This window comes from Paenibacillus radicibacter (genome assembly GCF_024721995.1).
Taxonomy (GTDB): Bacteria; Bacillota; Bacilli; order Paenibacillales; family NBRC-103111; genus Paenibacillus_AM; species Paenibacillus_AM radicibacter.
The window spans coordinates 115343-173013 of sequence record NZ_JANQBC010000001.1 but is presented as its reverse complement, the minus strand read 5'-3'; the positions used below and the strand labels follow the sequence as shown (position 1 = coordinate 173013).

Here is a 57671-nt window from a genome sequence, read left to right as displayed (position 1 = left end):
TTAAGAAAATTGAGGTTCCGGTGGACGAGCTACTTGGGCTTGTAAGAGAGAGATATGAATCGGAGCGGGCTAGCAGACAGGAGGTTGCTAGATGATCGAGGTACATGCCATTAGTAAGAAGTATAAGAGAAGAAGAGTGCTGGACGAAGTATCCTTCACCGCAGAAAAAGGTCAGATCACATGTTTAATCGGAATTAATGGCGTTGGTAAATCCACGATCATGAAAGCAATAATGGGACTTATTCCTCTCTTTAGTGGAAAGATTACGATAGATGGACAGCCTATTGATAAGCACACATATGAGAAAGTATCTTTTATCCCTGATACGATTACGATGCCGCCGAACCTTAAGATCAGTGAAGCAATGAAGTTCATGAAAGATTATTATGCGAACTGGAATCAGAAGCGTGCACTGGAAATGCTGGATTTTTTCAAATTGAAGGCAGAAGATCGTATCGGTGATTTGTCTAAAGGAAATGCAGCGAAAACAAATTTGTTACTTGGTTTGTCGCTAGACGCAGAGTATATTCTGATGGATGAACCATTCTCTGGAATTGATATGTTCAGTAGGGAGCAGATCACGAATGTGTTCACTAGCCACCTAATCGAAGATCGCGGCGTTATTATTACGACCCACGAAATTCAAGACATTGAGCATTTAATTGATAAGGTCGTCATGTTGGATGAAGGTAGAGTGATTAAGGAATTTAACACGGAAGATGTAAGACTTAACGAAGGTAAGTCTGTTGTGGACGTCATGAGAGAGGTGTATCAGTCATGAATCGATTTATAAAACTTCTCGAATGGGAGATTAGTCGGTTTAGCAAAGTTTTCTTGACTTTGTTAGCGATCACGATTGTGTCGCAATTTGCAGGTGTGTATGTTGTCGCCAGAAGCTTAGTAAGGAATGCGAATCGAATGATGTCGGAAGAAATGCTTCCAATAAGTAGCATAGAACCCATTAACATCAGCAGTTATTCACAATCCATATTCTTCTTGGGACCAATCGCATTATGTGTGGCAGTCTTGCTACTATATGTATTCTTTATCTGGTACAAGGAATGGTGGGGAAAGAACACATTTGCTTATCGCTTAATGATGCTGCCAACTTCCAGAATGAACGTATATATGGCGAAACTAAGTGCGATCCTACTCTTCACGATCAGCTTTGTTGCACTTCAACTTATTCTGCTTAATTTGCAAAATATGGCATTTAACGCAATTGTTCCAAATGAGCTATTAGTGAAGACAGCAGTAGCAGACCTTGTCCGTTATCACTTTATGATTGGTGTATTGTATCCAGATAACTTCGTGGAATTCCTATACAATTATGGAACAGGAGTCATGTGCATATCGGTCGTATTTACAGTTATCATGCTTGAACGCAGCTTCCGCTGGAAGGGGATTCTTACAGGAGTTGGATATGGGCTTGTTGTACTAGGAATTTGTTTAATTCCTTATGGATTAGATCAAATAGGGGATAAAGTTTATTTTTACAATAGTGAACTGTTCATCATCTCAATCCTTACTCGTGTGATCGTTCTTGCCGGTTCATTATGGTTTAGTTCATATCTAATACGCAGAAGAATATCAGTCTAAGGAGGTACAGCATATGAAACATTATTGGAGAACGACGATCCTTGTTGCAGTATCTGTACTGTGCTTAGGGACTTACTATACAACAGTATCAGGCAAGAAAGAAGATTACCGTATACAGACGATAAGTGGCAATGAGCAAGAAGCAGCGAAATTAGCGATTGATGGTCGTTATTTACGTGATCAAATTTCAATTCGTTTATCTGGTATGGAACGTAAATCGAAATCTTTCTTAGAGGCGAAGGATTATACCGAGTATTACAATGATTCATTAAATCAATTAGCAGCTGATCATGACAGCTTTATGCGAGGTAAACGCACTAACAGAGGATTCGTGGAAAATGATCTGATCATCGGTCATGTCAAAATGGATACGAAATCGGAGAAGGGAACACATAACCTAGAATATGAGTTCACTGTTTCCATATACGATAAAGCACAAAAGAAGAGTACTTCTTTTCATGTCGATGTGCCAAAACTGCTCATGAATGATCGTCATGGCTACTTCGTGGATCATGTGTGGCTAGATGGACAGACGATCAAAGTCATAACGATGGAACGTATGAATATGCCAAATAAACAAGAGATGCATGTGTATACGTTTAGCCTTGATAGTAAGACGCTTGTGACAGATGAGATTATCACGCCTAGCGCGATTCAATTAAATAATATAAGTGGAAATGACAGGCAAGATATTAAGTCTCAGAATCGATATATGATCTATGAAGGACTTGATCCAGTAGACTCTGGCGATGCGTATGCTTACAGAGAACTATATGTTTATGATACTGTTACAGCAAAGCTCGAAATGATTACAGATCAGAAGGTGAGAAACCTTGTTCATTATCGCTACCTTAACTTATCTATTAACTTAACGGGGGACGAAGCAGTTATAACTCGGTTTAGTGAATCTGGGGATGCAGAAGTGATTCGATATCACTTGTCAGACAAGAAGGTGATTGGGGAATTTACACTCAAAATGGATGAGCTTCGCTTCCAAAAAAATGCCGTTTCTCGGATTACTGTTAAAGAAGATCGATTGTATCTGCTTGGATATTCGAAATCATCACGTAATGAGCAAAGCAATGTCTTAAACATTGTGGATCTCAGCAATGGAATGATTGTCTACCAAGGTGGTATTCATAGCAAGAATGGTGAGAGTACGAACAGTAACATGTATGTAGACACGATTCGTTTTGTAAAATGAAAGAAGAACCTTTCCATGGGCAGATGGGAAGGTTCTTCTTTCATTAACGGGCAGTTAATCTTTGCGATTATCAATCGCTTCTGCCATTGTCTTGTCGGTTAGATGTGCGTAGATCTGTGTTGTATCCGGTGAAGCATGCCCCAGTTGTTCTTGAGTTTTGTAGAGATCATTCTGTAAGTAGTAATCTGTAGCGAATGAGTGCCGTAATTTATGTACCGTTAGATACGGTTTACCGAAGCGCTTGGCGTATTTCATGACCATCTCTTGGATGGCGCGCTTGGACATCATCTGTCCCTGTTTCTTGCCATTAGGAATGGTGAGGAACAAGGCTTTTTCTTTCTTCGGGGGTAAGTATTGGGTCTCACGAATGGATAAATAATGGATTAAATCTTCAATAGCATCTTGTCGGAAAAAGACACGGGTCTTAAAAGTACCTTCGTTGTTCCCCTTACGGTAAACGTAAACAGTCTGCTTCTTCATGTCCAGATCATCGATTGTCAGGTTAGTTGTCTCCGATACACGAAGCCCCGAATGTAGGATTAAGGATACGATGCAGGCATCTCGCGTCTTGTTCAATTGATGAGCGTAATAGGCTTGCTTATTGTCGACAACGTCTGACCCGTAGCCATCCTTTATGTAGTTAATGAATTCAACAATTTCTAGTTCTTGCAATAGCTTGCCTTCGAGCTTGGATGCGATGTCCTTCGATTTGTTCGTACGTCGAATCTCGACTTTCGCCATCACATTGCGTTTGAGCAGGGGATAGAAGTTCTCGTCCTCCGCAATCTGGCTTAAGTAATGGAAAAGGGAGCGTAGAGATGACAGCTTGCGTGTGATCGTGATCTTGGCATTGGGCATGTCTTTCTTTGTCGATAGGAAAGATCGGAACGTATCGATGTTGTCCATGTGAAGCTTCTCCAGATCTTCGAGCGGCACATCGCGGATAGATGGTGCTGTGGTTAGTTCTTCTTGTCTGAGCCAACCTAAGAAAGTCTCATAGTCTCGCACGTATTCAAGTAGTGAGGAGGGGGACAGGTCAGGCAATTTATGATGGATGAATTTATCCACATACCAAGGCATTAGGACGAGCCGTTGGTCGAGTTCTTCGCGGTCGCGGGCTTTTTGGATATTCATAGGGACTCCTTTCGCGCTGAAAATGTTCGTACCACTGCGGAGAAAAAAGAACTTCTAGCCGCGCTCTCAATCGTGAATTTTGAATTTATATAATGGTAATTTCACGATTTCAAAGGCGGACGTTACACTCTTCCAGTTTCTTTTTTCTCCTCCGTTCAACATTTTCATCACGGGTTTGTTAAGTAATTATAACAAAAAGCCATGCACAATGCTTCGATCTGCATTGTGGCATGGCATTGTTATTTTAAACCCTAAACCATTACTCACACACAAGAATTTGTCTAGAGAAGTTTCCTTTTTTGGCGAGGCAGCGGTCGGTTATGGTAAGTCCCGCATCTGTGATCATGGAATCTATGGTGTCAATCGTGATGACAATGACTCGATTTGCAATACGGCGGGCGTGCTGGACGATTGATAATTGTTCCTCGGATGAGATATTGGAGTACAAGTTGTACGGCATGTCGATAATGGCAGCATCGTAGAGCTCTGTAACATTAGCTATTGCACCAAGTTCGACTTGAATATCGTATCCGAAGTGTTCTAGATTCTCTTGCGCACCACGAACAATATACGGATTCATATCTCTACCGACGATGTTAATGCCCATGGATAGAGCTTCAATCAGCACCGTTCCAATTCCACAACAGGGATCAATCACCTTCTGATTCATAGGTTGCGGTACTGCAATATTGACTGCAGCTCTAGCTAGACGTGTGGGGAGTGCAATGGAATAGCTCCTAGGCTTCTGCATGTGATGGAACCAATGGGCAGTACCTTTCATATAGTTTCCAAAGTACCATCTGTCATCAATAACTGTGATTCCATACTGACGATCGGGATTCTTGTAATCTGGTTCTCCTTCGATCTGCATCCCGATGTCTCGTTCAATTGATTGTCTCTCATGTAGCGGGACTTTCTTAGATGGGGGGAGATCCTGATTCGGAATATAGATTAATTGGAAGGTCTGATCAAGCAATTCGATTTGTTCAACCTGCTCTAGAATTGATGCTAGGGAGTCTCCTTCATATAGAACTTCAATTCGTTCTTTGAGAAATGGACTGCGGCTTGGGTCAACGCCAATTGTGCTTTTAATCATCTTGGAATGAGTTGTTACCCCTAATAAAGAACGAAACTCTAAATCACATAAATCAATTTCATCTTTTGTGCATGCATAGGTATATATATACGACGGTTCTTGTTTGTTATCCAATTAAGTTTCATCCTTTGTTGGTCTGAAATGTAGGGTCGATTCATGAAACTTTTCTAAGACTGCTCCCACAATAACCGAATAGCCTCGCTTGTGTCGCCCAGACGTTTCATGGTTGCGTCGTACTCGGAGGAAGCGTATGCGAAGAATAGGGTATCTACCGCTAATAATTGAGCAAGTCGAGAGCTTGTTGCGCCGCTTCGGAACAAGGCTTCTGGAGCATGTGCAGTTGTTAACATGCATGTTGCGGCGGCACTTAGATCATTTTTACCGTAACGAGAAATGCCAACTGTCGTGAGTCCGAAGTCATTCGCGAGTCTTGTACAATGGACGACCTCCTTGGTCATACCACTGTATGAAACTCCGATGAAAACGGAATTTGGCTTGGCATTTGCGATATTTACGCTGAGCACGTGTAGATCTTGGAACGAGAAGGCTGTTTTTCCAAGTCGCATCCACTTTTGCGCAATATCATCAGCAACGACGGAAGAAGCACCGATTCCATACGTATAAATCGCAGGAGCTTGTCTGAGCGCAGCTACAATCTGTTCAATCGCTGCACTATCTAATGCAGCAGCCGTGTCTTGTAGGGCTTGTACACTGTTAGAGACTGTTTTCCTAATAATAGAAGACATTGTTTCACCAGCTTCAAAATCATAGTACGCAGGGAGCTCTGGTTTCGCAGTATCCAGTGAAAGTTGTATTTTTAATTGAGGAAAGCCTTCGACTTGAATGGAATTGCAAAAGCGGACTACGGAAGCACCGCTCGTCTTCGTTCGCTCAGCAAGTTCATGAATGCTAATACGGGTAACTTCTTCGGGGTGATCGAGTATATAACGAGCGATTTTCTGCTCAGATTGCGATAGTTTATCTAGAATTGATTGAATTCGAGTTAGAACGCTTCCCATCATAATAAAAAACCTCCTGAGGTCATCTCATCTACATGCAGAAAATAGGGCATCTGCATGGTCAAAGACCATCGATGCCCTATAAGATCTGTGTAATTATTCGTCTTTATTATGCTCCAAGAGAAGTGCTTTTGTAAAGCCGAAGAAGTATGTTAACAAGAAACCTGCGATATAGGAAGCGAAGATACCTGCTAGGTAACCAACAACCGAAGCGCCAATTCCAAGTGGTCCAGTTACTAGTGGTACAAGGACAAGACCGGATGGTCCAATCGCTAAGGAACCAATGAAATTACCTGCCATCGCATAGAGTCCAAGTACGATACCCCCGAATCCACCGCCTAGACAAGCTGTAATAAACGGACGACCAAGTGGAAGAGAAACCCCGTAAATAAGTGGTTCACCAATACCTAAGAATCCAACCGGGAGCACACCTTTAATGAGGCTGCGCATCCGTTTATTCTTGTTTAGTTTGAAGTAGATCGCGATTGCTGCACCGACTTGACCCGCGCCAGCCATAGCAAGAATCGGCAGTAATGCTGTGTAACCAACTTGAGTAATCAGCTCGGCATGAATCGGAATAAGTGCTTGGTGCAAACCGAACAATACAAGTGGTAAGAAGGAAGCGGCTAAGATGAAACCAGATACTGGACCACCATTAGCAAGTAGATAGGTTGTAAGTTCTCCAATTCCACCAGAGATAAATCCTGCTAGTGGCATGAATACGAAAATCGTAACAAGACCGGATACCAATAAAGCAATTGTTGGTGTAATGATAATGTCTAGGGAAGCTGGCATACGTTTACGAACCCATTTTTCCACATAACAGATTAAGATGGCTGCAAAGATCGCACCGATAATACCACCTTGACCTGGGTTTAGCTTAATTTGTCCAAGAATGGGATACGTGTAGGAAATGGTCGCTACACTTGGTGCAATGATAATCGCGGATACAGCGCCGCCAAGTGCAGGTGTTCCACCGAATTCTTTAGCCGCATTCACACCTGCGAAGACCGTTAGATACATGAAGAAAGCGGAACCAATTACGCTAATAATCGGATGCAGGGTTACAAGCCATTCCGGATTGTAACCCGTTGTCATCAAATTTTTCAGGAGTCCAGCAATACCATTGATTAATCCAGCACCAACGAGTGCAGGGATCATTGGAATGAAGATGTTTCCGATTTTACGAAGGAAATTCTTGAACGGTGTATTGTTCTTCTTCTTCAGTTCTGCTTTGATATCTTGACCGGCTGGCGCTGCCTGTGCAGCTTGTGGTGTTGCTTCAGCACCTGCACCAGATTCAATAATGTCTGCAAGCTCATCGGTTACTTTCTTAACTACCCCTGGCCCTAGAATGATTTGATAGGTTTCGTCATCTACCAGCCCAAGAACACCTTTAAGGCTTTTAAGTTTCGGAACATCAATTAACCCTTGGTCAATTAAGTTCAAACGTAAACGAGTCATGCAATTTGTAAAGTTTTTGATATTAGAAGCGCCACCAACTGCGATTAGAATGTCTTGGGCTAGTGCACGATGTTGATTCATGTTGTTTTCCCCCAGTTGTTTAACATTGTAGTTTATTGAACTGCTTTACGTACAAAGCCATGAGCTTTCTCTAATTTCTCAATTGTTTCTTCGTAAGAACTTCCAGTTAAGATCATCACGATCGCAACCTTAGGTGTGTTGTCAGCAAGTGCTAGGTAATGTTCTGCTGTCTCATAGTCACAAGAAGTCGCTTCCATAATGATGAGCTTGGATCGTTCAACTAGCTTCTCATTCGTAAGCTGAACATCGACCATTAGATTGCCGTATACTTTGCCGACTTGAATCATAGCTGCTGTCGATAGCATGTTACACACAAGTTTCTGTGAAGTACCGGATTTCAATCGAGTGGAACCTGTTAGTACTTCAGGTCCGTTAACGATTTCAATCGAAATTTGTGCAGCTTTGCCGACTAGAGAACCTTTATTACAGCTAAGTGCAACTGTGCTTGCCCCGATACTGTTCGCATATTCAAGAGCTGCAATTACGTAAGGTGTACGACCGCTAGCAGCAATGCCGACTAATGTATCTTTATCCGTAAGTTGAATCGCTTTCACATCTTCTATGCCTAATTCGCGGCTATCTTCAGCACCCTCAACTGCTTTAATGAATGCTTTGTCTCCGCCAGCGATAAGTCCAACAACTTGCTCTGGTGCTGTCCCGAATGTAGGAGGGCATTCAACTGCATCTAGAAGTCCAATACGACCGCTTGTTCCTGCACCAATATATATTAATCGTCCTTCTTGACGTAAAGAATTTGCAATTGCCGTAACCGCTTTCGCGATGTTCGGAATTTGTTTACGTACTGCATGTGCAACTTGCTCATCTTCCTCATTCATGACGGTTAAGAATTGTTCAACCGACATTTCATCCAAATTCATTGTACGTTCATTACGAGCTTCAGTAGTTAAGTGTTGTATCATGATGTTCGCTCCTCTTGGTGTGTGTTGTAAACGTTTTATCGAGTTCATTGTATTAGATCCGAAATAAAATTTCAAGTTGTTAATATAAAATGGAAATATTATTACGAAAAACCATCACGATACAACTTATGAATTTCATACAAAAAAACCCTTCGGGTAGCAACATTTGAAGTTCATCTCGTTGATGTCTTCATTACGTTGTCCATCGGAAGGGGGGATTACCACAAAATTAATTACTTCTTAGGCTCGCTCTTTGTGCTGTAGCGCTTTTCCCACTCAGCAAGGATACTGTCGCGGTTCTTAGCAGCTTCGTTTAGATCGTATTTGATGAGCTGTTTAAGCGGGTCTTTGGAGTAGCCTTCTGGAATTGTGTTGGAATCGGATTTAATCGATAGAATTGCATAATTCTTGTTGTATTCTTTCATCGGCTCAGGGGAGATTGCCCAGTCTAAGAATTCTTTCGCTTCAGGTTTAATCTCTTTCTTCTTCACAAGCGCGTTCGCTTCAACGTCCCAGCCAGCACCTTCGGAAGGGAAGATGACCTCAACTGGAGCGCCTTTCTTTTTCTCTTGAATGCCACGGTAACCGAAGGAAATACCGATTGCCGCTTCACCAGCTGCAGCCATTTTCGCAGGCTTAGAGCCAGAGTGTACATATTGGAAAATGTTCTCGTGAAGCTTGTCCATGTACTGCCAAGCTTTATCTTTGCCGAACAATTGAATCCAGCCCGATACATCTAGGAATCCTGTACCGGATGACGATGGATTCGGCATAACGATCAAGCCTTTATATTCTGGCTTTAACAAGTCGTCGAATGATTTAGGAAGCGGAAGTTTCTTCTTATCTAACTCTGCTTTATTGGCAATAATCGCTGTTTCCCAAGCATCAATGCCTACCCAGTGAGTTGGGTTTTTCGTGTCTTTAAATTCTGGCGAAACTTTCTCTACCCCTTTAGGAGAGTAACCCTCAAGCATTTGTTTCTGATCCAAGACAAGTAGACTTGTAGCTGCAAGACCCCATACAACGTCAGCAACCGGATTTTCTTTTTCCGCAAGAAGCTTAGCCGTTACGATCCCTGTGGAATCACGTGTAATATTGATCTTCATATCTGGATGCGCCTTCTTGTAAGACTCGAGGTACGTTTTAATCTGATCGTCTTCAAGTGCTGTATACACGTTCAATTCATTGTTTTTCTTTGGAGCGGGTGTCGGTGTCGCTGCGGCATTCTCAGACGGCTTCGTTGTAGCTGTTTCTTGTGGAGTCGTTGTCTTGCCACATCCTGCAAGCAAAGAAATGGACATAACAGCAGTTAGCATGACGGTTAAGCTCTTTTTCATGTGTTTTTCGTCCCCTTATCTAGGAAAAGTTGTCAGCCGGTTGGGCTACTTTTACTCTACGGGCGATTTGTCAAAGCCAGATTAAATCGTTGTTAAGAAATTGTGAGGATAAACCCATATTTCCCCAGAAAGAGCGATTAAGGCACACACAATCTTAATACGTATTTGATTTTCTTTTTACAAAACATCGCTATGTTAATGGGGTAAGAGAAACTTATCTACTTCAAGTAGAAGATGTGAAGCTAGGGGGACTTGCAAGCAATGAATGCGGAGATGCGATCGAATATTTTGGCTCATGTACCCGTTCAAGAGTTAGCAGTATGGCGTACATCCATAGAAAAGATTGGAGAGATAGAAGTCATTCATGAGCCGGCAATGGGGCTTGTGATGATGAAAGCACAGGAGTCTGCGGAGAACGTACAGTTCTATGTGGGAGAAGTGCTGATTACGGATTGTACAGTAAGTGTTGATGGTGATCTGGGCTATGCAGCAAGGATGGGCAATGAGCCAGAGGCTGTATATGTGCTTGCGGTAGTGGACGCGATTAGTTGTAAGCAGGATGCGAAATGGACAGGATGGCTTACGGAGTTCGATTCATGGTTATTGGAAAAAGAAGCGGAGCAACGTCAGGATCGACTCTTTGCTCATAAGCTAACGAAACGCACGCTTGTCGATTTTGATGTCATGGATACGGACTAGGGAGGTCAGGAGAAATACATGAGCCTATCATTAGAAAAAATACACCTAACACAGCAGATTTATCGTCTGCTTCTGGATAGCATGGCAAGACCGGGCAAACTTGTTAAATTGCCGATTGAGCACGAAATTCTGGCTAAGCTGGATTCTCCTGCACTTGTTGGAATCGGTCTGACGCTGCTGGATCAAGAAATTCATTTTCACGTGGAGTCTGGAACTCAAGATAAAGGCAATCAACTTGCAAAGTTGCTTCAACTACATACATTATCTAGGCCAAAGCCGCTCGTAGAGAGTGATTATGTATTTGTGCAAATTGGTGCAGAAATCGATATTCCGAGCTTGCAGAGAGGTTCCTTCGAATACCCGGATGAAAGTACAACTGTTATCTATGAAGTGAAACAGATGAGCAAGGTAATGGAAGAAGGGCATGAGAGTGGAGAATGGATTCGTCTCCAGCTTACAGGACCTGGAATTAAAGAACAGCACGAAGTGTTCATATGCGGGTTTACAAATACATTGTTAGAAGAGTGGACGGCTTGTAATCAAGAGTTTCCACTTGGAGTGGATTGGATGTTAGTCGATGAAGTAGGAAATTTGTGCGGTGTACCTCGTACGACGAAGTTGCATTGGGAGGTGCTCTAAATGGCATATGTCGCTGTAAAAGGTGGACGAGGTGCGATCGAGCAAGCTGAGCAGCTGCTTCGTTACTATCGAACGAAAGATCGAACAACACCGCTTGAGGTTGATCAGATTCTTGCAGGGCTTAGACTTGCAGTAGATAAAGTGATGGGTGAAGGGTCCCTTTATGCGCCAGACCTAGCGGCGCTTGCAATTAAACAAGCCGAAGGGGATACGGTAGAAGCGTCCTTCTTGCTTCGGGCTTTGCGCTCGACTTTACCTCGAAATCTGTATTCCGAGGCGATTGATACATCTGAGATGGAGGTTGTGCGCCGTATTTCGGCGACTTTTAAGGAAGTACCAGGAGGACAATACTTAGGTCCGACACGTGATTACAGTAAGCGATTGCTGCAGTTGGAGCTAGCGGATGAGAATGAAGAAGACATTCAAGCTTTTATAGATACTTACTTGGATGATGCGAGGCTACATGTTGAGAGTAATGAAGAAGTACCTGCATTCCCAAGGGTCATTCAATTACTTCAAGAAGATGGACTCATTGCGAATACTCAAGCAAATCATGGGGTAACTGGCGAGTCGATTCCGGACATTACGCGAGATGCGATTACATTCCCAGCATCAAGGGCGGTTAGACTGCAGACGATGGCTCGTGGAGAGACAGGTGCGCTACTTGCCTTCGCATATTCTTCTGCACGTGGTTATGGGGATGTACATCCGACAATTGGAGAACTGCGTGTAGGTTATGTACCCGTTCGAATTCCACATCCGATCTATCCGGAGCGTAAGCTCACGATTGGTCGTGTGCTCGTAACAGAAGCTGAGATTGTTGTGCGTATGCATGCGGATGAAGAAGACAGTGCGAAGTTCGCAATCGGCTATGGACTGTGCTTTGGGCACAACGAAGACAAAGCGATATCAATGGGGATCTTAGATCGGACGATGAAAAGCGAAGGTGCGCAGTCTCCCGCTGAGAATGAGGAATTCGTGTTGTATCACATTGATGGAATTGAATCGTCTGGATTTATCTCGCACTTTAAGCTACCGCATTACGTCGATTTCCAAGCCGAATTGCAGCGTGTTCGCTCGATGACGAAAGAGGAGGCGCTTCAACCATGAACGGCTACAACTACGCATTTTTAGATGAAAATACGAAGAAAGAACTTCGTCGCAAAACGCTTAAAGCGATTGCGCTTCCCGGCTATCAAGTTCCGTTCGGCTCTCGGGAAATGCCAATTGCTAGAGGTTGGGGGACAGGCGGATTGCAGCTTTCTCTATCGCTTCTAGGTCCCGAGGATACGGTGAAAGTTATTGACCAAGGTGCGGATGATAGTGTGAATGCATGTAACTTACGTGATCTGATCTCGCGTACATGTGAAGTTGCAACAACGACCGACACGCTGGAAGCGTCCGTTATTCAGACACGACATCGAATTCCAGAGGAGAAGATGAGTGACGAGCAAATTCTCGTGTTCCAAGTGCCATCTCCTGAAATTTTAAGAACAGTTGAACCAAGTGAACAAGAAACAAGACGCATGCATGCACAGCGCGATTACAGCAGGTTATGGGTGCATTTATATGAAGATATCGTCAAATGGGGAGAAATTCGTATTTCCTACGATTATCCCGTTACGGTGAATGGGCACTACATCTGTGATCCATCCCCGATTCCAAGATTTGACGTACCGAAGTTGCATCAAGCCGATACACTCTTCTTGTTTGGTGCGGGTCGAGAGAAACGAATCTATGCAATCCCGCCGCATACCGATGTAATTCCACTCCAATTTGCCGATTATGACTTTGAAGTGGAGACTTTCAAGCAGCCTTGTGCCAAGTGCGGTAGTACACATACGTACATGGAAGAATCTTTTGATCAGCAGACGGGTGTGAAAAATTACTATTGCTCCGATACGAGTTATTGCGAGAAGAAACAACGCCAGCAACTTGGCGATCACGTGCAGATTGGGGCTAGATGGCATGAATGTTAACTCAAGTCATAATGAAGATATGCTGACGATCCGTGGGTTAAGTAAGCTGTATGGGAAGGGCTGCCCCGATTGTATTACGTTAACAGGTCCGGAATATGGGCGAAACATTTGTCCAAGATGCGGAACGATCGTAGCTTGTGCGGATATTGATCTTGAAGTGTATCCAGGTGAAGTGTTAGGGATTGTTGGTGAGAGCGGATCGGGTAAAAGTACACTTGTGAAGACACTCTACTTTGATGAGTTGCCAACAACAGGTGAGTTCTACTTGCAGCCATATGAACAAGGTCAGACGAATTTATATGGATTAAGTGCGCAGCAGAAGCGTTATGTTCGAAATCACTTAATGGGTATGGTGTATCAGAATCCACATCTTGGACTGCGACTGGACAATACAAGTGGCGGTAACATTGCGGAGAAACTCTTAATGGCAGATTGGAATCATGTGGGCAACATTCGTAAACGTGCCAAGGAACTGCTTACCCAGACTCAAATTCCGATTGAGCGGATGGATGAACAACCTCGTAATTTTAGCGGAGGAATGCAGCAGCGCGTTCAGATATCCAAAGCACTCGCGAATAATCCACCTGTCTTGCTACTTGATGAGGTTACAACTGGACTTGATGTATCGGTGCAAGCGAGAGTACTTGATCTAATTCGGCAAATTCAACGTGAACTCGGGATTTCCATGATTGTGGTGTCACATGATTTCTCCGTTATTCGAATGCTTACGAACCGTACGATGGTGATGAAGAATGGACGAATTGTAGAGAAGGGGTTAACGGATCAGATTATTGAAGACCCTCAGCATGAATATACGCAGTTATTGATCCACTCACTAATCTAGCTATTAAGCCTTTATATCCTTACAACTTCTATCAAGGAGGACGCACATGAATCCCCTATTGCATATCCATAACCTGCACAAGACATTTCACATGCATCATTTTGCCGGCAAACAAATCGTTGGTTGCAGTGGCATTCATCTAGAGCTTGACCACGGACAGTTTATTGGTATTACAGGTAAAAGTGGTGCCGGTAAATCGACAATCTTGAAGTGTATCTATCGGACGTACATTCCGACACAAGGTCATATTTGGTACGATTCGGATTCGTTCGGAATTATTGATCTTGCCCAGGCAACAGATCGACAGATGATCGAAATTCGGCAGAAGGATATCGGTTACGTCTCGCAATTTTTAAAAATATTACCACGTGTCACGGCACTAGACACCGTTGTTGAGGTGTTGGTGGAAGCAGGAGTTAGCGTAAATGAGGCTCGTGCAGAGGCGAAGTCGATCTTGAAACATTTTCAATTAAGCGAATCGTTGTGGGATGCTTACCCGAATACATTCAGTGGCGGAGAGAAACTACGCCTTAACCTGGCTCGTGCGATGGTGAAGCGACCAAAGTTTCTATTGCTAGACGAGCCAACTGCTTCATTAGACAATGCATCCAAAGCATCGGTCAGAGACATGATTCTGGATTTAAAAAGACAAGGTACGAGCATGATCGGGATATTTCATGATCTGGATTTTATGGAGACGGTTGTGGATCAAGAGTTTAATATGAAGAATGGTTTGCTGCATGGAGGGGTAAAAGCATGAGTCAATCTGGGAAGCGGATCATCATTACGAATGCCAAGATTGTAACGCCGACGCAAGTCGTGGAAGGTACGCTATGGGTTGAAGATGGGGTTATCAAGAAAATTGAGCAGCAGTGCGAGAACGAATGGAATCATGATGAGCTACTTCGTTCTGGTTCAGATGATAACAGCGTTGGTAGTTGGGATGCGGATGCTAGTGTTATTGATGCGGAAGGCATGATTATCATGCCGGGCATGATCGAGACGCATAGTGATGCGATTGAACGGGAAATTTCCCCTCGTCCGAATTCCGTATTTCCCTTAGTTATGGCGATGCGAGAGCTAGAGAAGAAGATGGCAGCAGTTGGTATCACGACACTGTATCACTCGATTTGCTCCTCAGATGGAACACCGGTTCGCAATGATGAGATTGTAGCCAGCATTATTGATTATGCGGCAGCGAAGCGTCATGAAGCGTCGATGATCCGTCACCGCATACACTTACGCTATGAAATTACGAATACATCGGGTTTAGACATGGTTGAGCGGATGCTACATGAAGGCAAGATTGATCTATTGTCGCTCATGGATCATACACCAGGGCAAGGGCAGTATCGAGATGTAGAGGTGTATCGCCATTACTTGATGAAGTCCGAGCATTTAACCGTAGAAGAGACGGATCAAATTTTTGCACAATTGGCGACATTTAAAGAAAAGGTCGATTGGGATCATATTCGGAAAGTGGTGCAGCTCGCTCAGAGCAAAGGGATTCAAGTTGCTTCCCATGATGATGATACAGAGGCGAAGATTGACTTCATCCATGCGCTCGGCATCGGAATTAGCGAGTTTCCAGTGACACTTGAAGCTGCGCATTATGCAAAGCAGAGAGATATGTACGTGACAGTTGGTGCGCCTAACGTCGTTCGTGGTGGATCACATAATAAGAATCTGAGTGCAATGGAAGCTATTCAAGAGGGATGTGTCGATATATTATGTTCGGACTATCATCCACCATCACTACTGCCATCTGTATTTATGATTCATCAAAGTGGAATGAGTTTACCCGAAGCTATGCGTATGGTGACACTCCATCCAGCAGCGGCGCTAGGTATTGAAAGTCAAGTAGGCTCCATTGAAGTCGGTAAAGTGGCAGACTTACTATTTGTCCAAGAAGAGCAGGGTTATCCGCTTGTACGTCGTACGATGATCGCAGGAACATTCGTTTATCAATCGAGTTATCTCGAAGGAATTGGAGAGCCGGCACATGATCGACTTGCATTGTCATACTAAGATTTCGGATAATAACTTATCCATGCTGGAAGTCATAACACTTGCGAAACATAATGGGGTGGAGCATCTTTCTATCACAGACCATGACACGACAATTGGACTTCTTGAAGCGATGAAGATTGGCGAGCAAGTAGGCGTAAACATCATTCCCGGGATTGAAATATCGGCTTATGACTATAAGAATGGTCGCCGCGCACATATACTCGGGTTCCATGTCACACCAGGACATCCCGCAATAAGTGAATTATGCCAGCCTATGATCGTAAAGCGTCATGAAGCGTCAGAGCAAATGACGAACATGATTATCAATGAGGGTTACAACATTACTTGGGAGCGGGTGCTCGAAATTAGCCATGGTGGAACTGGAGTCTACAAGCAGCACATTATGCATGCCTTGATAGAGCAGAATTACACGGAGTCGATCTATGGAGATCTGTACAAAACACTCTTCTCGCGCGGTGAACGGGGAGCTGCGAAGGGGATCGCTCACATCCCACTAGAATATGTAGACGTCTATGATGCAATTGAGGCAATTCTAGAGGCAGGTGGTGTGCCGGTTATCGCACATGCCGCACAATTCAACAATTGGGATGCGATCCCCAGTATGGTTGCAGGTGGTCTGCAAGGCATCGAAGTTAGGCATCCTGACCATAATGATCAAGTGGAAGCGAAGGCGAGAGAGATTGCAGAAACGTATAAACTAGCTTTCACTGGGGGCTCCGATTTTCATGGAATGTATGGTGAACGTGGCGCTTGTGAGCTCGGTTCTAAGAATCCAGGCGTAGCAAGTCTGGAATCGCTCCAAGCGAAGCGAGGTTAGATTAATGTGAACCTAGTGAAACAGATCATCGTAATAACCTAGCGAAACAAACCATCGTAATGATCTGTTCAATGTCGCTAAGTATTCATTGTCTTACATGGATTTACCTTCATCTGTTTGCCCAATAGAACACCTTGTACATCATTTCAATATAGATCCACATATAAGCCACACCTTCCTGTAACAGCAGGATCGTGCGGCTTTTTCGATCTTTTACCTATTTTCAAAAAGAGACGATGAAAGTCCTTAGATTTGCACGGTTATCACTTCTTTCAACAAACCTTATACAAAAATTAACACCGCATATTTACAGCGTAACAGTGTTATGTTACAATAAAACCACTGAAGGAGGGATACGCATGACACAGGACCCGCAGGACCTAATCTCGAAAAAAGACCTACTTGAACTGACAGGTATCTCATACGGTCAATTGTATCGATGGAAACGTAAAAATTTAATACCTGAAGAGTGGTTTGTTCGTAAGTCAACCTTTACTGGACAAGAAACCTTCTTCCCAAGGCTCAAGATACTCGCACGTATCGACAAAATTAAGAATATGAAGGACGATTTATCGTTAGATGCGCTTGCTGATGTATTCTCCCCAGTGAAGGGTGATATTGCTCTAAATCGTTCTCAGCTCTTAGAACACAACATTGTTCTTCAATCCTCATTGGAACTTTACATTAAGAAGCAGAGCGGACCGATTGCTACATTTTCTTTTTCACAAATCTTGATTATCTATGTACTGGATTTTCTATTACAAACGGGTGAGATCAACTTAGAAGAGGGCGGTTTGTTAATTCAAACCCTTAGTGATCATCTCGATCAATTTAACGATAAACCTTGTGAGCTTATCCTCATTCGAAAAATGGGAGTATCTACGTTTATGCTCATCGGTAGCGCAAGTCAGTATTATTTTGACCGTAACGCGAAAGTTATCGATCGAATGAATTTGGCAGGCAGTATGGAAGAACTAAATTTGAAATTGAAACATGTGGAGGGATAATGCGATGAAGGATCGTTCACGCGATTTAATTATTAATGGTTCTGGCAGTTCAGGTGGGGGAGTTTTCAATAAAGTTAAGATAAGTGGAAGTGGGAAAGTTTCTGGGGATGTAGAATGTTTGGAGTTTCGATGCAGCGGTAGTGGAAGTGTTATTGGAAATGTGAAGACGGGCTACATGAACGTTAGCGGTTCAGGAGATGTTGATGGCAACTTGGTGGCAGAAGAACTCAAAGTAAGCGGATCTTTCCGTGTAGATGGAGATACTTTTGTTAAAGAAGCTAGTGTAAGCGGACATATGAAAGTGGATGGCAAGTTAACAGCGGAAGAAATGACTGTGAATGGTGCGCTTGAGGTCAAGGATGATTGTTCCGCAGAAGAATTTGTGGTGAAAGGTGGCTTCCGTATTAGTGGTCTACTTAACGCGGGTAAAGTCGATATCCAGTTGCATGGTGATGCTTTTGTGAAGGAAATCGGATGCGATCAGATTGAAGTTCGTCGTAATTTACTTGGTGGCATTAGTGTTCTTAAGATGATCAAGACACTCTTCCAATCGTTCCATAATGAATTACACGCTGATGTGATCGAAGGGGATGACATTGCACTCGAGTATACGAAAGCGAAAGTTGTTCGTGGTACGAATGTCATTATCGGTCCAGGTTGTAAAATTGATCTTGTTGAATACAAAGGTCGCTATGAACAACATGATGATGCTGAAGTTGAACTGAGTCGTATGGTATAATGGTTTGTCTGTTATAGAGATAGGAAGATAGGGAGAGAAGAAAGTGGCAACTAGAGAGCGCGGATTAGGATTTGTCGTTGCGGGCCTATTGATAGGCATATTTGTTGCAGCAATTGATAATACAATTGTAGCAACCGCAATGGGTACGATTGTAGGGGAACTCGGAGGACTTGATAAGTTCGTCTGGGTCACTTCGGCCTACATGGTTGCGGAGATGGCATCCATGCCAATCTTCGGTAAGTTATCGGATATGTATGGGCGTAAGCGCTTCTTCATGTTCGGGATTGTTATGTTCTTGATCGGCTCTGTATTATGCGGTATGGCTCAGAGTATTGAGCAATTAGCGGCATTTCGTGCGATCCAAGGGATTGGCGGCGGTGCATTAATGCCGATTGCGTTTACGATTATTTATGACGTGTTTCCAGTTGAGAAGCGGGGCAAGATGAGTGGATTATTCGGTGCAGTATTCGGACTTTCCAGTATATTTGGTCCACTGCTCGGCGCGTACATTACAGATTATTTAAGCTGGCATTGGGTGTTCTATATCAATGTACCGCTTGGTATCATTGCATTTGTGTTTATTGCGATGTTCTACAAAGAATCGAAGCAGCATGCCAAACAGAAGATCGATTGGTGGGGCGCTACGACACTTATCGGTGCGATCATCTGTCTGATGTTTGCACTTGAACTAGGTGGTCATAAATTCGCTTGGGATTCTGTACAGATTCTAGGGCTATTTGCAGCATTCGTGGTCATGTTCCTTGCATTTATTTGGATTGAGAAAAAGGCAGAAGAGCCGATTATCTCGTTCCCGATGTTCCGAAATCGGTTGTACGCAGGTAGCACACTTGTTGGCTTGTTCTATGGAGCGGGCTTCATCGTAGCCGCTGTGTATATTCCGATCTACATTCAGGGCGTAACGGGTGGTAGTGCAACGAATTCAGGCTTGCTCTTACTTCCAATGATGCTAGGAACAACGGTTTCCGCGCAGATCGGTGGTCTTTTATCGATGAGAATGAGCTATCGCAACATCATGTTCATTTTCACATTAATCTTCATTACAGGTATGGTCTTGCTTAGCACGATCACACCAGAAACATCAAGCCTAACGCTTACCCTATATATGATTGTATTAGGTTTAGGAACGGGTGCTTCATTCTCCGTACTTGGTATGTCAGCGATCCATCACTTTGACGTGGGTCAGCGAGGCGCAGCGAATGCAACGATTACGTTCATACGCTGTATCGGGATGACATTGGGAATCACGTTCTACGGCATCATTCAGCGTAATGCATTTACAGCGCAGATGACAGAATCATTCGCGGGTGGTGGCGGTGCTGGCATGGGGAACATGGTAGGAGATCCTCGTGAGATGCTAGATCCCGTGAAACGTGCAGAAATTCCTGAGTTTGTTCTAGACAAAATCACTGCTGCTCTTTCGAGCTCGATTGCACAAACCTTTATGTGGGCGATTATTCCTGCGACACTTACATTCGTGTTCGTATTCTGGATGAGTAAGGAACGAATGATTCCTAAGAAGAAGACAAGCTAAAAGGTATTTAAAATGATAAATAGCCGGTTATCCCTCCACATGATAGGAAGGGAGCCGGCTATTGTTATTTGTTTGAGGATGATTCACATGAATTAGGGACCATAGAAATATGTGCCGAGCAGCCAATACATAGGGAACATGAAGAAGGTAAGTACATTCAGGACCATACAGGCAACATCTTTAAACGAATAGGATTTAGAGAGCACAAACCCAGCACAGATAAAGCCAATAGGAGGTAGAAAGAAGGTGGCCAAAGTACCATATAAATCGAACGGACTCGTATAGAAGATAAACGCAAGATCAATCACAAACAACACAATCGCAAGTAGGGGGATTCCAATGCTAATTAAGCGCAGCTTTCTATAATTAGAGCTTAAAGTAGGCAATGATTTCACACCTTTCGTTATTGTGATTAGAGGAAAAGCTCTCATTTTTAAATATATCACAAAAAATTCCAAATAATTGCATGTGCAATAAAAATACCGTCCAACCATCCCATAACAGGAAGTTGACCGGTATTTACGGTAATCCGTCACTTAAAGCTTCGTAATCACTTGATCAATAATCCCATACTTAAGCGCTTCTTCAGCAGACATAAAGTAATCGCGGTCCATATCTTGATTCACTTTCTCAAGTGGTTGACCTGTACGCTCAGCCGTAATTTGGTTTAACCGCGATCGCGTATCCAAGATTCGCTTGGCACTAATCGCAATATCACTGGCTTGCCCACGTGCACCGCCATGTGGTTGGTGAATCATGACCTCACTGTTAGGGAGAGCGAATCGCTTGCCCTTTTCACCAGCAAGAAGGAGAATGGCTGCGAATGAAGCTGCAAGCCCTGTGCACATCGTATGCACAGGAGGTTTAATGTACTGCATCGTATCATAAATGGCAAAGCCAGCAGTCGTGGAGCCGCCCGGGCTGTTGATGTAGAGGAATATTTCTTTATCAGGATCCTCGGCTGCTAAGAATAGCAGTTGTGCAACAATACTATTGGCAACATTATCATCAATTTCAGAACCTAAGAACACAATCCGATCTTTTAACAAGCGAGAGTAAATATCGTAGGAGCGCTCCCCGCGACTGGATTGCTCAATAACATAAGGAATGACATTTGACATCTTCATGACCTCCATATCAGGTGAAATTTGTTATACATTCGGTAAACGAACAACTTCACGCAAAAGATACTGAGAACGAATTTATCTTGGTAAACATGTGGTCAAATATGGGAATAACGATGTATAATGAGGCACGCGTATCTTTCTGCAGCCGCCATTCGTTTACGTAATAAGGATCAATCTGATCATGTAAAGGAGAATGTGAAATGACTATTGTGGATTCGTATATGGAAAATAGTGAACAGTTAGAAACCGCGAATATCGATGAACTATATGCTGCTGTGAATCGATATTGCTTGTCGCTAACAGGCTCCAAATGGGATGCAGAAGACTTAGCCCAAGATGCGTGGCTTAAAGCGATTAATTCCTTAGCTTACAAAAATCATGAGAATATAGAAGCGCTATTAATGCGAATCGCGAAGAATGCTTGGATCGATCAAATGCGCCGTAAGTCCAAATTGGATCAAATCATGAGGCAAGAACAGGCTTATTTAGGCGGGGAAGGACCGCGGATTACGACAGATCCGATTGTGGCATGGATTGAAATTGAGCAAGCACTAAGCTCATTAATGAAGCATTTGTCACCGCTGCAGCGTGGCGTATTTTTCTTGCGTGATGTGTTTGGATATTCAAGTGCCGAAACTGCAAATCTACTTGGAACTACGGAGGGCGCAGTGAAGGCATCGCTTCATCGTGCAAGAAATGCACTCGATAAAGTCCGTATCGAACTCGAACGCGAAGATCAACTTGTGCCGGACAAAGAACGTACTCGTGCCATGCTCCAATCTCTTGCACATGCCTATCAAGCAGGGGACATCGTCAATTTGGTTGAATTGCTCCAAGTTGATGGCATGACACCAACGGTTGTCATCGGAATTGCTCAGAATCAGATTCGAAGCAAGAAAGCTCGCGAGCATAAGCATCATCGTACATCTATTCTTCATATGGCAGCTTAACGTCGCTAATAATCTTATTTTTCAAATAACAGAAAGGATTCACTTATGCAACCAGATCTCATTGAAAAGAGTCAATCACAACCATCTTATTTGCAAAATCTAATGATGCCGCTTACGAAATCACGGCCATTTCGCTTGTTGTTTCTAGGTAAAATGCTGGGTATGATGGGGAGTTCGATCACGTCGGTTATCCTTCCCATCATCGTATTATCACTGACAGGCTCTACACTTGCCATGGGTACAACAGTGGCCGTTTCTATGTTAATGAAAGTCATCATGCTGCCTTTTACCGGTGTGATTGTAGATCGTCTGGATCGAATGAAAGTCGTCATGGTAACCGATATCATTGGATTTCTCTTGCTGCTTGGACTCATGCTTGTCTGCATATTAGATGTCGTGACTATGGAAATGATCTACATATTTGTTGCGGTGTTTGGGATCACAGATGCACTTTCAGGTCCTGCATCCCATGCGATTCGTGCTCGAATTTATACACCCGATATTCGCAATGCGGCAAATTCCTTATCTCAAGTAAGCAGTCAGGGTATTCGATTACTCGGTCCGACTATGGGTGGGATCATCCTTACTTTTGCTTCCGCAGGAATTGGACTAGGGATCGACAGTTTGTCATTTCTAGCATCGTTTATTTGTATTTACTTGCTGTATAAAGCCATGAAGACCGATAACTATGAAGTGAAGAAATCGAAAGAATTTAGTTTCAAGAAGGATTGGGTAGAAGGGGTAGCCGTACTCAAATCCCACACATGGCTATGGTTTACGATTCTTGCGTTTGCATTTATTAATATTTGTTTCGGTGGCGTACAGCGTGTTCTCATTCCTTGGTTATTTAATGTGCACCATCAATTAGAGCCCGTCTATTATGGACTAGCGATGACCTTTGCCGGGGTCGGTGCACTTCTGGCAGCACTCGTATTTGGTGCTAAACAGAGGTGGCGCTATCGCGGCATGATGGGCTATGGTGGTGTGCTTCTGTCTGGCCTTGCGTTATTTGCTTTACCCTTCGTTACTTGGCCGCCTTTATTAATGGGGTTAATGATACTCGAAGGTTTCGGTGTTATGATCTTCGGATTAATCTGGGAGACAAGCTTGCAGGAACTTGTGCCAGAAGAGGCTTTCGGACGCGTCGTTAGCTTGGATATGTTCGGGTCATTTGCTTTGCTGCCGCTTGGTTACTTAGGTGCAGGGTGGCTTGCAGAAGAGGTTGGGGGACTTATCACGATGTCCATTTTTGCTGGAGCGGGTGTAGCGATTGTCGCTGTTGCGTTCTTGTTCCCAGGTGTACGTAAGTTTGATTAAAATTTGTTGACTAAAATAGCGAATAAATGCCAATGATCTCTTAGAAGAGATTGTTGGTTTTTTTATTTTGAAAATCGAGGTTGACAACACAATTAATTAGGTTCATAATAAAAACAAGCGATGAACAAAAAGTAAGTCACTATGTTAATTGAAGTAAATTAAAAAAAGAAAACAAACTTGGAGGTAATTGAACATGAGTAACGCATTCCTATCTGCAATTAAAGAAAGACGTACGTATTATGCAATTGGTAAAGAAGAGGTAGTATCCCGTGAGAAAATCGAAGAAATCGTAAATGATGCAGTGAAATATACACCATCTTCATTTAACTCCCAAAGTGCGAGAGTGGTTGTACTTTTCGGTGAGCAATCCGATAAATTGTGGAACATTACGCGTGAAACTCTTCGCAAAATCGTTCCTGCTGATAGTTTCGAGCCAACTAATGAGAAGATGGACGGCTTCTCCAGCGGCTATGGTACAGTGTTATTTTTCGAAGATCAAGCCGTGATTGACTACTTGCAAACAAACTTTGCAGCATATGCAGATAACTTCCCAGTATGGTCGAATCAATCTTCTGGTATGCTTCAATTCGTGATTTGGACTGCACTAGAGCAAGAAGGTTTAGGTGCATCTCTACAGCACTACAATCCACTAATCGATGACGAAGTTAAAGCAACTTGGGAGCTTCCAAGCACTTGGAAACTAATCGCTCAAATGCCTTTCGGCAGTCAAGCAGCAGCACCAGGTGAGAAGTCCTTTAACCCAATCGATGAGCGCGTTAAAGTATTTAAATAAGTTTTTGTAAGTAGATTTTATTGGTGAAAATAAGAATGGATAGAGGTTCAGAGAAGATCTGAACTCTATCCATTCTTTTGTTATTCGAATCAACTAAACGCAATAACCCACCGAATTCCTTAAAGTAACAATATTTTCCTGAAGGAACGTTTGATTTTGTTCAATTCCTCTGTTTTTACACCAAACAACTGCGTTGAAAGCATCGTAAAAATCATAAAATGGCAGCACTCTTTCCAGAGCGAGCATAGGTCGAATCGATTGATAACCTTCAATAAATGGTATCTTTGTTCTCGGATTGACTTCCCATATATATCGATTGACCTTTGTAAAATCAATTTCCGACGATCCACCGCGGGCACTCTCGAAATCAATAATCCCAGCAACCTCGTTACCATTCACTAATATATTACCTGGTCTATAATCCATGTGAACCATGCATGGTCCGTCAGGATCCGGTAAAGCAGAGAAAACTCCATCAAAGTGAAGTATACATCTTTTATACAGCTCTGGATCGAGAATCTCTTTGCAAGGTTCTTTCCACTTTTGAAAATTACTTTTGATATGTAATCTCCAATCATTTGGGTCAAGCAACTTATAACCATTTGCTAAATGGAAACCATACCCGGGTGGTTTAACCTCATGGAGCATAGCAAGATTTACACCAATTTGATAAGAGAGTTTCTCATCCATATCCCCTGTACAAGGCATACCTTGAATTGCTGAAAGAAGCAATGCTCCAGTAATATTATCATCCCCATACCAAATGTCCAATACCTTAGGAACAGGTATGACACCTTTCAATGTTTCAAGTATCTGATATTCACGGAATAGCTTATCTTTGTTAAATGGAATTTTTACATAAACGTTTTCTCCACTGGCAAGCGTAAGCTTGTATACATCTGAACTAAATGAATCTGGAACATCTTCTATATTCGCGACGTTCAACTTTAGCTTTTCTATAACGTTAAGAATGGAACTCATAGGATACCTCCTGTTCTACATAGCAAGTGATCATTCATATAACCTATTCTTGACGCAACACCAAGACCCTTTTTTCAAGAGGGCAGAAGATAGGATGATGTATCATTTGGGCTGTAACGGCAAGTTTTTGAAACAAAACAAAGGCACTCATTAGAGTGCCCCCGGATAAAACCACTGTTTTCAGTTTTTTTATGATGTAATATCGTCGAAATTTTGCAAAAGGCGAAGCTCCAGCCCTTTTTCGTTAGTTGTTAGTTCTTGCATGATCGGAATCGTCATATCGGTATTGGGGTTATATTTCAAGCCCCAGTGCATAATGGCAAAAATGACCGGAAACAGGTCGAGTGCCTTTTGTGTGGGTCGGTACATGGTTTGTGCGCGGTTTGAATCTCCTTCTGTCTTGACGAGCAGGGCAGCTTCAACGAGTGATTGGAGCCGTGCGCTCAAAATATTAGTTGAGATTTTCTCGCGTGAAGCAAGAAACTCGCGGTAATACCGCTTGTTATGGATAAGGACGTCACGAAGTATGACTAGGCTCCAGGGATCACCCCATATGTCGAGCGCATATACGATTGGACAAACTGTGGAAGGTCGCTTTTTCATGAGATGATTATACAATTCGTGCTTGCATTTTGCAAGTTTGTACTTGTGTTTTGCAAGTATAGGATTTATACTCGATGTGTAGTTAACATTTAATGAGGGGAGATAACTTGCATGAGTCAAAGTTACAGCACTTTTTTTAGGGTAGACGAAAGTCCGGAAGAAGTCTTCGCCGCCATCAATAACGTACGCGGTTGGTGGTCAGAGGAAATTGAGGGCACTACCGACGAACTCGGTGAATTTAAGCATCACTACCAAGATATTCACCGCTGCACCATCCAAATCACCGAGCTTGTTCCAGGTAAAAAGGTTGTTTGGCACATTACAGACAACTACTTTAACTTCGTAAACGACAAGAGCGAGTGGAAGGATACTGACATTATCTTTGAAATCGCCAAGAAGGACGGCAAAACAGAAGTTCGATTTACGCACGTAGGCCTAGTTCCCGCGTATGAGTGCTATGCCGTCTGCACGGACTCCTGGGGCATCTACATAAGCGGTAGCCTTCGTGACTTGATCACCAAAGGTAAAGGCCAGCCCAACCAAAGCGAGAAAATTACTAACAAACACGGCATAGAGAACTCTTAGAACCCCATTCCTTAGACCGAAGCTCGGCGCTTAGGAACCGAGGTTTTGCCAAGAGATTGCACTGCCTCTTCTGGAAAGCGTCGAGCAACGTATTAGTAATAGTTAGCACAGACTCCTGCGGGTTTCTCCCCATAAAACTTGCCCTTATTTATGCTATGGTTCAGCGCGATTGATCTTCAAATTTCTACATAGGAACAGAATGTCCGACTGATTTATCAATAAATTATGAAAATTAGTGAGTGACATGTATAATGGTCAAAGGAAACAAAGAAATTGTCCAGACATTGAGCAAGATTGGGCCTTCTTTTTCGGAATAGTCCGAAACCGGCAAAATGATCGAAACAACATGAGGAGGAATCATGAAAAACTCAAGCAAGCTGCATTTGAAAAAAGAAATTGTCACTTACGAAAAATCGGACCTAAAGAAAAGTGTACTTCAATTATTCAATACCTTAGTCCCTTTTTTTGTACTATGGTATCTCGCCTATGAATCGCTGGCGATTTCTTACTGGCTTACTCTAGCCATATCTGTACTTGCATCTGGATTTGTGATCCGAATTTTTATTCTCTTCCATGATTGTTGCCATCATTCGTTCTTTAGGAATCGATTGGCAAATGAAATACTAGGCACTATAACAGGCATTCTTACTTTCTTTCCCTATCATCAATGGCGACTAAGTCACTCAATCCATCATGCCACCAGCGGCAATTTAGATAAGAGGGGAACAGGGGATATATGGATACTAACGGTAGAAGAATATGTCGCTGCGTCAACATGGACGCGTATCGCATATCGACTATACCGGAATCCGCTTGTATTGTTCGGGTTAGGTCCGATCTATATCTTCCTGATTCAGAATCGATTCAATAGGAAAAAGGCTACACGAAGTGAACGTATTAACACCTATATAACGAATTTAGGCATCGTCTCCTTATGCGCTCTACTTATCTTTATGGTCGGCTTTAAGGCGTTCCTGCTCGTACATGGCCCGATATTTCTCTTATCTGGGGCTGCAGGTATCTGGCTCTTCTATGTACAGCATCAATTTGAGGATACTTATTTTGAACAGGATGAACGATGGGATTACGTGATGGCGTCAGTGGAAGGAAGCTCCTACTTCAAGCTCCCTAAAGTACTACAGTGGCTGACAGGAAATATCGGCTTTCACCATGTCCATCATCTAAGTCCGAAAGTGCCGAACTATAATTTGGAAAAAGCTCATGACAACACACCCGCGCTTCATTTGGTTAGCACAATTACGATCATTTCTAGTTTACAAGCTATCCGTTTTCGTCTCTGGGATGAGCATAACAAGAAATTCGTAAGTTTCCGGGAAGTTAGACATTTGATGAATTAATTATTGAATGAATTAACTTGTGTTGAGGAGGTAAGTCATGAGGGTTAAACGAATCGTCACCAATATTCATACACCGAATGTCCTTGCTGCAAAAAGCTTTTACCAAGAAGTGCTTGGTCTCGACTTATTGATGAATCATGGTTGGATTTCTACTTATGGCTCAGATGCCGAAATGAGTGTCCAAATAAGTTTCGCTTCTGAGGGGGGATCAGGTACACCAACACCTGATTTATCAATTGAGGTGGATGATCTAGATGCTGTGTATGAAGGTATGATAAAAGCAGGATTTCCAATAGAATATGGAATTGCTACTGAGCCTTGGGGTGTTCGACGGTTCTATGTACGTGACCCCTTTGGCAAACTCATCAATATACTTGCTCATGAAAATTGAACATCGTCTGGAAAATGCACACTCTGCGACTAGAGTGTGCATTTTTTATCATTCAACTGGATATGATTCGTTTTGTATCAATATATTTATAGATAAAGAATTAACTCGTATAATTATTTTTACACTTATCTGAATTACATAAATTTTTAGAAAATTGTAATTGAGTAGGGACAGATTTATCAGCAAGTATGAAATTTACTGCATTAACAATTCGAAAATGGGGGTAATCGCATGAAGAAGAAGTTGTACACTTTATTAGCAGTTACATTAACTGGAACACTCGTATTAACAGCATGCTCTTCAGACAAGGCAGCAACAAGCTCACCAGCAGTAACAACAGCTGCACCACAATGGTCACCAGCACCAGCGGATAATGGGGGAGTAGCAGGTGTAATTAATGCCACGGATTTGTCCAAGCTCCCAGAAGCAGCGAAGAAACGTACAGATACCATAATCGTTGGTTTGACGAACCCTAGTGGAGCGTTTACACCTTATTTCCAACAATCTGGTTATGACGGTAACGTATCTTCCGTATTGTACACACCACTAGTTAGCATTGATAAAGCAGGCTTGCCGATTCCTGGACTAGCTGAGAAGTGGGAAGTTTCTGCAGATCAGAAGACTTATACGTTCCACTTGCGTAAAGATTTGAAATTCAGTGATGGTTCACCAATGACAACTGAAGATGTGGCATTCACTTGGACACTTCTACACGATAAGAATTACGATGGTATGAATGAAGTTGTAGAAACGAAGATTGTTGGTGGACAAGCTTACAAAGAAGGTAAAGCAACTACAATTGAAGGAATCAAGATCATTGATCCTCAAACAATCAGCGTTACACTTGAAGGTGTAAATGCAACCGCTCTTACAGTACTTGGCGGAGATGTTTTATCCAAAGCATACTATGGTAAAGATTATAAATTTGGTGAACTTGATTATTTGAAAAAGCTTCATGAGAAGCCTGTTAGTAATGGACCCTACAAACTCGTTAAATTCGTACCTGGTCAAGAAGTTCGCTTCGTAGCCAATGAGTTCTACTATGCGGGTAAACCGAAGACAGAGAACTTTATTTATAAAACTACTGAGGGTGATGCATGGCAGTTCATCGAAACAGGTGACACGGACTATGCAAGCTTCCCAGCTACAACTGATAATATCGATAAATTGAAAAAACTAGGATACCTAAACATGGCTCCTACTACAGCAAGTAACTATGGCTATAATCAATTCAACCTTGAACATGATCACTTGAAAGACAAGCGTGTGAGACAAGCACTTACTTATGGCTTGAATCGTCAATTGATTTATGTGGATTCCAGACAAGGTGCTGCAATGATTGCTAATATCCCGTCTTCACCAATTCTGTGGTCTTATACTGAAGAAGGTATTAACAAATATCCTTACGATGTAGAGAAAGCAAAAGCACTTCTTGACGAAGCAGGTTGGAAAGTTGGCGCTGGCGGTATCCGTGAGAAGGATGGTAAGCCATTAACGATTCATTACCTTGGTTCCAAAAGTAAGAATACTGACATCTTTATCGGTGTAGCTAGAGAGAACTATGCTGCTATTGGTGTGAAGTTCGAACCAGAACAGTTCCCAGACTTCAATACATTGTCTGCTAAAGTAGAAAGTGGCGACTACGATATGGCATCTTTCTCAACAACGATTATTAGCGATCCTTCTCAAGGTGTATCCGGATTTATTAAAGGTGAGCTAAAAGGTTACAACAATCCAAAGATTGAAGAATTGTATACAAAAGGTTTATCAACGAATGATGTGGAAGAGCGTAAGAAAGTGTATCACGAGATGTTCAAAATTCTAAATGATGAATTACCAATCATGTTCGCTAGCTATAGCAAATCAATGACAGGATTTAATGGTAGAGTTGCTGGTGTTGATCTTAACCCATTAGCTGGACTTGCTTATAGCTTGCCTAAATGGGAACTGAAGTAAAATAAATCTATTATCCCCGACTGCAGTCAATCCACCAGCAGTCGGGGATAATAATTAAAGGAGCCGAACATGGGTACATATTTACTTCGCAGATTCAGTTATATGGTTCTTATATTGCTTGGTGCTTCAATGTTAATCTTCTTCTTATATGCGTTAACTCCGGGTGACTTTGTATCCAATAATGTGAAATTGAGCGCTGAGCGTAAAGCAGAGCTAAGAGAAATATATGGCTTAAGTAAACCTTTATTCGAGCGTTATATCACATGGATGTCTAATATATTCCAAGGTGACTTCGGATTTTCATTGGCACAGCAAAAGCCCGTTCTTGAACTGTTTAAAGATTATATTTGGAACTCATTCCTTCTTGCAATTGTATCTACATTCATCACATGGTTCGTGGCTGTAATTGTTGGGGTGGTTGCGGCTTACAAACAGTACTCATGGTTTGATACGCTCGTCATGATTGGTATATTTGCTGCGATGTCCATTCCATCGTTCTTTATTGGTCTATTTGTAATAAAAATACTTGCTGTTGATTTACATCTCTTACCGCCTGGAGGCATGATTTCAACAGGCAGCAACGACACGGGTTGGGCATATGTCCTAGATGTAGCCAAGCATATGGTTATGCCAGTTCTCATTATGGTGCTTCTAGGGGTAGGTTCCCTCACACGTTACTTCCGCAGTAACATGCTTGATGTGATTAAGCAGGACTATATTCGTACAGCACGTGCGAAGGGGCTAAAGGAAAGAACAGTTCTATATCGCCATGCACTTAAGAATGCTATGCTACCTGCCATTACACTCATTGGCTTCGAACTTCCAGGATTGTTTGGAGGGTCAATCATTTTGGAGAAAATTTTCAACTGGCCAGGTATTGGTCAATTGTACATGTCTTCTTTTACGGTAAGAGATTATCCTCTACTAATGGGGTTTACGATGTTCCTCGCTATTCTTACTGTTATCGGTACATTAATCTCTGATATTCTTTATCATACTACCGACCCACGTGTCAGGCTCTAAGAGGGAGGATCGGATATGTCTAATACAACTCGTGAATTGATTGGGCAAAAGAAAGTAGCACCTGTCCCTGAGAAGAGAACTTCACTATGGCGTCAAGCGATGCGTGATGTCATGAAGAATAAGTTAACGATGACTGGTTTAGTTATTGTCATTGTGATGTTTGTTGCTTGCTTTATCGGACCGCTGTTCTCTCCGTATGCGGATAATAAAATTAACCCAGCTATGATGAATGTAGGACCAAACAGCAAGCATTGGTTAGGAACGGATCTTCTCGGAAGAGATGTGCTAACTAGATTGCTACAAGCAGGACGTATTTCATTAACTGTTGGTATCGCTTCCATGATACTCTCTGTATTCATTGGAACGTTCATTGGTATTGTTTCCGGTTATTATCGGGGGATTGTGGATCAAATCTTCATGCGTATTGCTGATTTACTCATGACGATCCCAAGTTTACCGATTATGTTCATCATCGGTGCATTAATGTCGGATTGGAAAGTCCCCACCGATTATCGTATGTATATGGTAATGATCATGCTAAGTGTTATCGGTTGGCCAGGAATAGCACGTATGGTACGTAGTCAGATGTTAAGCTTGCGTGAGAGAGAGTATATGCAAGCAGCGACCGTTCTTGGTCTACGTGACAGACGGAAGTTATTTAATCATTTACTTCCGAATGTAGTTCCACTTCTAATTGTAATTTCAACACTTAGTATTGGTGGAGCTGTTCTATCAGAATCCGTCTTAAGCTTCTTCGGACTTGGTGTTATGCCTCCAACTCCAACTTGGGGTAACATGATTGACGCTGCAAACAGTATTGTAGACTTTGAAAAGCATCCTTGGTTATGGATTCCACCGGGTGTGGCAATCTTCTTAACCGTTATAGCCTTTAACATATTTGGTGATGGTCTGAGAGATGTTCTCGATCCAAAACAGAAGAAGTAGGTGAATAACAGCATATGAACAACTTAATTGAGATTAATAACTTAAGCACCTATTTCAGCAGTTCTGCTGGAGATATTAAGGCTGTTAGTGACGTAAGTTTTCGCATTCGTGAAGGGGAGACAGTCTGTATCGTAGGTGAGTCTGGTTGTGGCAAAAGCATAACGGCAATGTCGATTATGGGGCTTGTTGAAGGACCGAACGGAAGAGTCGTTAATGGACAAATCCAGTTTGACAATAAAGATTTACTGCAAATAAGCAGAGAAGAACTTCGCCAGATCCGTGGCAATGATATCGCGATGATTTTCCAAGAACCAATGTCATCTCTGAATCCGGTTATTACGATTGGTAAGCAGATTATAGAACCACTTATGATTCATCAAAAAATGAAAAAGAAGCAAGCACTCGCACGCGCCATTGAGCTCATTGAACTTGTAGGAATCCCACGTGCCGAGCAGATTGCGAATTCGTATCCGCATGAGTTGTCAGGCGGTATGTTACAGCGGATTATGATTGCCATCGCAATCTCGTGCAATCCTAAGCTCCTTATTGCAGACGAGCCAACGACAGCACTTGATGTAACGATTCAAGCCCAAGTCTTAGAGACGCTGCGTATGATTAAGGAAAAGTCCAACATGTCTATCATGCTTATCACGCACGATCTTGGGGTTGTTGCGGAAATGGCGGATTACGTGATTGTGATGTATTCGGGGAAAATTGTCGAGGAAGGCGAAGTTGTCGAGATCTTCGAACGACCGAAGCATCCGTATACGAAAGGTTTGCTCAAATCCAAGCCGATAATCGGGCAACGACAAGAGATGCTGTATTCCATTCCAGGTCATGTTCCCAACCCCCTGGAACTTGTAGAATCTTGCTATTTCCATGATCGCTGTAGTGATTGTATGTCGATTTGCCAAACTCGTCAGCCTGAGCTCAAGAAGACAACGGACCAGCACAAAGTAGCTTGCTGGCTGTATGAAGAGGAGGGTAAACATGTCTGAGGTGTTATTGGAAGTCACAAATTTAAAGAAATATTTCCCCATAAAAGCAGGTTTACTCAATCGTACAGTCGGTCATGTCAAAGCGGTCGAAGATATTAGTATTACGATCAAAGCTGGAGAGACATTCGGTCTGGTAGGAGAGTCAGGGAGCGGGAAGAGTACAGTTGGCAGAACGATTCTTCGTCTTCACGATAAAACCGATGGGGTAGTGAAATTTAAGGGAATCGACTTATATAAAGTTAACAAAGAGGAACTTCGTAATCTTCGTCCGAAAATGCAGCTGATCTTCCAAGATCCGTACAGTTCACTAAACCCTCGTGTTCGAGTTGGAGATGCAATCGGTGAGGCGATGATCGATCATGGCCTAGCTACCAAAGAGAACGTCCGTGATCTCGTTCTAGAAGTTATGGAGCTATGCGGATTATCTGCCTATCAGATTGATCGCTTCCCACATGAATTTTCAGGGGGACAGCGTCAACGTATTGGAATCGCTCGTGCTCTTGCTCTAAATCCAGATTTAATTATTGCGGATGAACCCGTATCTGCGCTGGATGTATCCATTCAAGCTCAGATTATTAATTTGTTCCAAAAGCTGCAGAAACAGCGTGGTCTTGCATACTTGTTCATCTCCCATGACTTAAGCGTAGTAGAACACTTATGTACGCGAGTTGGCGTGATGTATTTAGGTTCAATGATGGAAACAGCCCCACGGGATGAATTGTTCAATAATCCGCTTCATCCATACACGAAGGCGTTGATATCTGCAATTCCAGTACCTGTTCCGAAGCTGAAGCGGGAGAGAATCGTGTTGAAAGGTGATATTCCAAGCCCGTCGAACCCACCATCAGGTTGTAAATTCCATACAAGATGTCCGTTTGCAGTAGATATTTGTAAATCACAGAAGCCTGAGTTCCGTCATATGGGCAATGAACATTATGTTGCCTGTCATATTGTATAACGTAGCTTAATCAAGGCTCTGCTTTCCTTCTGGAACGCAGGGCTTTTATTTTTAAAATGACTATGTTAAATTTTATTGTTGATATTTGATCATAAGAAAACCGCCTTGGTGAAAAGGCGGTTTATTAAGCTATCGATCCCCGTTAGCGGAATGATATGTATAACATAAATTGTTAAAACTTACGTTTTTGATAGGGCATACCGTCGCCATCTTCACAATAGGATTTGAGACTATAAAGGAAGATAGCCCAGTGGTAGTTACAGGAGCGATAATATGGCGTTACTTCTCTCCAGTTCGTCTGACGCAAAGTAATATGAGACTTCCCGTTCTCCTCTTGAATATCAAAGGAAATACTCGTACCAATCCATTCTGGATCTGAATCTATACACTGCCAAACTACTTTTTTATCAGTGATCAATTCCTCGATTCTCATCTTAGTTACCTCTTCGCTGCCGAATCGAAATTCATTAATAAAGCCAATCTGATTATCAATAGTGAGTTCATTGGTCCATATTTCCGACAGTCCCTTAGCAGTGGTTAAAGTTTCATACACCTTCGAGGCTGGAACATGTACGGTTTGCAAGTGCTCGATATTTGCCATGTCGTGCTCCTTTCTAACTACAATAATTTATGGTTCATGCTTAAGATAACAAATGATGAATATAATAAATTCTTCTGGATTGCTATGTTGCAGGTAGCTGCTTAAGTTTTGGACAGGGTACACGCCTTTTATGTCGCCAGTAAAACTAGGTGACGTGTGTGACTTCACCGCCCTCAAAAGTATCAACAATAAGGTTAACATAGCCTTCATAATAAAAACGCTTTATTTTTAACAAAATTAGAATATAATGGTAGTTAAGCGATTGATTTATGATAATCGATTGCATTTATTGGTTCAAAAGTTAAAACGTTTTAACTTATGTCGTGAAGGAGGATTGTGAGGTATTAAGGTGGTTGGTTTAATGGTTTATGAGCTTATTTTTATATCAAAGGAGCCGATTGAATGAGTAGAGATAAGGTGAGTACTGCAAATGCTTTTAAAAGATTGTGCCAAGTATTGTTAATCTTCTCTTTGATCATCGCTACCATGAGCATTCCACCGCGTAAAGCTTCTGCCGCAGGCGAACTGAAGCCTTTTCCCCAGCAAGTGAGTTATCCTGGAGTTATTAAGCCTAATCATGTGACACAAAGTGCGATGAATTCAGCAGTATCTACTTACTATGACTATTGGAAAGGCAAGTACTTGAAGAATAACCTGTCCTCACTTCCAGGTGGCTACTATGTTGCTGGAAATATTACGGGTGATCAGGAAGGCTATCAAGCGTTAGGATCTTCTGAAGGTCAAGGCTATGGCATGGTCATAACCGCGCTAATGGCTGGTTATGATCCGAATGCGAAGCAGATTTATGATGGGTTGTTTAAGACTGCAAGAGCTTTTAAGAGCTCAGCTAATCCGAACTTGATGGGTTGGATTGTTGCTGATGCTGCTGGAGCACAAGGTCACTATGATTCTGCAACAGACGGAGACATTGATATTGCGTACTCCTTGATATTGGCACATTATCAATGGGGTTCGAGTGGGACAATTAACTATTTGGCAGAAGCGAAGAACATGATTACCAATGGGATCAAAGCCTCGAACGTAACAAGCAATAACCGCTTGAATCTAGGGGATTGGGATGCCAAGAGTGCACTCAACACACGTCCTTCCGACTGGATGTTCAGCCATATGCGTGCTTTCTATGATGTGACTGGCGATCAGACATGGATTAATGTCATTAACAACTTGTACAGTGTCTACAACCAATTCATCAGCGGCTATTCTTCCTCAACAGGCTTAATCTCTGATTTTGTCGTGAAAAATCCTCCTGAACCTGCACCTCAGAATTATCTGGAAGAATTCCCTGAAACAAACATGTATTACTATAATGCGAGTCGTGTCCCTCTACGTGTTGTTATGGATTATGCGCTATATGGTGAGACTCGAGCGAAGACGATTTCTGATAAAATTGCGACTTGGATCAAAGGTAAGACCAGCAATAAGCCTGCAAATGTGAAAGATGGGTACCAATTAAATGGTACTGCGTATGGTTCGTATGCGCCGGCTGTATTCGTTTCTCCATTTATCTCAGCTGGTGTTGCGAGCAGCAGTAATCAGCAATGGGTCAATGATGGCTGGGATTGGATGAAGAACAAGAAAGAGGACTACTTCAGTGACTCCTATAATTTGTTAAACATGCTATTCATCACAGGAAACTGGTGGAAGCCGGTCGCAGGTACCCCGATTCCTGATACACAAGCCCCGACTGTTCCAAGTAATGTTACTGCAACTGCAGTATCTAGCAGCCAGATCAATTTAACTTGGTCTGCTTCAACCGATAATGTAGGGGTAACTGGTTATAACGTATTTAGAAACGGAACACAGCTTCAGAATACAACAGGAACATCTTTTACAGATACAGGCTTAACACCATCCACAACTTATTCATATACAGTGAAGGCTTTTGACGCAGCAGGTAATGTATCTGCTAATAGTTCTAGTGCAAGCGCTACGACACTTACTGGAACGCCTACAACAGGCAACTTGGCTCTTGGTAAACCAGCAGTAGCAAGTTCTGTGGAAGCAGCTGGCTTTGAAGCGGCTAAAGCTTTCGACGGTAATGCAACCACCAGATGGGCGAGTGTTGAAGGGTCAGATCCGCAATGGATCTATGTGGATTTAGGTTCTATCCAGACAATTAACAACGTTAAATTAATATGGGAAGCTGCATATGGGAAGAAGTATAAAATACAAGTATCAACGGATAGCAGCGCGCCGACTAATTGGGTGGATGTGTTCTCAACCACGGTAGGAGATGGGGGAACAGACACAATTTCATTTGCTGATAAGCCCGCCAGATACGTAAGAATGTACGGAACAGGACGCGGAACAGCTTATGGTTATTCATTATTTACATTTGAAGTATCTGCATCGACTGCCAAATCTTTGAATCAATTAGAAATTATTAATGACATTAATGAAGTGGTTGATGCAGAGAATATTCAAATTGAGATCGTACCAGAACCCGTATCAGAACTTCCACAAAACGAGTCTTAGTCGTTCATATAACAACCGGCTACTGAGTTTATAACCAGTAATCGGTTGTTGTTTTAGCACATTTGTTTACATAACATTTATTATGTTATACTTTCGAACTTCCAAAACCATCCAAACCAAGTTGGAAAGGTAGAAAATATTGCGGAAATGAGTAGTAATTTTTACATGGAGATAGGATTTTGCTCATAAGAGGAGGAATAACGTAGTGCAGCGAACCATCCAGACTGATTATTATTGAAAAGTGGTGAATTAAGTGTTTAATCATTCAAGAGGAAGTATGCGATCTCGCACCCACGAAAATTCAAAACTATCACAACCAACAAACAATCATGTAACAATAAATAAATTAAGTCATCCCAAGGTCGCACAACTACAACGGTCGATTAAAAGTAGAATATTTCGCAAATCAATTATTCTCAGCAACAGGGGATTCTTTTGAGACTATCGATCAATTCATGATTGAACTCGATTATGATTTGAAGACTAAATATTACAATCCAAATGATGCCAACTTAGTGAGTTTACAACAACGTTACATGTCCGAATATGGATGGAAGAAAGCAAAAGAATCCACAGCGAAAGTTACGAGGAAAAAGAGAGATAATTTCTTAAAGATATATCGAACAATGAGTATCCAAGAGTGTTATGCCGTCGTGCATAATAAGAAGTACGATAAATTAGGTGCGCATTTAGGAGATTTTAAAGAATGTCTCAAATACTTCACAGGGACGAGTCCCGATACAAAAGTTATGGTTGAATTTAGATTGAGACCGGGTGCAGAAGATGAGTTATTCAGTCGTGAAGTAGCATTTCAATCTGATAGTAGAAAAAGTGATCAAATGGTAAAAGGGTTGAATCCTATTGCGGATGCAATTCGTGTTGGGCATAGTTTCACCTTAGGTTCTTCTAATGAAGGAATGGTAGATGGGCAAATAGGGCTGAAGTCCGAAAGCAGTGGAGAAGCAAAGTTCAGTATCAGCTTAAGTGACGCTGTATCGAAAAATAAATTAGGCGCTAAGGTGGAGTCCGTCTATCTGAAAAAGGTAGGGGAAGAGTATATTAAAGGTATGCAATTTGATGAAAACAATAAAAAAATCAGTTCTTCCGCCCATGCGATGAGAACCATCCGTCACATAATAGATAAAAAATAAAACGAATATCGTTTCTATAAAATGGAACCCAGTACCTTGTCGGTACTGGGTTTGTTGTTCTTCTTCAATCTACTTTTTCTTTTAAGGAGCGATCAGCGGTTAAAACACACATGTAGTTTTTGACATCACTTGTAAAACCACGCTACTATTGGCATTCGTAGGCTTAACAATGGGGTTGTCATATTCCGCAAAAGCTACATAAACGGACAATTGTCATCAAAAATGACATATTGCAGCTCGTAAATGAACATTCATTTTCCTATTAGTAATATAGAATAATCATCTTCTTGAAAGCGTTAGCAATGACCATCTGAAATGACATATTTACGATTTATCCAATTTTCCGTAAGTTATAAATGTAAACGCTAACATTCAAAGTTGGCGACTACAGTTGAGTATCGACTAGATCATTTTACAATTGACAGGAAGGGGTGATACCTATGCAGAGTACGAAAAAAGTTACGATGGGCAACACACTTCCAATAAAGAACGGTAAGAAAACAGTGTGGAAGAGAATGCTTCAGAATTGGGAACTTTATGTATTCATTGCACCGGCATTTTTCTATTTTCTAATTTTCCATTATGGTCCGATGTATGGTATCCAAATCGCGTTTAAAAATTTCGTAGCAACGAAAGGAATCATGGGGAGCTCATGGATTGGATTCGATCATTTTGTTCGATTCTTCGACTCTCACTATTTCTGGGACTTGTTATGGAACACACTTAGTATCAGCTTGTACGAACTGGCAGTTGGGTTTCCAATTCCCATTATATTAGCTCTGGCTCTTAACGAGATAAAGAATGGTACATTCAAGCGTCTAGCGCAGACCGTAACGTATGCACCTCACTTTATCTCAGTCGTCGTTATGGCAGGTATGATTATTACGTTCTTATCTCCATCGTCTGGTATGATCGTACATATTATTGAAGCGCTTGGATTTGAAGCTCCAGCGATTCTGACAGATCCGAAATGGTTCAAAACGATGTATGTACTATCTGGTGTATGGCAAAGCGCAGGTTGGGGAACGATCATATACCTTGCAGCATTATCCGGTGTAGACCCGCAGCAGCATGAAGCAGCTATTATTGATGGCGCATCACGCTTCCAACGCGTTCGTCACATTAACATTCCTACTATTGTTCCGACGATTACGATTCTATTGATCCTTAACATCGGTGGATTATTATCTGTGGGTTTTGAGAAAATTCTATTACTGCAGAATCCACTTAACATGGAAGCGTCAGATGTAATCTCAACCTTCGTATACCGAATGGGTCTTGAGCAAGCACAATACAGCTTTTCGACGGCAGTCGGATTGTTCAATTCCGTTATTAATGCGATATTGTTAATCACAATTAATCAGATTGTACGTCGTACAAGTGAAAATAGCTTGTGGTAGAAAGAGGAGGTGAACCCGATGATTGCAGCAGGTGTTAAAGAATCGAAGAAAGATAAGATATTCTTATACTGTAACTATGTGTACGTATTTCTAGCATTCATTCTTGTATTTTACCCAGTTGTCTATATGTTTAGCGCTTCCATTAGTGATCCGAAGCTGGTTGGTTCAGGAGAGATGTGGTTACTTCCTAAGGGCATTACATTCGAAGGTTATATTCGGGTATTCGAAGATTCAAAGATATGGACAGGTTACGCGAATACGATCTTATATACCGTTGTAGGTACATTTGTTAACTTATTCGTCACTTTACCGGCAGCTTACGCGCTAAGCCGTAAAGATTTTGTAGGTCGCGGATTTTTCATGGCGATGTTCATGGTTACGATGTTCTTCGGTGGAGGACTTATCCCAAGTTACTTGCTGATTAAAGAGTTAGGTATGATTGATTCCATGTGGGCACTGATCATTCCATCTGCTGCGTCCATCTGGCACATTATTGTATCCCGTACGTTCTTCCAATCTTCAATTCCTAAGGAATTGCAAGAAGCAGCTCAGATTGACGGATGTACGAACATGCGATTGTTCATTAAGATTATCCTTCCATTATCCACACCGATTATTGCGGTTATGGCATTGTTCTACGGTGTAGGTCATTGGAACAGTTACTTCTCAGCGATGATTTATCTGAATGATGCTTCACAATATCCACTTCAGCTTATCTTGCGCCAAATTCTCGTTCTTCAGCAGACAGCCGCTCAAGGTGGCGGAGCAATCGATATTGCTTCAGCAGCAGCACTTAATAATAAAGCTGAAATCGCTTCACTCGTGAAATACGCAGTAATTATCGTTGCTACGGTGCCAATTATTGCGGTCTATCCGTTCCTACAAAGATTCTTTGTACAAGGTGTCATGATTGGTTCCGTGAAGGGCTAATTTTTGAACATATAACTAAGATTATGATGTAAAAGGGGAGAATGAGTCGATGAGTAAATTACGTAAAACGTCTGTACTCGCATTAAGTCTCACACTAGCAATGTCTGCACTAGCAGGTTGCGGTGCACCTAAAGAAGAAGCGAAGGGTGACACAGCGGCTGATGTAAAAAAAGAAGGCTTCCCAATTGTGGACAAGCCGCTAACACTCAAAATTATGTCCCAAGATGCAGGTAAAGCAGATTGGAATACGATGCCTGCACTTCAAGAGATGGAGAAGTTAACAGGTATCAAGATGGAATACCAATTAACACCTATTGATAGCTTTGAGACAAAGAAAAATTTGGTATACACAAGTGGAAATCTGCCAGACATTCTACTTGCCGCCGATATTCGTTCTGCAGAGCAAGTTAACTATGGTGAGCAAGGTATCTTGCTTCCGCTTGATAAATATATCGATGAAGGCTATGCGCCTAACATTAAGAAGTTATTCGATGAGAACCCACAGATTCGTCAGTCCTTTACAACACCCAATGGTCATATCTACTCCATTCCTTTCATTGATCTAGCTGCTGTATGGTACCGTGCACCGCTATGGTACAACGGTAAGCACTTGAAGAAGCTAGGCATGACAGAATTACCGAAGACAACAGATGAGCTATATACATACCTTAAACGTGTAAAAGACGAAGATGCCAATGGCAACGGTAAGCAGGATGAAATTCCATTGACGTCTGTGAAACTTAACGATATTCGTCAATATTTTCTAAGTTTCTGGGGAATGCCGGGACCGCTACATTATGCGGATAAAGCTGGAAAAGTCCGCTTTGCACCCCAAGAAGAAGGTTACAAAGGATACTTAGCTTTTATGAATCGTCTATGGAATGAAAAGCTGCTGGATCATGAGACATTCTCACAAACGGAGGAGCAGAAGAAGGCAAAAGGTAAGAACAATCAGGTAGCCCTTGCGAATGATTACTTCCCTTACTTCACCTTTGGCGGTGAACCTAATGAAGATCATCCAATGATGACCTTGCTTAAGAGTGAAGTAGTAGATTCACCCGTATACGGTAAACACCCGGGATTCTCTGGTCAAGGTACACTTGCAATCACAAGCAGTAATGCGAATCCAGAAGCATCCATGCGTTGGATTGATTATCTGTACAGCACTGAAGGGGCAACATTATTCAAGCACGGTCCAGAAAACTTACTTTGGAAGTACTCCGATAAAGATACTTGGACGAAAGAATGGCTACCTGTACCAAACGGGGAAGATCGTGAAGAGTACAAAGGTAAAGTTACACCAAACCACGGTATTCTGTTCCCTGGTGTTAACTCTACTGACTTGAACAAAGGTTTTGTAAATAATTTCGAACTTTGGGTAGACAAACAAAATCAAGAGAAGCTTATCCCTTACTCTGTTAATGCTTTCCCAGGCGTATACCTAACGAATGAGCATCAGACAGAAGCTTCTGCTATTTATGCGGACGTAAGAAAATATGTTGAGCAGATGGAAGCGAAGTTTGTAACGGGTCAAGAACCGCTTGCGAATTGGGATAAATACGTAGCACAGTTGAAAAAAATGGGTACAGACCGCTATGTTGAACTTTACCAAGGTGCATACGATCAGTGGGCTAGCAAAAAGTAACCTATTATTATTAAATCTTTATATATCTTATTAGATGTTAAGTAAGAGGCCAACACTCCCGGTCATGCTGCCTAGCATAGGAAGTGTTGGCCTCTTGATTTTAAAGCTCGCTTGATTGAGATTCACTGGTGGGTGCGTGCAACTTGCGATATTGACCAGGTGTTGAACCTGTTTCCTTCTTGAACTTCCGAATAAAATTCGGTGTGTCCAAGTAGCCGACACGCTGGATAATATCTTTCAGTGGCTCATCTGTTGTCACCAGCAAATGCATCACTTGTTCCATTCGTTTCTGCCATATGTATTGGACGAAATTTATGCCGACTTTATCTTTGAAAGATCGACTAATATGGGATGCTGAGATAGCAAACTCGTAGGATATAGATTCCAAGCTTAAGGCATGATCGGTGTAATTCTGATCAATATAAGCGACGACTTGATCCATGAGCGAATGTTCTTCCTTCTCCTGAATATGCTCTACTTGTACACAAATACGAGAGGCAATATGCAGGTAGTTCGTCTCAAGTTCATCAAGCATAGCGATTGTGATGTTCATGTTGGAATTCACATCTTGGATCACGTTATGTATGTCTAATTCAGAAGCTGTCTTGAGCATCGTATTCATGAGATCGATGGCAATACAACGAATCATTACGGGTGTAAGGTTTGATGTACGTAGATGTTGAATGGACTCATGAATAATCTCACTTGCTACTTCATAACTGCCTTGTTTTAAACTTTGTGAAAGCTTGAGTAGGACGTTATTACCTATCCACTCGGTATGAGGGGCATCATGAGGTAATAAGAGTTCAAAATAAGTGACAGTACCTTGCTCAGATGTACTGCGAAGCTCAAAAGCAGAGCACGCTTCAATGTAAGATTCATTCATTTGATTCGAGCTCAAGTAACATGTACCGACACCAATGGTTGGAATTATTTTGAACATCTTAAGTATGTTACTGCTTGTTGCTTCTACGATTAGCGTGATTTGTTCGAATACCTGATCTTGCTCCATGAGATCAAAGCTTACCATGAGCGCCAGTTGATCTAGTTGTGGAAGTTCTACACCGTAAGCATGAGCTTGCAGCTCAGGGTAATCCATACGCATCATTGCTTGCATGATATTTTGTATGCCACCGATCTGCCCATTTGGGTGATAACCGATTACCATGACAAAATGGTGGGAATGATCGAATCGAATATCGAATGCTTGCAGCAAATCCGGAGTTAACCCTTGTTTGTCACCGTATTTCAATAGCAGCGACAGCAGGTGATTACGGGCATACGGTTCTTGAATATCGATACGTGAACTGTAATCTTGCAAAGCTTGATGAATACGTGCAAATTCATTACCAATAGATAGTGGCTTAGTAGCTGCAGATGTTGAATCTGCCTTCGCATTCGCGAGCTGAGCAAGTGTAGAAATGGGCTTGAACTGTTTTCTAGCTATGAAGAACGCGACTACAGCTCCAAGCAGAACAACAATTGAAAACAGCATGATAATAAAATCTTGAATATGCAGAACACTGCTGAAAAATTGATTGCTAGGCATCATAGTGACATACGTCCAGCCATTCTTTTCCGATTTAACGGATACGATAGAGTGATCTTGGCCATCAATTGTGGTGCTGTGAATGCCCGCAGATAATTCAGATAAATATTTAGCATCCGAGCTGCTTAGCTTACCACCTTGATGGTTGCTGGCTAGAACTTGACCGCTAAAGTCGAGAATGTAAGTTGTACCACGATAATGACCTAAGATGGAATCAATTAATCCAGTTAACTCCGTTTCATTAATTAAGTACATGATTGTCCCGATCGGATGACCAGTAGGGGCAATGGGAACCAAATATGTAAGCATGGACTTCTCAATATGTGTGTTCTGGATAATAGTATTTGCAGGTCGCATCGTTGGGATAGTAACCGAGTTTAGATCCTGCAAAATTGTATTTGAATTCCAGTTCGTAAATTTGTAATGGGAATTAAAAACATCCATATCGGACATTCCTGAAGCAGAAAAAATGCGGTTATTGTTATGAAAATATAAGAACAACTCACCAATCATTGAATTGGTAGATTTATATTGTCCCAATGCTTCTATCGCCTCTTTACTGAAATAAGGATGGTGAATGCGATAAGAAGTCAGCCGTTCATCAATAGAAATTCGGGAAGCGATTTCGATCATATCTTTCATTCTTGCATCGATTATAAATTTTGTTTGATTAAGTTGATTGAGATGGGATTGTTCGATCTCAGATCTTAAGCTCGTGACAGCGCTCTCATAAATGAACGAAGTAATGAGAACTAATGGAATGAGCAGGATGAGAAGGTTCAACAAGATGTATTTGAGAAAAAGCTTAGATTTAAAGTAATTCTTGAAGTATTTCTGATACATGCATAGCCTCCTGTAAATGCAGAGATGTTTACTAATAATAACAATTAATTGACGTTTTGGACATAGAGCAATTGAAATGTTAGCAATAAAAATGAGTAATGGAGGTTTATTATGAGCCAATTACAAGCAAATGATCAGGTAGAAGAGCAAATTGTTGAACAAGGGGTACACAACTACAGTAGTGAAGAGGAGTGGGTAAAACCAGAGGATCCATTATTGCTGGAACGCTTGGAATGGTTCAAAGACCAGAAGCTAGGACTCATGATGCATTGGGGCACGTATTCGCAGCTTGGTATTGTTGAATCGTGGGCACTAAGTGATAAAGATGAAGAATGGTCACGTAATGAAATTGACTGGGACATCGATGCCGAAGAACTGAAACGCCAATACTTTGACCTCAATAAGACGTTTAATCCGCTGCGATTCCAACCTAAATTATGGGCAGACTTAGCTGCTGATAATGGATTTAAGTACTTGAACTTTACAACGAAGCATCATGATGGATTCTGTATGTGGGATACGCATACAACGGACTATAAAGTGACAGGCAAAGATTGTCCGTTCCACGCGCATAAATATGCCGACATCTGTAAGGAAGTGTTCGATGCTTTCCGTGCAAGAGGATTAGCGATTTCGGCTTACTTCTCTAAAGCAGATTGGCATACACCTACTTATTGGGCACCTGGAATGGAGCGCGGTACGTTTACTTCACGTGGACCTTCTTATGATCCGAAGCAATTCCCATGGTTATGGGAACAATTCGTTCAATTTACACATGATCAGATCATGGAGTTAATGACGCGTTATGGTCGTATTGATATGTTGTGGCTAGATGCAGGTTGGGTATGTGAACGAGCAAATCAAGATATTCGCTTAGGTGAAGTTGTTGAGAAAGCACGAGAAATCCAGCCATGGTTGCTATCTGCAGACCGCACAGTTGGCGGCGCATACGAGAACTTAGTAACACCAGAGCAGACATTACCAGAGCGTCCGCTTCATATTCCTTGGGAGAGCTGTATTACGATGGGAAGTGCATTCTCCTTCCGTTACGAAGACAATTACAAGACGGTGCGTCAATTGATTCACTTGTTGATTGAGATTGTTGCCAAAGGTGGAAACTTAGCTCTTAACGTTGCTCCACAGCCAGATGGACGTTTATCGAAAACGGTCATTTCCAGAATTCAAGGCATGGGTGAATGGTTGAATGTTCATGGTGAGGCGATCTATGGCACTCGTGCTTGTGAGCCTTACTCGGTAGGTAATTATCAATTCACGAAAAAAGGCGATACAACCTATGCCTTCTACTTGTACAAGCAAGAGCAGGAACAAGTAGCAGAAGAAATCATTCTTCCGATCCAGCAATCCTTTACGCAAATTGACTTGGTTGGTGGTCAAGAGAAGTTAGAATTCCGTCAAGTAGAAGGTGGAATTGCCGTTCGTATGCCGAAGCAAGCTGAACAACAAGATGTAGCACCAATCGCACATGTATTCCGCATGAAATAAAGAGGGAGTGAAGCTGAAATGAAACAGCAACAATGGTTCGAAGATGCGAAGCTGGGTATTTTTATCCATTACGGGATTTATGCAGTAGACGGTGTTTCGGAATCTTGGTCTTTCTATAACGGACGGATGTCCCATGAACAATACATGAAGCAGCTAGATGGCTTTACAGCATCCAAGTTTGACGCGGATAAGTGGGCCGATTTATTCGCGAAAGCTGGCGCTAAATATGCGGTACTGACAACCAAGCACCATGATGGTGTTGCATTGTGGGATACGCAGTATAGTGATCTGAACGTTGTGAAGCAGACACCTGCCAAGCGAGATATCATTAAAGAATACGCAGAGGCGATGCACAACAAAGGACTTCGTCTAGGTATGTACTACTCTTTAATTGATTGGTCCCATCCTGATTATCCAAGTGTGTTTGAAGGTGGAGTAGTTCCTGAAGACCTAAGTAAAGTGAATCGATTCTCGAATCCAGTAGATGGTGTGCAAGATGAAGAGAAGTGGCAGAAGTTTCTAGCATTCAATAACCATCAATTACGTGAGGTACTAACGAACTTTGGGAAAGTAGATTTGCTGTGGTTCGATGGAGATTGGGAGCGCAGTGCGGAGCAATGGAATTTACCCGAGTTCAAGCAATACTTACAATCGTTTAACCCGGATATCCTCATTAACTCTCGTCTTCAAGGTCATGGCGACTATAAGACACCCGAGCAGGGCATTCCGATTACACGTCCAGAAGGACCTTGGGAATTCTGTACGACCATTAACCGCTCTTGGGGTTATGTACCGACCGATGAGAAGTATAAGTCATTGAATCAAATCATTCGTATGTTCTGTGATTGTATCTCGATGGGCGGCAACATGTTGCTGGATATTGGGCCGATGGAAGATGGCACAGTGGAACCAAGACAAGAGGCTATTCTGCTAGGACTAGGCGATTGGATTCGCACGCACGAAGAGGCTGTGTTCGGGACGACAGAAGGTATTATGACTCGCTATTATCTTGGAGGAAGTACATTATCCAAGGATCGCAAAACGTTATATCTGTTCGTTTACGATACTCCGAAGGAAAATGTGTGTGTCAAAGGGTTATCCAATCCAATTAAGAAAATTACGGTCCTACATTCAGGCAAAGAATTGACACATGAAATCCATGGTGGCGTACCTTGGTTCAATATTCCGGGAACAACTTGGGTTCATATGACAAATGAGGACGCACATGAGCAAGTAACCGTGCTAAAGCTGGAGTTTGATGAGGAAATTGAGATGTATGGCGGTTCAGGTACCGTTGTCACACATAACTAATCCACATCTTCAATCATAAAGATAAATAGACAGTAGGAGTGAGCAGAGATGGAACAATTCAGATTACCACAAATCCCAATGCCAAAACTGGAAATGCCGCAAGCGATTCAAGAAGTATTGAAAGAAGCAGAGGAGAAACTTGCACATCGTCCCAAATTGTTGCAGCTATTCAAGAACTGTTTCCCGAACACATTAGAGACAACAACGAAATTAATGGATGATGGCACGACATTCGTCATTACAGGTGATATTCCGGCTTGTTGGTTACGTGATTCCGTTGAGCAAGTGATCCATTATGTACCTTTTGCCAAAGAAGATAAAGATCTACAACGTATTCTAAGCGGTTTAATTAAACGTCACATGCAATATATTCTTATTGATCCGTATGCAAATGCTTTCAATGAGACTGCGAATGACTGGCACTGGAATAAAGCGGACATTACAGAGATGTCCCCATGGGTGTGGGAGCGTAAATTTGAGATTGATTCCTTGTGTTTCTCAATCAGACTTGCTTACATGTACTGGAAAGAAACTGGATTGACTGACATCTTTGATGCTGGTTTCAAAACAGCTATGCGTACGATTTATGATTTGTTCAAGACAGAGCAATATCACTTTGAGAAATCACCATACCGCTTCACACGTGACAACGGAATTCCTGAAGATTCCCTACGTAATCATGGACTTGGAATGCCTGTTAACTACACAGGAATGGTGTGGTCAGGATTCCGCTCCAGTGATGATGCATGTGACTTCCACTACAACATCCCAGGTAACATGTTCGCTGTTGTGGCATTACGCCAAATGCAAGAGTTCGCAGAGTGGGTATTCCGTGATACAGACTTCCTGAAAGAACTTAAAGATCTAGAAGCAGATATCGATCATGGTATTCAATTATATGGTATTTACCGTCATCCAGAGTTTGGTCCAATCTATGCTTATGAGACAGACGGTTATGGCAACCACTGCCTAATGGATGATGCAGGTACACCAGGTTTGATGTCCATTCCATACCTAGGTTATGTAACAGCAGACGATACAATCTACCAGAATACTAGAAAATTCGCGTTGTCCCATGATAATCCATTCTACTTCGAAGGTAAAGCAGCTAATGGTATTGGTAGTCCACATACACCAGACGGTTACATCTGGCACATGGGCTTATCCATGCAAGGTATGACTGCAACAACGAAGGAAGAGAAGCTGGAGCTAATCGCAATGCTTGAAGCTACAGATGCAGATACAGGTTACATGCATGAAGGTTTCCATTCCGATGATCCAACGATCTTCACACGCAAATGGTTCGCATGGTCGAACAGCTTGTTCTCACAACTTGTGTACAAAGCGATGAAAGAAGGTATTCTATAATGACAAAAAAACGCACAGCGCACATTATTTCACATACACACTGGGATCGTGAGTGGTAATTGCCTTACGAGAAGCATCACGTACGCCTAGTTAAAGTTATGGATTCTTTGCTTCAGAAATTAGAAGAAGATCCAGAATATCGCACGTTCTATCTAGACGGTCAGACGATTATTCTAGATGACTATCTACAAGTAAGACCAGAGAAGAAAGATCAGCTTACGAAGTTCATCCATGAAGGTCGCATTATCATCGGACCTTGGTACATCTTGCAAGATGCGTTCCTAACAAGCAGTGAAGCTAACGTGCGTAACATGTTAGTCGGTCACCAAGATGCGAAGCCTTACGAGACGATTTCCAAGATCGGATATTTCCCAGATACATTCGGCATTTACGGTCAAGCACCACAGCTTATGAAGCAATCCGGTATTAACAACGCGTTCTTCGGACGTGGCGTAAAGCCGACTGGCTTTAACAACACAGTATCTGATGGCGATTTCGAATCCTCCTTCTCAGAGCTTGAGTGGGTTGGACCAGACGGTTCCAAAGTGTTAGGTATTCTGTTCGCGAATTGGTATTCCAATGGTAACGAAGTACCTGTTGATCCAGAAGAAGCGAAGATTTTCTGGGACAAGAAGCTTGAAGATGCGGAGAAATATGCATCAACGAATGAATTGCTATATATGAATGGTTGCGATCACCAACCGATCCAATTGGACTTGCCAGAAGCGATTCGCGTAGCTCGTGAATTGTATCCAGATACAGAATTTATTCACTCCACATTTGAGTCTTATCTAGAGTCTTTAGATGAAGCGATGGATCGTGAATTGTCTGAAGTTCATGGTGAGTTGCGTAGCCAACGTACAGATGGTTGGGGAACGCTTGTAAACACAGCTTCTGCTCGTGTTTACTTGAAACAAATGAATCAACGTGGTCAAGTGATGCTAGAGAAAGTAGCAGAGCCACTATCTACATATGCTAGTTTCTTGGGTCAAGAATACCCGCATCATCTGCTTAAATATGCATGGAAAACTTTGATGCAGAACCATCCACATGACAGTATTTGTGGTTGCAGCGTGGATGAAGTACATCGTGAGATGGTAACACGCTTTGACAAGAGTCGTGATGTGGCAGAAGTCATTACAGAAGATAGCTTAGAAGCAATTGCAAGCCATATCGATACATCTTGCTTCATGCAGTATGTCGAAGATAGCCATCCGTTCACGGTATGGAATACAACGGGACATGAGCGCAGTGGTACAGTAACAGTTGTACTTGATATTAAGCGTCAATACTTCCGTGATGAAATGCCATTTGGTGAAATGAAAGCTTTAATTAAAGGTATTGAGCTTGGCAACCGTACGGTTGTTGATAGTGTTGGCCAAGAAATTAATTGCACAGTAACAGATCTAGGCCTGCGCTTTGATTACGATCTACCGGATGATAAATTCCGTCAGCCTTATTTTGCACGTACAGTTCAAGTTGAACTTGAAGCAGGTGCTGTACCAGCTAATGGACATAAAGTATTCGCACTTGTTCATGCTTCTGAAGTGAAAGCAGCTGCGAAATTGGCAGGACAAACAAGCTTAATTCAAGATACGAAAACGATGGAGAACGATCATTTGCACGTAACAGTTGAAGCGAATGGTTCCGTTACCTTAAAAGATAAAGCAAGTGGCCAAACTTACAGCGGTTTATGCATGTATGAAGATAGCGGAGACATCGGTAATGAGTACATGTACCGTCAACCGAATGGTGAAATGGCATTAACGACGGAGCACCTAACTGCAGAAGTAACTGTGGCGATGGATACACCGTATGAAGCATCCCTTCGCATTGTACATGAGTGGGAACTTCCGAAGAGTGCAGAAGACTTGCTAGCTGAAGAACAGAATGATCTTGTATGGTTCACTTCCCGTAAGTCCGTTCGCTCGGATGAAATGGTTAAAGTGACACTAACAACTACGATTACTCTTGAGAAAAATAGCCGTGGATTGAAAGTTCAATCCGCAAGTGATAATCAAGTGTCTGATCACCGTCTGCGTATGTTGTTCCCAACAGACATCAACAGCAGCAATCACCAAGCAGATTCCGTATTTGAAGTTGTTACACGTGATAATACACCGTCTGCAGAATGGATTAACCCAAGTTACTGTCACCACCAACAAGCGTTCGTCAGCGTGAAAGATGAAACAAATGGAATTACAGTAGCGAACAAAGGCTTATGCGAGTACGAAGTACTTCGTGATGGTCGCAACACAATCGCAGTTACATTGCTTCGTGCAGTAGGTGAACTAGGTGATTGGGGCGTATTCCCAACTCCAGAAGCACAATGTTTAGGTCACGCAACGGCTGAAATGATGATTATTCCACACGGCGTAAACACACCGGAACAATCTTACGCGGATGCTTATCAGTACCAAATTCCATGGATGACAAAGCAGACGAAATTGCAAAAAGGAACGCTAGCTCCAGTTCATCAATGGTTGAAGTGGGAAGGTACAGGAGTTGAACTTTCCGCTGTTAAACGTAATGAAGAGACGAATGATGTGGTTGTTCGTTGGTTCAACGTAACCAAAGAAAATTCCGCAGTAACTTTCGAGCCGAAGTTTAATTACGAAGGTGCACACTTCAGTACAATTCTAGAGGAGCGTCTAGATGAAGTAACTGCAACAGATCAAGTGATTAACGTGGGTGTAGGTCCAGCTGAAATTAAGACATTGGTTTTGAAAAAGTAATAGATATCTATTAGCGGAGGAATCGATATGAATCATGATGGTGTGCCAGAACCGAAGATTGAATATGCGCCGAAACACTATATGTGTAAGCGCGCTCCAGAAACACTCAAACTGGATGGCCGTTTAGACAAGCCATTTTGGGCAGACGCAGTCTGGACCGATGATTTCGTAGATATTGAGGGCGATCTTCGCCCTCTTCCTACTAAACAGACACGAGTGAAGATGTTGTGGGACGAAGAGTACTTTTATTTTGGAGCGGAAATGAAAGAGGATCAGATCTGGGCAACACTAACAGAACGTGATTCGGTCATTTTCTATGATAATGATTTTGAAATCTTTATTGATCCAGATGGTGATTCACATCAATATTATGAGTTCGAGATCAATGCGCTGAACACAGTTTGGGATCTCCTTCTTGTTAAACCTTACCGTGACGGTGGTCCTCCAGTAGATGGATGGGATATTCAAGACCTAAAAACGGCGGTCTATATAGATGGTGAACTCAACAATCCGAATGCGAATAATCGGATGTGGAGTGTGGAAGTTGCGATTCCTTGGAAGAGCATACGTGAGTGTGCACCAGAGCGTCGTATGCCAAATGTAGGCGAATTCTGGCGTGTGAACTTCTCCCGTGTGCAGTGGCAAGCTGAAGTGAAAGATGGACAATTCACGAAGGTAATCAATCCGGAGACTGGCAAATCTTATCCAGAAGATAACTGGGTTTGGTCGCCAATGGGCTTAATTAATATGCATTATCCAGAGCTATGGGGTTATGTCGAATTCATAGATGAAGCGGGACCTACAATGTTCGAGATGCCGCAAGATGAGCGAGTGAAGTGGGAGCTTCGTAAGTTGTACTATCGAGAGCGTAACTATTATGCAAGTCATGGTGAGTTCGCAAAAGACATGGCATTACTTCAAGGGGAAGACACATGGTGTATAAACCCTGTAATTGAAACGACAAGTCGTCTGTTCCAAATGTCTGCGCCATCAACAGATGGACAGTCCAGATTCTTAATTCGTGAAGACGGGAAGCTATGGAAGGAGTGTCAGAAGTGATTACACAAAGCAGCGCTTTTTCATTAGATGAACAAATGATGGAGGAAATCGAGAAGAAGTTTCAAGAGAAACGTCAACTCGCTGCCACAAGATCCAGTCAATTGTTTGATGTTTTTGAAGAACAACTTACAAATGAAGAAGAATGGGCACTGAAATACTTATACGCATATATGCCAGTAACGGATTTAGCGGATTATGAGGGTGCTCTATACTTAAATCATGTTCGCAAGACGCTTGAAATTCGTAAGCAAATGCCTTGGGGCACTACAGTGCCAGACTATCTCTTCTTACACTTCGTCATGCCATACCGTGTCAATACGGAGAATATTGAAGATTCCCGTGGATTCTTAAATGAACAATTAGTCGAACGCACTTCTCACTTGTCCATGAAGGATGCGATCTTAGAGACGAACTACTGGTGTCATGAGACAGCAACTTATATCGGAAGTGACTTGCGTACAATCTCTCCGATGACCATGATCCGTAACGCACGTGGTCGTTGTGGTGAAGAGTCTACGCTTGCTGTAGCAGCACTTCGCAGTATCGGTATTCCAGCCCGTCAAGTGTACACACCGCGTTGGGCACATAGCGATAGCAACCATGCATGGGTAGAAGCTTGGGCAGATGGAAAGTGGTACTACTTCGGTGCTTGTGAGCCTGAAGCTTGCTTAAACCAAGGTTGGTTTACACCTCCAGGTCGTCGTGCGATGCTTGTGAATACACGTATTTTTGCAGATTATAGAGGACCAGAAGATATTACACTAGCTGACAAATGGTTCACGGAAATTAACTTACTTGAGAACTATGCACCATCACGCACAATTGTGGTTCAGGTGAAGGATGAGCAAGGAAGTCCAATCCAAGGCGCAGAAGTGAATTTCCAAGTGTATAATACAGCTGATTTCTATCCTATTGCTGCTTTAGTGACGGATGAGAACGGGGAAACTTCTTTCAAAACAGGTTTTGGTGACTTGATGCTACGTGCCGTATATCAAGGCAAGTGGGGACAAGTGAAGATTCATGTTGGTGATGCGGAGCGCTTCGAAGTTACAATCGATCAGCTTGAACAGCCAACGGGTCATATCGACTTCGATATGGTTCCACCGCCAGAAATTGACGGTACGGATGAAGAGACAGCTACAGAAGAAGCGGTTCAAATCCACAATCAGCGTTTAGAGAATGGTGGAAAAGTTCGTGCGGATTATGAAGCTACATTCTTACAAGAAGCAGATGCACAACAACTTGCAGAAACACTGAACTTGCCTGCTGATCGTGTGTGGGACGTCCTTCAGAAAGCACGTGGTAACAGCCAAGAGATTGCTGCATTCTTGCGTGAGAACACAGCTGAATACGGACAATGGACGCTTCGCCTGTTGGAGAGCTTAAGAGAGAAAGATTTAATCGATACGTTTCGTCCAACACTGAATGATCACTTAAGCGCTTCCATGAAGTTGAAAGGTGACTATAGTGATGATGTATTCGCATCGTACATCTTATGTCCACGTGTATTGTTCGAAATGCTAGCTCCTTATAAGCAATACTTCCAAGAAGCGTTTACAGAGGAAGCGGCAGCTTCATACCGTGCAAACCCTACTGAGCTTGTGGCGTTCATTGAAGAGAAATGGGGCATCTGGCAAGATCTTATTAACTTAAAAGGTAAAGGTCAGGCTGTGGGTACTTACGAACTTCAATATGGAGATCGTAGTTCCGTTGATATTATGTTCGTGTCAATCTGCCGTAGTCTTGGAATTCCAGCGCGTGTACACCCTAGTGAACACAAGCCACAATACTTAGAGAACGGTGTATGGGTGGATGCGAAGTTTGTTAAAGGTATCGTTGTTGCAGGTCACAAAGCAAATGGTACACTTCGTTTGTTGCAGGATGCAGAAGCAGCTTCTGATGCACCAGTAGCTTCTTACTTCGAGAACTTCTCCTTTGCTCGCTTAGAGAACGGTTTGTACAAGACACTTGTATATCCGTATGCAAAGCGTGATGTGTATGAAGAGAGCTTTGAAGTTGAAGTAGGTGCATACCGTCTAACGACTGCAGTTCGTCTGACGGACGGCACGGTGCAAGTTCGCTTTACTTACTTTGTCGTGAAAGCAGATGAAGAAACACAAGTTGCGCTGACGTTCCGTCAAACAACAATTACAGCTCCTGTACTTGGAACGATGGATGTGAATCATACATTCAGCCAATTAGATGGTACAACAGCTTCATTACGTGAACTTGCGGGTGAGACTGGCGCTGTAGTGGCTTGGATTGAGCCAGAGCGTGAGCCATCGAAGCACTTGATTCGTGAGATGAGTGAGCTATCGGAGCCACTCGCGCAGATGGGCGCAAGAAGCATCTTCGTTATTGGTGATGAAGAATGGAGCAGCTCATTCGATGCTGCACGTTATCCGAAATTGCCACCGAATGCGATCTTCGTACGTGATTCCTCGTATGCGGCGCTTACGAAGTTTGTTGCACAACCATCAAGTGGTGTAGGTTATCCGCACTTGTTCGTTGTAGATGGTCAAGATCAAGTTCGTTACTTGAACTCCGGTTACAAGCTTGGAGCAGGTCGTGAAGCTTTGCAGGCATTAACTGCAATAGCGAAGGAAGCACAAGGGAGTGAAGCTTAAATGAAGAAAACATCTTATATTGCAGCAGGTTATGTTGTAGATGCGAAGCTTCCTAAAGTGAAGAAGGAAGCCTTAGATAAATTAACACACATGAATATCGCGTTTGGATATGTCATTGAAGATGCAATCTCCATTGCTCATTTGCAGAATGCGAGTGTGCTTACTACGATTAAACAAAGTCATCCCGACTTGCAATTGATTCTATCTGTTGGTGGCTGGGGAGCGGGCGGTTTCTCTGAAGCAGCTTCAACGGAAGCGGGACGCATCAAAATGGCTGAATCTGCAGTTCGTATTCTAGATGAGTTGCCACTAGATGGTATCGACCTAGATTGGGAGTATCCTTGTTATGGTGTAGCGGATATTCATTCGAGCCCAGCTGATAAACAGAACTTCACGAGCTTGCTTAAGACCATTCGTGAAGCTTTGAATCGCAAAGGTGCAGCGGATGGACGTTATTACTTACTGACAATTGCGACTGGAGCAGACCAATACTATATCGATGGGACAGAGATGGATAAGATCGAGCAATATCTAGATTTTATTCAATTAATGACTTACGATATGCGCGGTGGTTTCCAAGTCCTTACGGGTCACCACACGAACCTGTTCAATTCAACAGGTGACTTGTTCCGCATTAGTACAGATGCATCTGTTCGTATGTTCATGGATGCAGGTGTTCCACGTGAGAAGATTGTCGTAGGTGCAGCATTCTACTCTAGAATGTGGAATCAAGTGCCCGATCGTAATAACGGCCTACACCAAATGGCAGGAACAACGGGTGGATATGGTCCAGAGTATTCAACGCTTGTAGCGGAATATATCAATAAGAATGGCTATGTTCGTCATTGGGACGATGAAGCAAAAGCACCGTACTTGTTTAACGGCAGCAGCTTTATCTCTTATGATGATGAGCAATCGTTCGCACATAAATGCAGCTACATTAAGGAGCATCAATTAGGTGGTATGATGTTCTGGGAATATGGCTGTGATGACACCCTTCAACTTTTAAATGCGATGTATGAAGGACTTAAGCTAGATTAATAGTTTAGAAAGTTTTACGAGATACTCGGCTTAATGCGGGTGTCTTTTTTTTATAAATTTCCTATTTTTAGATAAAATTTCCCTCTATAATTGAATGTTATCCCTTCTCGAAATGACGATTATCACTGACAATGAAAGTGTTGTCAGTACATTATTTTCCAATTATATCGATCAATTAAAGGGAGGAATTCTATTCATGGTTTTGGTAAAAGGGTCGCTTCACAAACTGATTCTCTTCGCACTTATTACAATTCTAGTACTCACTCTTATTCCGTTTACAGGTATAAGAACAGCCAAAGCAGAGGCGGTCACAGCATCGAATTATAAAGTGGTTGCTTATTATCCATCATGGGCTGCATATGGCCGCAATTATCAGGTATCAGATATTGATGCGACGAAAATTACCCATATCAACTATGCTTTTGCAGATGTATGTTGGAATGGTATACATGGCAATCCTGACCCAACTGGACCGAATCCTCAGACTTGGTCGTGCCAAGATGAAAACGGTAACATAAGTGTACCGAACGGCTCGGTTGTACTGGGTGATCCTTTTGTAGATGCGCAGAAGAGTAATCCCGGCGATGTCTGGAGTGATCCACTCAAGGGGAACCTGAAGCAACTCGTTAAGCTCAAACAGAGTAATCCAGCTTTGAAGACGATTATATCGGTCGGAGGATGGACTTGGTCTAATAAATTCTCAGACATAGCGGCAACAGCAGCCACTCGTACGACTTTTGCAGATTCAGCAGTTAACTTCATTCGGAAGTATCAATTCGATGGTGTGGATATCGACTGGGAGTATCCAGTTGGTGGGGGACTTCCTGCTAACAGTGCCCGTCCTGCAGATAAGCAGAATTACACACTACTCTTGCAAGAAGTTAAGGCGAAGTTGAATGCTGCTGGAACAGCTGATGGCAAGACGTACACGTTGTCGATCGCTTCTTCTGCAGGTCCATCGTTTGCTGCGAATACAGAACTAGGTCAGATTGCAAATACAGTCGATTGGATTAATATGATGACCTATGACTTTAATGGAGGCTGGCAAAATATTAGTGCGCACAATGCACCATTATATGCCGATCCGCAAGCTGCGGCAGCAGGTGTGCCGAATTCAGCTGTTTTCAACGTAGAAGCGGGTGTCAATGGTCATTTAAGTGCAGGAGTTCCTGCCATTAAGCTCGTACTTGGCGTACCATTCTATGGTCGTGGATGGGGCGGTTGTGCCAATACAGCAAATGGCGAGTATAGAACATGCTCAGGCGT

The 57671-nt window shown here is 42.5% G+C and carries 51 protein-coding genes and 1 pseudogene (2 of these 52 running past the window's edge); 40 read left to right on the top strand and 12 right to left on the bottom strand.

The window, feature by feature from the left end; genetic code table 11:
* The 4 genes in view from NV379_RS00780 to NV379_RS00765 are tightly spaced (at most 13 nt apart) and all read left to right on the top strand, a layout consistent with a single transcriptional unit that may run on beyond the window.
* Nucleotides 1–95, top strand: the 3' end of a protein-coding gene (locus tag NV379_RS00780) for a GntR family transcriptional regulator (RefSeq protein ID WP_258205354.1). The gene continues 298 nt to the left of window position 1, outside the view; the window shows 95 of its 393 coding nt (coding positions 299–393); its start codon lies off the left edge, out of view; the stop codon is at nt 93–95.
* Entirely contained in the window at nt 92–781 is a 690-nt protein-coding gene (locus NV379_RS00775; RefSeq protein WP_258205353.1) for an ABC transporter ATP-binding protein, read from the top strand. Before NV379_RS00780 ends, NV379_RS00775 begins: the two co-directional genes overlap by 4 nt.
* Nucleotides 778–1599, top strand: coding sequence for a hypothetical protein (locus NV379_RS00770; RefSeq protein ID WP_258205352.1), 822 nt, complete (start codon nt 778–780; stop codon nt 1597–1599). Before NV379_RS00775 ends, NV379_RS00770 begins: the two co-directional genes overlap by 4 nt.
* A gap of 13 nt (nt 1600–1612) precedes the next feature.
* Nucleotides 1613–2803: a hypothetical protein gene (locus NV379_RS00765; protein WP_258205351.1), complete on the top strand. Its 1191-nt coding sequence runs from the start codon at nt 1613–1615 to the stop codon at nt 2801–2803.
* A 54-nt stretch (nt 2804–2857) separates the two neighbouring features.
* On the opposite strand, the gene xerS is transcribed toward NV379_RS00765, so the two are convergent.
* From xerS to NV379_RS00735, 6 genes are all read right to left on the bottom strand, one after another.
* A complete protein-coding gene (xerS, locus tag NV379_RS00760; protein ID WP_258205350.1) occupies nt 2858–3937 on the bottom strand; it encodes a tyrosine recombinase XerS in 1080 nt (359 codons plus the stop codon).
* A 259-nt stretch (nt 3938–4196) separates the two neighbouring features.
* Entirely contained in the window at nt 4197–5147 is a 951-nt protein-coding gene (locus NV379_RS00755; RefSeq protein ID WP_258205349.1) for a TRM11 family SAM-dependent methyltransferase, read from the bottom strand.
* 53 nt (nt 5148–5200) lie between these two features.
* Complete coding sequence (locus tag NV379_RS00750) at nt 5201–6055, bottom strand: MurR/RpiR family transcriptional regulator (RefSeq protein ID WP_258205348.1); 855 nt, start codon at nt 6053–6055, stop codon at nt 5201–5203.
* A 93-nt stretch (nt 6056–6148) separates the two neighbouring features.
* Complete coding sequence (locus tag NV379_RS00745) at nt 6149–7597, bottom strand: PTS transporter subunit EIIC (RefSeq protein ID WP_258205347.1); 1449 nt, start codon at nt 7595–7597, stop codon at nt 6149–6151.
* 32 nt (nt 7598–7629) lie between these two features.
* Nucleotides 7630–8517 carry an N-acetylmuramic acid 6-phosphate etherase gene (gene murQ / locus NV379_RS00740; RefSeq protein ID WP_258205346.1) on the bottom strand — a complete coding sequence of 296 codons (888 nt, stop codon included), beginning with the start codon at nt 8515–8517 and terminating at the stop codon, nt 7630–7632.
* 233 nt (nt 8518–8750) lie between these two features.
* Nucleotides 8751–9854, bottom strand: coding sequence for a putative 2-aminoethylphosphonate ABC transporter substrate-binding protein (locus tag NV379_RS00735; protein WP_258205345.1), 1104 nt, complete (start codon nt 9852–9854; stop codon nt 8751–8753).
* Nucleotides 9855–10115: 261 nt separating this feature from the next.
* Between NV379_RS00735 and NV379_RS00730 the strand changes: the two genes are divergently transcribed.
* The 11 genes from NV379_RS00730 to NV379_RS00680 all read left to right on the top strand — a co-directional run bounded on the left by NV379_RS00730 (nt 10116) and on the right by NV379_RS00680 (nt 20161).
* Nucleotides 10116–10553, top strand: coding sequence for a phosphonate C-P lyase system protein PhnG (locus tag NV379_RS00730; protein WP_258205344.1), 438 nt, complete (start codon nt 10116–10118; stop codon nt 10551–10553).
* Between the two features lie 18 nt (nt 10554–10571).
* On the top strand, nt 10572–11192 hold the full coding sequence (phnH, locus tag NV379_RS00725; RefSeq protein WP_258205343.1) for a phosphonate C-P lyase system protein PhnH: 621 nt from the start codon (nt 10572–10574) through the stop codon (nt 11190–11192).
* Nucleotides 11193–12302, top strand: a complete 1110-nt coding sequence (locus NV379_RS00720; protein ID WP_258205342.1) for a carbon-phosphorus lyase complex subunit PhnI — start codon at nt 11193–11195, stop codon at nt 12300–12302. It abuts the gene before it with no gap.
* Nucleotides 12299–13171, top strand: coding sequence for an alpha-D-ribose 1-methylphosphonate 5-phosphate C-P-lyase PhnJ (locus NV379_RS00715; protein ID WP_258205341.1), 873 nt, complete (start codon nt 12299–12301; stop codon nt 13169–13171). Before NV379_RS00720 ends, NV379_RS00715 begins: the two co-directional genes overlap by 4 nt.
* Nucleotides 13161–14015: an ATP-binding cassette domain-containing protein gene (locus tag NV379_RS00710; RefSeq protein ID WP_258205340.1), complete on the top strand. Its 855-nt coding sequence runs from the start codon at nt 13161–13163 to the stop codon at nt 14013–14015. Before NV379_RS00715 ends, NV379_RS00710 begins: the two co-directional genes overlap by 11 nt.
* A 46-nt stretch (nt 14016–14061) precedes the next feature.
* Nucleotides 14062–14775 carry a phosphonate C-P lyase system protein PhnL gene (gene phnL / locus NV379_RS00705; protein WP_258205339.1) on the top strand — a complete coding sequence of 238 codons (714 nt, stop codon included), beginning with the start codon at nt 14062–14064 and terminating at the stop codon, nt 14773–14775.
* Nucleotides 14772–16043, top strand: a complete 1272-nt coding sequence (gene phnM, locus NV379_RS00700) for a phosphonate metabolism protein PhnM (protein ID WP_258205338.1) — start codon at nt 14772–14774, stop codon at nt 16041–16043. Before phnL ends, phnM begins: the two co-directional genes overlap by 4 nt.
* Nucleotides 16018–16863 carry a PHP domain-containing protein gene (locus NV379_RS00695; RefSeq protein WP_258205337.1) on the top strand — a complete coding sequence of 282 codons (846 nt, stop codon included), beginning with the start codon at nt 16018–16020 and terminating at the stop codon, nt 16861–16863. Before phnM ends, NV379_RS00695 begins: the two co-directional genes overlap by 26 nt.
* 359 nt (nt 16864–17222) lie before the next feature.
* The gene (locus tag NV379_RS00690; protein WP_258205336.1) at nt 17223–17870 is read left to right on the top strand and encodes a YhbD family protein; all 648 of its coding nucleotides are present in this window, start codon (nt 17223–17225) and stop codon (nt 17868–17870) included.
* A 4-nt stretch (nt 17871–17874) separates the two neighbouring features.
* Nucleotides 17875–18609, top strand: coding sequence for a head GIN domain-containing protein (locus NV379_RS00685; RefSeq protein ID WP_258205335.1), 735 nt, complete (start codon nt 17875–17877; stop codon nt 18607–18609).
* A gap of 43 nt (nt 18610–18652) precedes the next feature.
* Nucleotides 18653–20161 (top strand): MDR family MFS transporter, encoded by a 1509-nt coding sequence (locus NV379_RS00680; RefSeq protein ID WP_258205334.1) that lies wholly within the window; start codon nt 18653–18655, stop codon nt 20159–20161.
* A gap of 92 nt (nt 20162–20253) precedes the next feature.
* Here the strand turns inward: NV379_RS00680 and NV379_RS00675 are convergent, their stop codons facing one another.
* Both NV379_RS00675 and clpP read right to left on the bottom strand, forming a co-directional pair.
* Entirely contained in the window at nt 20254–20547 is a 294-nt protein-coding gene (locus tag NV379_RS00675; protein WP_258205333.1) for a YnaG family membrane protein, read from the bottom strand.
* Between the two features lie 150 nt (nt 20548–20697).
* Entirely contained in the window at nt 20698–21282 is a 585-nt protein-coding gene (clpP, locus tag NV379_RS00670; protein ID WP_308860234.1) for an ATP-dependent Clp endopeptidase proteolytic subunit ClpP, read from the bottom strand.
* A 206-nt stretch (nt 21283–21488) separates the two neighbouring features.
* Between clpP and NV379_RS00665 the strand changes: the two genes are divergently transcribed.
* From NV379_RS00665 to NV379_RS00655, 3 genes are all read left to right on the top strand, one after another.
* Nucleotides 21489–22238, top strand: a complete 750-nt coding sequence (locus tag NV379_RS00665) for an RNA polymerase sigma factor (protein WP_258205331.1) — start codon at nt 21489–21491, stop codon at nt 22236–22238.
* A 45-nt stretch (nt 22239–22283) separates the two neighbouring features.
* Nucleotides 22284–23555 carry an MFS transporter gene (locus NV379_RS00660; RefSeq protein WP_258205330.1) on the top strand — a complete coding sequence of 424 codons (1272 nt, stop codon included), beginning with the start codon at nt 22284–22286 and terminating at the stop codon, nt 23553–23555.
* Between the two features lie 193 nt (nt 23556–23748).
* Nucleotides 23749–24348: a nitroreductase family protein gene (locus NV379_RS00655; RefSeq protein ID WP_258205329.1), complete on the top strand. Its 600-nt coding sequence runs from the start codon at nt 23749–23751 to the stop codon at nt 24346–24348.
* Between the two features lie 93 nt (nt 24349–24441).
* On the opposite strand, the gene NV379_RS00650 is transcribed toward NV379_RS00655, so the two are convergent.
* Nucleotides 24442–25329, bottom strand: coding sequence for a phosphotransferase family protein (locus tag NV379_RS00650; RefSeq protein ID WP_258205328.1), 888 nt, complete (start codon nt 25327–25329; stop codon nt 24442–24444).
* A 189-nt stretch (nt 25330–25518) separates the two neighbouring features.
* Nucleotides 25519–25932: a winged helix-turn-helix transcriptional regulator gene (locus tag NV379_RS00645; protein WP_258205327.1), complete on the bottom strand. Its 414-nt coding sequence runs from the start codon at nt 25930–25932 to the stop codon at nt 25519–25521.
* 111 nt (nt 25933–26043) lie between these two features.
* On the opposite strand from NV379_RS00645, the gene NV379_RS00640 reads away from it, so the two are divergent.
* From NV379_RS00640 to NV379_RS00605, 8 genes are all read left to right on the top strand, one after another.
* Complete coding sequence (locus NV379_RS00640; RefSeq protein WP_258205326.1) at nt 26044–26517, top strand: SRPBCC family protein; 474 nt, start codon at nt 26044–26046, stop codon at nt 26515–26517.
* 359 nt (nt 26518–26876) lie between these two features.
* The gene (gene desA, locus NV379_RS00635) at nt 26877–27875 is read left to right on the top strand and encodes a Delta(5) desaturase DesA (protein ID WP_258205325.1); all 999 of its coding nucleotides are present in this window, start codon (nt 26877–26879) and stop codon (nt 27873–27875) included.
* A gap of 37 nt (nt 27876–27912) precedes the next feature.
* Complete coding sequence (locus NV379_RS00630; RefSeq protein WP_258205324.1) at nt 27913–28266, top strand: VOC family protein; 354 nt, start codon at nt 27913–27915, stop codon at nt 28264–28266.
* A 231-nt stretch (nt 28267–28497) separates the two neighbouring features.
* The gene (locus NV379_RS00625) at nt 28498–30222 is read left to right on the top strand and encodes an ABC transporter substrate-binding protein (protein WP_258205323.1); all 1725 of its coding nucleotides are present in this window, start codon (nt 28498–28500) and stop codon (nt 30220–30222) included.
* A gap of 69 nt (nt 30223–30291) precedes the next feature.
* On the top strand, nt 30292–31245 hold the full coding sequence (locus NV379_RS00620) for an ABC transporter permease (protein WP_258205322.1): 954 nt from the start codon (nt 30292–30294) through the stop codon (nt 31243–31245).
* Nucleotides 31246–31260: 15 nt separating this feature from the next.
* Nucleotides 31261–32190 (top strand): oligopeptide ABC transporter permease, encoded by a 930-nt coding sequence (gene opp4C / locus NV379_RS00615; protein WP_258205321.1) that lies wholly within the window; start codon nt 31261–31263, stop codon nt 32188–32190.
* A 14-nt stretch (nt 32191–32204) separates the two neighbouring features.
* Complete coding sequence (locus NV379_RS00610; protein WP_258205320.1) at nt 32205–33188, top strand: ABC transporter ATP-binding protein; 984 nt, start codon at nt 32205–32207, stop codon at nt 33186–33188.
* Nucleotides 33181–34146: an ABC transporter ATP-binding protein gene (locus tag NV379_RS00605; protein ID WP_258205319.1), complete on the top strand. Its 966-nt coding sequence runs from the start codon at nt 33181–33183 to the stop codon at nt 34144–34146. The genes NV379_RS00610 and NV379_RS00605 overlap by 8 nt, the downstream gene beginning before the upstream one ends.
* 172 nt (nt 34147–34318) lie before the next feature.
* Here the strand turns inward: NV379_RS00605 and NV379_RS00600 are convergent, their stop codons facing one another.
* On the bottom strand, nt 34319–34747 hold the full coding sequence (locus NV379_RS00600; RefSeq protein ID WP_258205318.1) for an SRPBCC family protein: 429 nt from the start codon (nt 34745–34747) through the stop codon (nt 34319–34321).
* A 402-nt stretch (nt 34748–35149) separates the two neighbouring features.
* Here NV379_RS00600 and NV379_RS00595 point away from each other — a divergent pair.
* From NV379_RS00595 to NV379_RS00570, 6 genes and pseudogenes are all read left to right on the top strand, one after another.
* Nucleotides 35150–36418: pseudogene (locus NV379_RS00595) on the top strand (family 8 glycosyl hydrolase); the annotation flags it as partial.
* Nucleotides 36392–37243, top strand: a complete 852-nt coding sequence (locus NV379_RS00590; RefSeq protein WP_258206188.1) for a discoidin domain-containing protein — start codon at nt 36392–36394, stop codon at nt 37241–37243. The pseudogene NV379_RS00595 and the gene NV379_RS00590, both read left to right, overlap by 27 nt.
* 455 nt (nt 37244–37698) lie before the next feature.
* Nucleotides 37699–38394 carry a hypothetical protein gene (locus NV379_RS00585; RefSeq protein WP_258205317.1) on the top strand — a complete coding sequence of 232 codons (696 nt, stop codon included), beginning with the start codon at nt 37699–37701 and terminating at the stop codon, nt 38392–38394.
* A 440-nt stretch (nt 38395–38834) separates the two neighbouring features.
* Nucleotides 38835–39794, top strand: coding sequence for an ABC transporter permease (locus NV379_RS00580; protein WP_258205316.1), 960 nt, complete (start codon nt 38835–38837; stop codon nt 39792–39794).
* A gap of 21 nt (nt 39795–39815) precedes the next feature.
* Complete coding sequence (locus NV379_RS00575; protein WP_258206187.1) at nt 39816–40724, top strand: carbohydrate ABC transporter permease; 909 nt, start codon at nt 39816–39818, stop codon at nt 40722–40724.
* Between the two features lie 49 nt (nt 40725–40773).
* Nucleotides 40774–42369: an extracellular solute-binding protein gene (locus NV379_RS00570; protein WP_258205315.1), complete on the top strand. Its 1596-nt coding sequence runs from the start codon at nt 40774–40776 to the stop codon at nt 42367–42369.
* Between the two features lie 100 nt (nt 42370–42469).
* Here NV379_RS00570 and NV379_RS00565 read toward each other — a convergent pair whose 3' ends face one another.
* Entirely contained in the window at nt 42470–44761 is a 2292-nt protein-coding gene (locus tag NV379_RS00565) for an AraC family transcriptional regulator (RefSeq protein ID WP_258205314.1), read from the bottom strand.
* Between the two features lie 111 nt (nt 44762–44872).
* Between NV379_RS00565 and NV379_RS00560 the strand changes: the two genes are divergently transcribed.
* The 8 genes from NV379_RS00560 to NV379_RS00525 form a co-directional block, all read left to right on the top strand.
* Entirely contained in the window at nt 44873–46264 is a 1392-nt protein-coding gene (locus NV379_RS00560) for an alpha-L-fucosidase (RefSeq protein WP_258205313.1), read from the top strand.
* Between the two features lie 18 nt (nt 46265–46282).
* Nucleotides 46283–47575: an alpha-L-fucosidase gene (locus tag NV379_RS00555; RefSeq protein ID WP_258205312.1), complete on the top strand. Its 1293-nt coding sequence runs from the start codon at nt 46283–46285 to the stop codon at nt 47573–47575.
* A 48-nt stretch (nt 47576–47623) separates the two neighbouring features.
* Nucleotides 47624–48943 carry a glycoside hydrolase family 125 protein gene (locus NV379_RS00550; RefSeq protein ID WP_258205311.1) on the top strand — a complete coding sequence of 440 codons (1320 nt, stop codon included), beginning with the start codon at nt 47624–47626 and terminating at the stop codon, nt 48941–48943.
* Between the two features lie 59 nt (nt 48944–49002).
* Nucleotides 49003–51678 carry an alpha-mannosidase gene (locus NV379_RS00545; protein WP_258205310.1) on the top strand — a complete coding sequence of 892 codons (2676 nt, stop codon included), beginning with the start codon at nt 49003–49005 and terminating at the stop codon, nt 51676–51678.
* A gap of 27 nt (nt 51679–51705) precedes the next feature.
* A complete protein-coding gene (locus tag NV379_RS00540; RefSeq protein WP_258205309.1) occupies nt 51706–52737 on the top strand; it encodes a carbohydrate-binding family 9-like protein in 1032 nt (343 codons plus the stop codon).
* Nucleotides 52734–55364: a transglutaminase domain-containing protein gene (locus tag NV379_RS00535; RefSeq protein WP_258205308.1), complete on the top strand. Its 2631-nt coding sequence runs from the start codon at nt 52734–52736 to the stop codon at nt 55362–55364. Before NV379_RS00540 ends, NV379_RS00535 begins: the two co-directional genes overlap by 4 nt.
* Nucleotides 55365–56405 (top strand): glycoside hydrolase family 18 protein, encoded by a 1041-nt coding sequence (locus NV379_RS00530; RefSeq protein ID WP_258205307.1) that lies wholly within the window; start codon nt 55365–55367, stop codon nt 56403–56405. It abuts the gene before it with no gap.
* A 196-nt stretch (nt 56406–56601) separates the two neighbouring features.
* On the top strand, nt 56602–57671 hold the beginning of the coding sequence (locus tag NV379_RS00525) for a glycosyl hydrolase family 18 protein (protein ID WP_258205306.1). It continues 1105 nt past the right edge of the window; the window shows 1070 of its 2175 coding nt (coding positions 1–1070); the start codon lies at nt 56602–56604; its stop codon lies off the right edge, out of view.

Coding starts and splice junctions, on each gene's coding strand:
- NV379_RS00775 (WP_258205353.1), top strand. CDS start 92: ATGATCGAGGTACATGCCATTAGTAAGAAGTATAAGAGAAGAAGAGTG.
- NV379_RS00770 (WP_258205352.1), top strand. CDS start 778: ATGAATCGATTTATAAAACTTCTCGAATGGGAGATTAGTCGGTTTAGC.
- NV379_RS00765 (WP_258205351.1), top strand. CDS start 1,613: ATGAAACATTATTGGAGAACGACGATCCTTGTTGCAGTATCTGTACTG.
- xerS (WP_258205350.1), bottom strand. CDS start 3,937: ATGAATATCCAAAAAGCCCGCGACCGCGAAGAACTCGACCAACGGCTC.
- NV379_RS00750 (WP_258205348.1), bottom strand. CDS start 6,055: ATGATGGGAAGCGTTCTAACTCGAATTCAATCAATTCTAGATAAACTA.
- NV379_RS00745 (WP_258205347.1), bottom strand. CDS start 7,597: ATGAATCAACATCGTGCACTAGCCCAAGACATTCTAATCGCAGTTGGT.
- murQ (WP_258205346.1), bottom strand. CDS start 8,517: ATGATACAACACTTAACTACTGAAGCTCGTAATGAACGTACAATGAAT.
- NV379_RS00735 (WP_258205345.1), bottom strand. CDS start 9,854: ATGAAAAAGAGCTTAACCGTCATGCTAACTGCTGTTATGTCCATTTCT.
- NV379_RS00730 (WP_258205344.1), top strand. CDS start 10,116: ATGAATGCGGAGATGCGATCGAATATTTTGGCTCATGTACCCGTTCAA.
- phnH (WP_258205343.1), top strand. CDS start 10,572: ATGAGCCTATCATTAGAAAAAATACACCTAACACAGCAGATTTATCGT.
- NV379_RS00720 (WP_258205342.1), top strand. CDS start 11,193: ATGGCATATGTCGCTGTAAAAGGTGGACGAGGTGCGATCGAGCAAGCT.
- NV379_RS00715 (WP_258205341.1), top strand. CDS start 12,299: ATGAACGGCTACAACTACGCATTTTTAGATGAAAATACGAAGAAAGAA.
- NV379_RS00710 (WP_258205340.1), top strand. CDS start 13,161: ATGAATGTTAACTCAAGTCATAATGAAGATATGCTGACGATCCGTGGG.
- phnL (WP_258205339.1), top strand. CDS start 14,062: ATGAATCCCCTATTGCATATCCATAACCTGCACAAGACATTTCACATG.
- phnM (WP_258205338.1), top strand. CDS start 14,772: ATGAGTCAATCTGGGAAGCGGATCATCATTACGAATGCCAAGATTGTA.
- NV379_RS00695 (WP_258205337.1), top strand. CDS start 16,018: ATGATCGACTTGCATTGTCATACTAAGATTTCGGATAATAACTTATCC.
- NV379_RS00690 (WP_258205336.1), top strand. CDS start 17,223: ATGACACAGGACCCGCAGGACCTAATCTCGAAAAAAGACCTACTTGAA.
- NV379_RS00685 (WP_258205335.1), top strand. CDS start 17,875: ATGAAGGATCGTTCACGCGATTTAATTATTAATGGTTCTGGCAGTTCA.
- clpP (WP_308860234.1), bottom strand. CDS start 21,282: ATGTCAAATGTCATTCCTTATGTTATTGAGCAATCCAGTCGCGGGGAG.
- NV379_RS00665 (WP_258205331.1), top strand. CDS start 21,489: ATGACTATTGTGGATTCGTATATGGAAAATAGTGAACAGTTAGAAACC.
- NV379_RS00660 (WP_258205330.1), top strand. CDS start 22,284: ATGCAACCAGATCTCATTGAAAAGAGTCAATCACAACCATCTTATTTG.
- NV379_RS00655 (WP_258205329.1), top strand. CDS start 23,749: ATGAGTAACGCATTCCTATCTGCAATTAAAGAAAGACGTACGTATTAT.
- NV379_RS00650 (WP_258205328.1), bottom strand. CDS start 25,329: ATGAGTTCCATTCTTAACGTTATAGAAAAGCTAAAGTTGAACGTCGCG.
- NV379_RS00645 (WP_258205327.1), bottom strand. CDS start 25,932: ATGAAAAAGCGACCTTCCACAGTTTGTCCAATCGTATATGCGCTCGAC.
- NV379_RS00640 (WP_258205326.1), top strand. CDS start 26,044: ATGAGTCAAAGTTACAGCACTTTTTTTAGGGTAGACGAAAGTCCGGAA.
- desA (WP_258205325.1), top strand. CDS start 26,877: ATGAAAAACTCAAGCAAGCTGCATTTGAAAAAAGAAATTGTCACTTAC.
- NV379_RS00630 (WP_258205324.1), top strand. CDS start 27,913: ATGAGGGTTAAACGAATCGTCACCAATATTCATACACCGAATGTCCTT.
- NV379_RS00625 (WP_258205323.1), top strand. CDS start 28,498: ATGAAGAAGAAGTTGTACACTTTATTAGCAGTTACATTAACTGGAACA.
- NV379_RS00620 (WP_258205322.1), top strand. CDS start 30,292: ATGGGTACATATTTACTTCGCAGATTCAGTTATATGGTTCTTATATTG.
- opp4C (WP_258205321.1), top strand. CDS start 31,261: ATGTCTAATACAACTCGTGAATTGATTGGGCAAAAGAAAGTAGCACCT.
- NV379_RS00610 (WP_258205320.1), top strand. CDS start 32,205: ATGAACAACTTAATTGAGATTAATAACTTAAGCACCTATTTCAGCAGT.
- NV379_RS00605 (WP_258205319.1), top strand. CDS start 33,181: ATGTCTGAGGTGTTATTGGAAGTCACAAATTTAAAGAAATATTTCCCC.
- NV379_RS00600 (WP_258205318.1), bottom strand. CDS start 34,747: ATGGCAAATATCGAGCACTTGCAAACCGTACATGTTCCAGCCTCGAAG.
- NV379_RS00585 (WP_258205317.1), top strand. CDS start 37,699: ATGATTGAACTCGATTATGATTTGAAGACTAAATATTACAATCCAAAT.
- NV379_RS00580 (WP_258205316.1), top strand. CDS start 38,835: ATGCAGAGTACGAAAAAAGTTACGATGGGCAACACACTTCCAATAAAG.
- NV379_RS00570 (WP_258205315.1), top strand. CDS start 40,774: ATGAGTAAATTACGTAAAACGTCTGTACTCGCATTAAGTCTCACACTA.
- NV379_RS00565 (WP_258205314.1), bottom strand. CDS start 44,761: ATGTATCAGAAATACTTCAAGAATTACTTTAAATCTAAGCTTTTTCTC.
- NV379_RS00560 (WP_258205313.1), top strand. CDS start 44,873: ATGAGCCAATTACAAGCAAATGATCAGGTAGAAGAGCAAATTGTTGAA.
- NV379_RS00555 (WP_258205312.1), top strand. CDS start 46,283: ATGAAACAGCAACAATGGTTCGAAGATGCGAAGCTGGGTATTTTTATC.
- NV379_RS00550 (WP_258205311.1), top strand. CDS start 47,624: ATGGAACAATTCAGATTACCACAAATCCCAATGCCAAAACTGGAAATG.
- NV379_RS00540 (WP_258205309.1), top strand. CDS start 51,706: ATGAATCATGATGGTGTGCCAGAACCGAAGATTGAATATGCGCCGAAA.
- NV379_RS00530 (WP_258205307.1), top strand. CDS start 55,365: ATGAAGAAAACATCTTATATTGCAGCAGGTTATGTTGTAGATGCGAAG.